Below are 55,917 nucleotides of genomic sequence, written 5' to 3'. Positions count from 1 at the left end.
GAGGAACCAGCGCTTCCACAGCGAGCGCAGGCGCGCGAAGGCGACGACCCAGGCCCGGCGCTGCGGCGGTGCGGAAACCTCGAGCGCCTCGTCGGCCATCGTCAGGCGAGCACGCGGTGCGACAGCGCGGGCAGCTGGGCGCGCGTGCGCTCGACCTGCCGGGCGTCGAGGTCGAACAGCACCACGCCCTCTTCGGCGGCCTGCTGCGCCACCACCGTGCCCCAGGGGTCGATGACGAGCGACTGGCCCCAGGTCTGGCGGCCGTTCTCGTGCGTGCCGCCCTGCGCGGGCGCGACCACCCAGGCTAGGTTCTCGATGGCGCGCGCGCGCAGCAGCACCTCCCAGTGGGCGGCACCGGTGGTGCGCGTGAAGGCGCTGGGCACCAGCAGCAGGTCGGCGCCCTGCCCCGCCAGCGCGCGGTACAGCTCGGGAAAGCGCAGGTCGTAGCACACGCTCATGCCCACGCGCCAGGCGTGGCCGTCGCGCGAGGGCAGCTCGAACACCACGGGCTGCGCACCCGGCGCGATGACGCGGCGCTCGTCGTAGCGCTCGGTGCCGTTGTCGAAGAAGAACAGGTGGATCTTGTCGTAGCGCGCCACGCACTTGCCTTCGGGCGAGAAGGCCAGCGAGCTGTTGAAGACGTGGTCGGCGTCGTCGCTCTCGATGGGCAGCGTGCCGCCCACGATCCACAGGCCGAACTCGCGCGCCGCGTCGGCCAGGAAGCCCTGCACCGTGCCGGCGCCAGCGGTTTCGCGCAGGCCGAGCTTGTCGGTGTCGCGCGCGCCCATCATGCAGAAATACTCGGGCAGCACCGCGAGCTCGGCGCCGTCGCGCGCCGCCTGCCCGAGCAGCGCATGGGCGCGCACGAGGTTGGCTTCGCGGGCGATGGCGGACACCATCTGGATGGCTGCGACTTTCATTGCGTGGTCTCCGTTTTCTTGCCTTCGCTGGCGCCCGTCGATGTCGATCCACCCGGCAGGCCGGGCAGCAGCTGCAGCGAGCGCGGCACCTTGGCGATCTTGGGGTCGGCCCAGGTGCCTTCGACGTGGAACTCCTGCGTGGCGGCCGCGGCGAGCGGCTTGCTCAGCACCCACTGCGCGAGGAAGGTGCCCAGGCCGATGGCCGGGTTGATGGCGGTGGCCACCAGCGCGGCCGTGCCGGCGTTGATCTCGGGCACCACCACCACGCGCAGGTTCTGCGTCTCGCGCACGATGTCGGCCGAGCCGTCCATGAGCGCGGCGGCGTTCACGCCCTTCATCTGCAGGTTGTTGGTGCTGGCGATGCCCTTGTTGATCTTCGCGTCGCCGCGGATGAAGTCGAAGGCGAAGCCCTGGCTGAAGACGTCGCGGAAATCGAGCGTGAGCCGGCGCGGCAGCGCCTGCAGGCTCAGCACGCCCAGCAGCTTGGCCAGGCCCGGGTCGGCCTTGAGGAACTGGCCCTGCTCCACGTCGACCTGCAACTGGCCGCCCAGGCTGGGGTAGTCGAGCGAGAACGGCGAGCCGCGCCAGTTCACCTCGCCCTCGAGTCGCCCCTTGCCGCGGCGCAGCACGCCCGGCATGCCGAAGCGCGTGAGCAGGTCGCCGGCGTCGGCGATGTCGAGCTTGAAGTTCATGGCCGTGGTGCGGCGCTGGCCGGCGCTTGCGCCGCCGCCCGCCGGCGCGGCCCAGGTGCCCTTGGCGGTGAAGGTGGCCTCGGGCACGCTGAAGGCGAGCTTGTTGAGCAGCCATTCGCGCCCGCCGCGATTGACGGCGTCGATCTCGGCGCGGCCCAGGCGCTTGCCGAGCAGCTCGAAGTCGTCGACCACGATGTCCAGCGCCGGCAGGGTGCCGGGTTGCTCGTCGAGCAGGGTCTCGACCTGCGTGGCCTCGGCCGGTGCGATCTTCAGGCGCGCGAGCCGCGCATAGAGCCGGCCGGCCTGGCTGTGGCTGTACTCGGCGTAGCCGCTCAGCTCGGAGGCGTCGACGTTGGCGCGCCACAGCGCACCTTCGCGCGTGCCGCCGAGCACCACGTTGTGCAGGGTGCGCCCCGCGATGCCCAGCTGCTGCGCGCGCACCGCGATGCGCGTGGGCAGGTAGGCCAGGTCGGGATCGTCGGCGCGCTCGCCGCCGCCGACCACCGCGGCGGTGCCCACCAGCGTCTGCCAGGCGCCCATGTCGAGCTTGGCGACGTTGACGTTGGCGAACACGCCGCGGTCGGGCGGCAGCGCCGTCTCGCCGGACGCCAGCCCGATGCCGATGCCGCCGCGCAGCACGTGCGCCTGGCCGTTGGCCGACAGCTCGCGCACGTACTGCACCGAGCCGACGCGGCCGAGCTCGAGCGTCAGCTGGTCCTGCGTGGCGCGGCGGGCGTCGCGCGCCAGCACCTTCTTTTCGATGCGCAGCGGCATCAGTTCTTCGGCCGTCTTGACCAGCGGCGTGGGCAGCTGCAGCGCCAGCCCCTGCAGGCTGCTGGTGAGCGAGAACTCGGGCGTGTCGTCGCGCATCGAGAAGGTGGCGGCGTAGGGCGTGCTGCCGGTGGCGTGCTTGGCCAGGCGCGCGAGCCAGTCGACCTCGCGCGCGCCGCGCAGGCCTTCGGCGCTGGCCGTGCCCTGCGCCTTCAGCGCCAGTTCGCGCTGCGGCCCGCTGAAGCGGCCCTTGCCTTCGACGCGCACCTCGCCGCCCAGCAGGCGGGCCTGCACGCCGGCCAGCGAGAAGCCGGTGTCGGTGAAGCTGAGCGTGCCGCGCGCCTGCGTGAACGGCGGCGCCTCGGGCACCACCTGCAGCTCGTTGTCGGCCAGCGTCACGGTGGCCTGCACCTTGGTGTTGTCGACGTTTTCCAGCGGGAGATCGAGGCGCAGCTTGTAGTCGGCCGAGCCGGTGGCGCGCGCGCGCTGCAGGAACGGCCCGGCCTCGCCGGCCAGCGGCGCACCGGCGCGCAGCACCTCGCCCAGCGGGCCCTTGGCCTGCGCATCGACGCGCAGCAGCGCGGCGTGGTGCGACATGTCGGCGATCTGCGCCTCGGCCTTCGTGACCTCGACGCCGGGCGCGCCGGCAATGCGCCCGCGCGCATTGCGCACCAGCATGCCTGCGCGCTCGAACACCAGCTCGCCCGACACGCCCGTGAGCGCCGGCCACACGGGCGGCGGCGCGGCGGGCGGGCCGGTGCGCGACGCCGGGGTCGCAGGCGCGGCGGTGGCGGCCGCGAGCGAGGGCGGCACGTAGGCGTAGTGCACGTCCGACACCTTGGCCGCGATGCGGAACTCGCCCTGCTTCGGGTCCATGAAGGGCATGTCGTACAGGTCGCCGCGCACGCGGAAATCGACCGTGCTGGCCGTGCCCTTGACGACCGACTCGCGCACGTAGTCGCGCGTGTGCTGCGGAATGTCGAGCGGCAGGTAGCGGAACACGCGGGTGCCGTCGGCGCGCGTGAGCTTGCCCTGCAGGTCGAGCACGCCGGGGTGCTGCGCGCGGCTGCTCGACGTGGCGGGGTCGCTGGTGCGCCAGTGGGCTTCGGCCTCGCCCTCGGCGTCGGCGTTGGCGAAGCGCAGCTTCGACACCTGCACCTGCATGGCGCCGTTGTCGAGCTTCCACTGCAGCTGGGTCGAGAGCCGGTCGATGGGGATCACCGGGTCTTCGAACACGCCGGGGAATTCGAGCGTGCCCTTGGCCATGGCCAGCGTGGCGGTGCCGCCGGTGTGGCTGGCGTCGAAGTCGAGTGTGGCGCCGCTCAGGCCGGGGGTGCCGGGGTGCACGCGCGGCGGCGCGGCGGGGGTGCCGGCCGGCGCCGGGGTGGTCGGGGCGGTGGCGGCCGGCGCCGGCTGCGAGGCCACGCGCAGGCCGCTGACCCGGCCCTTGGCCTGGTAGCGCGCGATCGCGTCGGGCGCGCCCTGCCAGTTCATGTCGATGCGCTCGACCAGCCCGCGCGGCGCGTAGGCGCCGAGCAAGCGGTGCGTGGCCTCGCCCAGCGGCAGGCGGTCGGCGATGAGCGCCAGCGCCGCGAGGTCGAGCCGGTCGGCCTTCAGCGCGCCGTGCTCGGGCGTGCGGCCCTTGGCGGGCGTGTGCTGCAGCCACAGGTTGCCGCCGGGCCAGCGCAGGCCGTCGACGGTGTCGAACTGCAGCGCGGTGGTCGAGAACTCGAAGGTGTCCGCGTTCATCTGCCCCGCCAGCCGGCCGGTGACGGCGCGCAGCACCAGCGGCTGCAGCCCCTTGCCGAGCGAGGCGTCGATGCGGTTCAGCCCCAGGTCGGCCGCGCCGCCGACGATGCGCCCGTCGTCCACGTCGGCCCACAGGCGCAGCGCGCCGTTGCCTTCGCGGATGCGCGCGTCGAGCGAGACGTACTGGCCCAGGCGCGTGACGTCGATGTAGGGCAGGTCGGCATAGAGCTGGCCGTCCCAGGTCTGCCAGTGGCCGCTGCGGATCGACAGCAGCGGCTGGCGGAACTGGCCGCGCAGCGTGAAGCGTTCGCCCCAGCCGGCCGGCGGCGTGGCGTCCAGCCGCAGGCCGTGGCGGCGCGCGCCGTTGCGGGACACGAAGCGCACGTCGGTCAGCAGCAATGGTTCGGCGCGGCGCTGCTCGTCGGTCCAGCGCACGGTGCCGCCTTCGATGACGAACTCGCGCTGCGCGAAAAACCAGTCGGCGGCGCGGGTTTCTCCGGTCGTGTCGGTCTCCATGTGCAATCCAGCCACATGGAGTTTTCCCTGAGTGTCGCGGCGCACGTCGAGCTGCGGGCCCTCGATATAGAGCTGCTCGAAATTCAGGCGCCACAGCGACCGCGGCGACACGCTCGCCACCACCCGCACGAGGCGAAGGGCCTCGCGCTGGTCTGCGTCCTGCAGCACCACGTCGCGCAATTCGAAGGCCGGAAATAGCCCTTCGGAACGGGCGGTGATGGCGCCGATGCGCACCGGGACACCGATGGCCTTGCTAGCCTGCGCCTCGAGTGCACCGCGAAAATCGCCGATTCGCGGCACAATCCACGCGTGCAGGACCACGACTGACAGTGCCAGCAGAAGCCACGCAGCGAAGAGCAGACCCAATAGCCAGCGCGCTGTCACAGCGGTGATTTGGAGCAGACGTGAAGGGGAAGACGCCGTGTCGTTCATTGAGGATCGCGCTGTGTCGGGAATTATGACCGCCAGCCTTGAGCCGGGTTCCGCGCCAACCCACACCAGTGTGAATCAGTTGCCATCCAATCCGACGCCTCCCGCGTTTTCTTCCAGTTCCCGATTCGTCCAGCGGCTGCGCCGCCGCTATGCGGCCGAGCTCGAATTGCTGCCGCCCGGCGAGCCCCGGCGCGAATCGATGACCGTCGCCTACGACGCCCTGCGCGCACGCGGCGTGGCCGTGGGCGATGCGTTGCGCATCGTGCGCCAGCTCACGATGGAACGTCTGGTCACACTCGACTGCGACCAGCAGGCCCCGCTCGCGGTGGTGACCACCGCCGTGACCGAGCTGGCCGAACTGGCCCTGGACATCGCCTGCCAGGACGCCTGCCATGAACTCGACGCCCAGCACGGCGCGCCGCTCGGCCCCGAAGGCCAGCGCTCGCAGCTGTGGGTGATCGGCATGGGCAAGCTGGGCGCGCGCGAGCTCAATGTGTCCAGTGACATCGACCTCATCTACCTGTACGACGTGGACGGCGACACGGCCGGCGATGCCGACGGGCGCGGCAAGCTGTCCAACCAGGAGTACTTCGCGCGCGCCGTGAAGCGCATCTATGCGCTGGTGGGCGACGTGACCGAGCACGGCTTCGTGTTCCGCGTCGACCTGGCGCTGCGGCCCAACGGCAACTCGGGGCCGAGCGTGGTCTCGCTCGACGCACTCGAAGAGTATTTCCAGGTGCAGGGCCGCGAATGGGAGCGCTTTGCCTGGATGAAGAGCCGCGTGGTCGCGCCGCGCGCCGTGGTGCTCGACGGCCAGGCCCAGGCGCTGCGCAACGTGGTGCTGCCCTTCGTGTTCCGCCGTTATCTTGACTACAGCGTGTTCGACTCGCTGCGCATCCTGCACCGCCAGATCCGCGAGCAGTCGGCGCGCCGCAGCGCCGGACGCCCCGAGCGCGCCAACGACGTGAAGCTCTCGCGCGGCGGCATCCGCGAAATCGAATTCACCGTGCAGCTGCTGCAGGTGGTGCGCGGCGGCCAGTTCCCCGAACTGCGCACGCGCCCCACGCTCGACGCGCTGCAACGGCTGGCGCGCGCCAACCTCATGCCGCAGGACACGGCCGACACGCTGGCCGCGGCCTACGAGTTCCTGCGCCGCGTGGAGCACCGCATCCAGTACCTTGACGACCAGCAGACCCACGTGCTGCCGGTCAACGACGACGACCTGCGCTGGATCGCGCAGTCGATGGGCTACGCCGACTGCTGCCCCTTCCTCGAACAGCTCGACACGCACCGCGAGTTCGTGGCCCAGGAGTTCGACAAGCTGCTGGGCGGCGAGAAACCCTGCAACGGCAAGTGCAACGGCAAGAAGGCCGCCGCGCCCGCCGACCTGGTCGACCTGCTCGACGACCTGCCGCCCGTGTTCGCCGAGCGCATCCGCGACTGGTGCGAAACGCCGCGCGTGCTCGCCCTGCGCGAGGAAACCCGGGGCCGCCTGCGCCAGCTGGTGCAACGCACCGGCCAGTGGCTGAAGGAGCCCGACGGCGAGGGCGCGGGACAGACGCCGCGCCACATCGATGCCGCCATGCGCTGGGCCGACTGGATCGAGCCGCTGATGCGCCGCGAGAGCTACCTGGCGCTGCTGGTCGAACGCCCCGCCGTGCAGGAGCGCCTGCTGCGCCTGCTGGGCGCCGCGAAATGGCCCGCGCGCTACCTGATGCAGCACCCCGGCGTGATCGACGAACTCGCGAGCGACGAAATGCTCTCGGGCCGCTTCATCGCCGAGGAGTTCGAGCGCGAACTCGAAGCGCGCCACACCTCGCTCACCCGCACCGGCGAGGCCGACGAAGAGCGCCTCTTGAACCTGCTGCGCCACGCCCACCACGCCGAGGTGTTCCGCACGCTGGCGCGCGACGTGGACGGCCGCATCACCGTCGAGCAGGTGGCCGACGACCTGAGCGCGCTGGCCGACACCACGCTGCGCGTGACCGCGCGCTGGTGCTGGCCGCACGTGCGCAACCGGCACCGCGAGGTGCCGCAGTTCGCGATCATCGGCTACGGCAAGCTGGGTGGCAAAGAACTGGGCTACGGCAGCGACCTGGACATCGTGTTCGTCTACGACGATGACGACGAGCGCGCCGGCGAGGTCTATGCGGCCTACGTGCGCAAGCTCATCAACTGGCTCACGGTGAAGACGCGCGAAGGCGACCTGTTCGAGATCGACACCGCGCTGCGCCCCAACGGCAACTCGGGCCTGCTCACCACCAGCTTCGAGGCCTACGAAAAGTACCAGCTCGGTCGCGGCAGCAACACCGCGTGGACCTGGGAGCACCAGGCCATGACGCGCGCGCGCTTCGTGCTGGGCAGCGCCGACCACGGCGCCGAACTGGGCGCACGTTTCGACCAGGTGCGCGAAGCCGTGCTGGTGGCCCCGCGCGACCGCGAGGCGCTGAAGGCCGAGATCATCGGCATGCGCAACAAGCTGCGCGGCGCCCGCCCCGTGAAGGCCGACCGCTTCGACGTGAAGCACAGCCCCGGCGGCATGGTCGATGCCGAGTTCGCGGTGCAGTTCCTGGTGCTGTCGGCCTCGGGCGCGCACCCCGAGCTGATTCCCAACCTGGGCAACATCGCGCTGCTGCTGCGTGCCGAACAGGCCGGACTGCTGCCCGAAGGCGTGGGCCGCAACGCCGCCACCGCCTACCGCGAGCTGCGCCGCGTGCAGCACACCGCACGCCTGAACGAAGAGCCCACGCAGGTCACGCCGCCCGCCCTGAGCGCCGAACGCGACGCCATGCTGGCCTTGTGGAAGGCGGTCTTTGGCTGACCGCGCCCTCGCCTCCCGCGCGCTGACGGCCTGCGCCCTGGCCGCCGCGCTCGTGCTGGCCGGCTGCGCCAGCGGACCGCGCAGCAGTGGCGGCGGCGTCGCCAGTGGCCGCGACGGCCCCGGCAGCAACATCCCGTCGGACCTGGACCGCGTGCCCGACGCCGAACCCCGCATCGAGGCGATCCGCAGCAGCGGCGGCACCAGCAAGCCGTACACGGTGCTGGGTCGCGGCTACGTGCCGATCACCGACGACCGGCCGTTCCGCGAATCGGGCATCGCCTCGTGGTACGGCCGCAAGTTCCATGCAGCCTCGACCGCCAGCGGCGAGCCCTACGACATGTACGCCATGACGGCCGCGCACAAGACGCTGCCGCTGCCGAGCTATGTGCGCGTGCGCAACCCGGCCAACGGCCGCGAAGTGATCGTGCGCGTGAACGACCGCGGCCCCTTCGTGGACGGCCGCGTGATCGACCTGAGCTACACGGCGGCGCTGAAGCTCGACCTGCTGCGCGGCGTGGCGCCGGTGGAGATCGAGCGCATCACCAACGAAGACATCCGCACCGGCGCCTGGCGCCGCGACGCGGGCACGGCCTATGCCGCGGCGCCTGCGCCGGCACCGGCTCCCGCGCCCGTCCGGGTGGCGGCGGCGCCGGTGGCCGTGCCGTCGGCCTGGGTCGCGCCGGTCGCGATGACCGCCGCTGCGGCGCCTGCCGCGACGATGCCCGTGGCACCGCAGACGCCGGTGATGGCCGCGGCACCATCGGAGCCCGAGGCCCCGGCCGGACCGCGTGAGGCGATGGTGGTGACCGACCTCGCGCCGCTAGCCCCGCTCGCCGCGCCGGCCACGTCATCGGCGCCCTCTTCCACTGCCGCCGGCTTCTGGGTGCAGCTCGGCGCGTTCCGCGAACGCGACGGCGCCGAGACGCTGAGAAACCAGGCCGCGCGCGGCCTGCCCACGCTGGCGCCGCAGCTGCGCGTGTTCAGCGAAGCCGGCACGCACCGCCTGCAGGCCGGGCCGTTCCCGTCGCGCAATGCGGCGGGCGAGGCAGTCACCCAGCTGCGCGACAACCTGCGCATCGCGCCGATGGTGGTCGAGCGGCGCTGAGGTTCAGGGCATCGCCTTGGCCACGACCTGCGAACGCAGGCCCACGCCGAGGCGGTTCCACGCATTGATCTGCGCCACGGCGAGCGAGAGCTCGACGATTTCCTGGTCGCTGAACACGGCCTTCAGGGCCTCGAACTCGGCATCGCGATCGGCGTGGTGGTCGGCCAGGCGCGTGAGCGTTTCGGCCCAGTCCAGCGCGGCGCGCTCGCGTTCGTTGAACAGGCTCACCTCGCGCCAGGTGGCCAGGCTGTTGATGCGCTGCCAGTCTTCGCCCTGCACGCGCAGGTCGCGCACGTGCATGTCCAGGCAGTAGGCGCAGCCGTTGATCTGCGAGACGCGGGCAAAGACGAGGTCGATCAGCACCTTGCCGAGCGTGCTCGACTCGAAGCTGCCGTTGACGGCGATCATGGCCTGGAAGGACTTGGGGGCGAACTTGGTCCAGGCGAGACGGAGGGCGGGGGCTTGGCTCATGGGATGTACTCCAGGGTGGTTGAAGGAAACAAGCGAAATCCGCTTGCTACACCCTGAAGACGCGCCAGCCATCGGCCCTGTGACAGGCTGCGCGAATTTTTTCTTCAGGCGCCCCGTTTGGCCGCGAATAGCTGGGCGATGCGCGCCAGCTTGTCGGGGTTGCGCTGGGCGCGGATGCGCACGATGCGCTCGCCCTCGATCTCGAAGGTCTGGGCCGATTCGAGTTCGCCGTCCAGAAAGCGCAGCATCCCGGGCTCGCCGTTGAGCTCGACCAGCTCCATGCGCACGCCCGCGCCCATGCGGCGCCAGAGCGAGAAGTACAGCTGCGCCAGCCGCTGGCTGCCGCGCAGGATCTTGCTGAAGGTCTGCACCTTGCCGCCGCCGTCGCCGATGAGTTCGACGTCTTCGGCCATCAGCGCCTTCAAGTCCTGCATGCTGCCGCGCGCGGCGGCGTCGGCAAAGGCGCGCAGCAGGCGCTGGTGGGTCTCGCGCGAGACCTGGAAGCGCGGGCGGGCCTCCTGCACCTGGGCCTTGGCGCGGTGCACCAGCTGGCGGCAGGCGGCCTCGCTCTTGCCCAGGGTCTGGGCGATCTCGTCGTAGTCGGCGTCGAACACCTCGCGCATGAGGAAGGCGGCGCGCGCCTCGGGCGCCAGCCGCTCGAGCACGGCCAGGAAGGCGACGGAGATGTTGTCGGCGCGCTCGAGCGTTTCCTCGGGCGTGTCGGGCGACCCGGTGAGGGTCGGCTCGGGCATCCACGGGCCGATGTAGTGCTCGCGCTGGACCTTGGCGCTGCGCAGCCGGTCGATCGACAGGCGCGTGACGACGGTCACGAGCCAGGCTTCGGCGCTGTCGAAACTGGCCTTGTCGGCTTCATGCCAGCGCAGCCAGGCGTCCTGCACCACCTCTTCGGCCTCGGCCACGGAGCCGAGCATGCGGTAGGCGATGCCCTGGAGGCGGCGGCGGTGGCTGTCGAAGGTGAGGGTCGGGTCGTCCATGCCCGATTAGACGTTTGACGCCGCCGCGTTGTGACAGCGAGCGCCCAAAAAAAATCGCCCCGGGCGGGGCGATTTCATCGATGTCCTAGGACGACTCAGGCGCCCTGGTATTCGGGCTTGGGGCCCAGCGTGGCCGAGACTTCCTTGCGGTAGCGGTTCAGCTCCTGCACGGTCTTGAAGCTGCGGTTCATCAACAGGCTCAGGTTGTGCAGGATGCGCTCGCCGACCTTGGTTTCCCAGCCGGCGTCGAACTTGATCTGCTTGTCCAGCCAATGCTCGAGCCAGTCGGGATCGGGCATGCGGCTCTGGATGGTGTCGTTCGGGAACAGCGCCTTGTTCACGTGCAGGTTGGTCGGGTGCAGCGCCTGGGCGGTGCGGCGCGCGCTGGCCATCAGCACGCCGACCTTGGTGAAGGCGGCACGGGCTTCGTCGCCGAACTTTTCCATGGCGCGCTTCATGTAGCGCAGATAGGCGCCGCCGTGGCGGGCTTCGTCCTGGCTCAGCGTGGTGTAGATGTGTTTGATGACCGGCTCGGTGTGCCACTGGGCGGCGCGGCGGTACCAGTGGTTGAGGCGGATCTCGCCGCAGAAGTGCAGCATGAGGGTTTCGAGCGGGGGCGCCGGGTCGAAGTCGAAGCGCACCTCGTGCAGCTCCTGCTCGGTGGGCGCGTGCTGCGGGCTGAAGCGCTTCAGGTACTCCATGAGCACCAGCGAGTGCTTCTGCTCTTCGAAGAACCAGATCGACATGAACGCCGAAAAGTCGCTATCGTGCCGGTTGTCGCGCAGGAACATCTCGGTGGCCGGCAACGCCGACCACTCGGTGATGGCATTCATCTTGATGGTCTGCGCCTGCTCTTCGGTCAGCAAGGAAGCGTCGAACGACTGCCAGGGGATGTCCTTGTCCATGTCCCAGCGGACGGATTCGAGTTGTCTGAAGAGTTCCGGGTAGAGCATCAAAGTCTTTCAATGGCCGCCGATTTTAGTCGGGCCGTTTGGCGCGCCCGTGACAGACGCGCGATGATGTGCTTGTGCGCGCGCCCGCGCCATAGATGCACACCCCCCTTTTCGATCCAGGAGCCCGTCATGCGAACCCCCGCCCGATTGTCGATGCTGCGACGTTGCGCCACGGCCTTTTCCCTCGTGGCGGGCCTGTCCGCCGCCCTGTCGGCGGGTGCCCAGACGGCCCCCGCCGCCCCTGCCGCGCCCGCGGTGGGCGGCGCCGCCGGGTGCCCGGCGATCCTGCAACACAGCTTCCCGCGGCTGCAGGATGAAAAGCCCCAGAACCTGTGCCAGTACTCCGGAAAAGTGGTGCTGGTGGTCAACACGGCCAGTTTTTGCGGCTTCACCCCGCAGTACAAAGGGCTGGAGGCGCTGGACATGAAGTACCGCGCCCGCGGCTTGGTGGTGCTGGGCTTCCCGTCGAACGATTTCTCCCAGGAATCGGGCTCCAACAAGGAAATCGCCGACTTCTGCGAAAGCACCTTCGGCGTGAAGTTTCCGATGTTCGCCAAGTCGGCCGTGCGCGGCACCGACGCCAACCCGCTGTTCAAGCAGCTTGCGCAGGCCTCGGGCACGACGCCGAAGTGGAACTTCTACAAGTACCTGATCGGGCGCGACGGCAAGGTGGTGCAGGCGTGGTCGAGCATGACGGCGCCCGACGAGAACGGCTTCATCCAGGTCATCGAGAAACAGCTCGGCCCCAGCGGCGACTGACCGGCCCTGCAATGTGAACTTTGAGTCACAAATGTTTACCACTCGAACGGGAACCGTGCGGCGGAGCCGCGCTCATACTTGAGCGTGGGCGGCCAAGGCCCACAGGTTTTCATGTTGCGAGGTCTTCCGGGCGCCTGCCGTCCGGTTGAAATCCCGAGGCGATTCTTCTCCTCCTCCCTCCCTCCCTCCTTCGTGTCGGGGCGCCTCGCAGCATTTTTGTCTTCCCGCCGACAGCGGGGCCCGCGATGACGCAGCGCCCCCCTCGGCCTTCCCGCATGCGGTGGCCCGAACGGCCCCAAGAAAAAAGCGCCCCACGGGGCGCTTTGTCGTTTCAGGGCTGGGTGTCGATGAAGCTCGGCCGCAGCATGAGCTTGTCGTACAACTTGGCCAGGTTGGCGTGGTCGCCGCGCCAGTCGATCTCGGGAAAACGCAGCCCCAGCCAGCCCAGCGCGCAGCCGACCGCGATGTCGGACAGGCTCAGGTGGATGCCGCTGCAGAAGGGCTTGTCGCCCAGGCCCTTGGCCATGGCGGCCACGCCGGCCTGGACCTTGGCGCGCTGGCGCTCGATCCAGGCGGCGCTGCGCTCGGCGTCGGCGCGGCCGGACCAGGTGGCTTCGAGGCGCCAGAGCACGCCGGCGTCCATGACGCCGTCGGCCAGCGCTTCCCAGGTCTTGACCTCGGCGCGCTCGCGGCTTTGCTGCGGAATGAGCTTGCCCACGGGCGACAGGGTGTCGATGTACTCGACGATGACGCGCGAGTCGAACATCGCCTCGCCGCCTTCCATGATCAGGCACGGCACCTTGCCCAGCGGGTTCGAATGGGCGATCGTGGTGTCTGCGGACCAGACGTCTTCGATCACGAACTGGTAGTCGAGCCGCTTTTCGGCCAGCACCACGCGCACCTTGCGCACATACGGGCTGGCGGCGGATCCGATCAGTTTCATGAAGGCTCTCTCCCCATCGCTTGTTAACGTTTGTTCGCAGGCATTTTAGGTGAAGGGAAAAAGACGGCGCCCGAATTCCCCCGCGGCGCGGCCACCCGGCGGCCGCCTAAAATTCGGGCATGAGCTTTTCCACCGTCTCCGCCCTCTCCCCCCTTGACGGCCGCTATGCGGCCAAACTCGCGGCCTTGCGCCCGCTGATGAGCGAACAGGGCTATATGCACCGTCGCGTGCAGGTGGAGGTGGCCTGGTTCATCGCGCTGTCCGACTGCGGCTTTGCCGAGTTCAAGCCCCTCACGGGCGGCGCCCGCAAGTACCTGATGGGTCTGGTGTCGCACTTTTCCGAGGCCGACGCCCTGGCCATCAAGGACATCGAAAAGACCACCAACCACGACGTGAAGGCCGTCGAATACTGGATCAAGTCGAAGTTCGAAGCCCGCCCCGAGCTGCTGGCCGCCGCCGAGTTCGTGCACTTCGCCTGCACCAGCGAAGACATCAACAACACCAGCCACGCCCTGCAGATCCAGGCCGCGCGCGACACCGTGGTGCTGCCGGCCATCGACGGCCTGATCGCCAAGCTGCGCGAGATGGCGCACCAGTTCGCCGACGTGTCGATGCTCTCGCGCACGCACGGCCAGACCGCCAGCCCGACCACCGTCGGCAAGGAAATCGCCAACGTGGCGGTGCGCCTGACCAAGGCCCGCGCGCAAATAGCCGCCGTGCAGCTGCTGGGCAAGATGAACGGCGCCGTGGGCAACTACAACGCCCATCTGGCCGCCTGGCCCGAGTTCGACTGGGAAGCCTTCAGTCGCAAGGTCGTCGAGACGCCCGCGCCGCTGGGCCTGGGCCTGAGCTTCCAGCCGTACAGCATCCAGATCGAGCCGCACGACTACATGGCCGAGCTGTTCGATGCCGTGGCGCGCGTCAACACGATCCTGGTCGACTTCTCGCGCGACATCTGGGGCTACGTGAGCCTGGGCTACTTCAAGCAGCGCCTGAAGAAGGGCGAGATCGGCTCCTCGACCATGCCGCACAAGGTCAACCCGATCGACTTCGAGAACGCCGAAGGCAACCTGGGCCTGGCCAACGCGGTGCTGCGCCACCTGAGCGAAAAGCTGCCCATCAGCCGCTGGCAGCGCGACCTGACCGACAGCACGGTGCTGCGCAACATCGGCGTGGCCTTCGGCTACGCCACGCTGGCTTACGCGAGCCTGGCCACCGGCCTGGGCAAGCTCGAGATCAACCAGGAAGCGCTGGCCGACGACCTCGAGGCCTCGTGGGAAGTGCTGGCCGAGCCGATCCAGACCGTGATGCGCCGCTTCGGCGTGCAGGGCGCCTACGAACAGCTCAAGGAAGTCACGCGCGGCAAGACCGTGACGGCCGAGGCGCTGCACGGGCTGATCCGCTCGCTGGCCATTCCTGAAGAGGAAAAAGCCCGCCTCCTGGCCATGACGCCCGCCAGCTACACCGGCAAGGCGGCCGAGCTGGCCCGTAGAATTTAGGCCTCCCCCGCGACGATCCGCCGGCCCGTGCCGCCCACGGCCGGCGCGCCTCGTTCGCCCACCGATACCTCCCAGCCAACGTGCCCCGTTTGGGGCACGCCAGCCGACAACCCAGACGGGACGCCTCGACGTCCCCGTTGTTCATGCGGCGCGCCCCACTGAGACGCCTCTGGCTCACGCTCCACCGATGGATCGGCCTCACGCTCGGGCCGCTGCTCGCCCTCACGGCGCTCCTGGGCGCTGTGCTGGTCGTAGCGCTGCCGCTCGACCGCGCGGCGCATCCTGAGCTCTTCGTCGCGCGCAGCAACAGCAGCACGGCCCCGGCGCCGCTGGAGCCGTTGCGCCAGCGTCTGCTCGCCGAGTTCGGCCCCGACACCAACCTCACGCTGCGCCCGCCGCGCCAGCCCGGCGACACGCTCTGGGTGCTGGTGCGCGGCCCGTGGGACGGCACGCTCTACCTCGACCCCGCCACCGGCGCCGAACAGGGCCGCCGCGGCACGCACGAAGGTGCCTACAACCTGCTGTTCGAACTGCACAGCAGCCTGCTGCTGGAAGACACGGGCAAGGGCATCCTCGCCATTGCCGCGCTGGCGTACCTGTTCCTGCTGGTCAGCGGCGTGGTGCTGTGGTGGCCGGCGCGCTGGCCGCCCTCGCTGCGCATCGTGCTGGACCGCGGCCTGCTGCGCGGGCTGTTCGACCTGCACCGCACCGGCGGCGCCGTGCTCGGACTGCTGATCGCGGTGTCGGTCTTCACCGGCGCCTACATGGCCTGGCGACCGCTGGGCGGCTTCATCTCGACCGCGCTCGGGCAAACACCTGCCAAGGCGCCCGGGGTGCCCAAGGGCACCGCCACCGGCCCTCGCCTGCCGCTCGACGATCTCGTCGCCCGCGCGCAGGCCGTGTTCCCCGGCCAGCCCATCGGCTACGTGCAGGTGCCCGGCCGCGCGGACCGGCCGCTGCGCGTGCGCTTCCGGCTCGCCGACGACCCGCACCCGAACGGCATCGGCTCGGTGTGGGTGCATCCGGTCACGGGCGAGCTGCTCGGCGTGCGCCGCTGGCAGGACATGGACACCGGCAACGGCGTGGTGGTCGTGATCTACCCGCTGCACACCGGCGTGCTCGGCGGCGTGGTGCACCAGGCGGTCACCGCGCTGCTGGGCCTGGCGCTGGCCGGCCTCGGCCTGAGCGGCGTGTGGCTCTGGTGGCGCCGGCGCGCCGTGGCTGCGGCCGCGCACAGCCAGGCGCTGTCCCGCGGCACGGCACCCTGAACGACGCACGCACCCCATCCCTTCATCCATCACAAATACATCGAGGAGGACTCCCCTTGTTCCCGCACAAAAGAACCGCCATCGCCCTGGCCCTGCTGCCCCTGAGCCTGCACAGCTTCGCGGCCGACGCCGAGCCGTCGAAGTCGCTCGAGGCCATCACCGTCACCGGCGACTGGCTCGGCACGCCCACCGAGACCAAGGTGCTCGAGCACGCCGGCGCGCGCAGCATCGTCGAGCGCCAGCAGATCCAGGAAAGCGGCTCGGCCAGCGTGCGCGACGTGCTGCGCCAGGTGCCCGGCGTGCAGGTGCAGGAGAGCAACGGCACCGGCGGCAGCGACATCTCGCTCAACGTGGGCGTGCGCGGCCTGACCTCGCGGCTGTCGCCGCGCTCGACCGTGTTGCTGGACGGCGTGCCGCTGGCCTACGCGCCCTACGGCCAGCCGCAGCTGTCGCTGGCACCGGTGTCGCTGGGCAGCCTCGAGGCGGTCGACGTGGTGCGCGGCGCGGGCTCGGTGCGCTACGGCCCCCAGAACGTGGGCGGCATCATCAACTTCGTGACGCGCTCGATCCCCAAGCAGTTCGCGGGCGAAGTCGGCGTGGGCGTCGAGAGCGCCAGCCACGGCGGCGGCACCAAGAGCACGCCCAGCCTGTTCATCGGCGGCACCAACGAGAACGGCTTGGGGCTGGCACTGCTTTATTCGGGTACGCACGGGGACGGCTTTCGCCAGAGCAACGACAAGACCCGCATCGACGACCTGATGCTCAAGGGTGCCTACCGCCTCTCGAAGACCGACGACATCGCGATCTCGCTGCACCACTTCGAAGGCAAGGGGCGCATGCCCGGCGGCCTGACGACGGCGCAGTTCGCGGCCAACCCGTTCCAGTCGGACCGCCCCTATGACGAGTTCACGGGCCGCCGCACCGACGGCTCGCTCAAGTACACGCACAACGACGGCGTGAACAAGTTCGAGATGCTGACCTACTACACGGACTCGTACCGCAGCAGCTACCTCGAACAGGAAGGCACGGGCGCCAACGCCAACCGGCGCCGCCTGACCACCGCGCCGCGCAACTACAAGACCTACGCCTTCGAGCCCCGCTACTCGCGCCTGATCGACTCGGGCAGCGTGGTGCAGGAAATCAGCATCGGCGCGCGCTACCTGAAGGAAGAGGCCTCCGAAACGGCCACGCGCAGCACCTACTACCGGCCGGCGTCGGGCTTCGACGCCTACGCGCTCGCGCAGCCCGCGTACCAGACCAGCAAGGGCGGCACGACCGCGCACGCGTTCTACATCGACGACCGCATCGACTTCGGCAACTGGACGGTCACGCCCGGCGTGCGCTACGAGTCCTTCCGTTCGTACAACGACGTGTTCACCATGGCGAACAACCGCGTCACCAACGCGATCTACCCGAAGATCGAGTCCAACGAAGTGCTGCCCACGCTGTCGGTGCTCTACCGCATGAGCGAGCGCTGGTCGCTGTTCGCCAATGCGGGCGTGTCGTTCGGTCCGCAGCAGTACGCCCAGCTCGCGCAGTCGACCACCAGCCTGCATCCCGAGAAGGCCAAGACCTACGAGATCGGCACCAAGTACAAGGGCGAATCGTGGAGCGGCGAGCTGACGCTGTTCAACATCAACTTCGACAAGGAGCTGCAGCTGGCGCGCTCCATCACCGGCGACGTCGGCCAGTGGACCGACCTGGGCGCCACGCGCCACCGCGGGCTGGAGTCGGCGCTGCGCTACGACCTGGGCAGCCTGAGCGACGCGCTCAAGGGGCTGTCGGTGTCGGGCACCTACACGTACACGCAAGCCACCTCGAAGGCCGGTGCGTTCGCGGGGCGCGACCTGCCCTTCTACTCGCGCCACGTCGCAACGCTCGGCGCACGCTACGAGCGCGGGCCGTGGACGCTCAACGCCGACCTCTACGCGCAATCCAAGCAGCGTTCGCCGGGCTCGCCGGACGACGGCGCCAGGTACATCACCGTGGAAGACGCGAGCGGGCGGCTGGGCGACATCCCGGGCTACGGCACGGTGAACCTGCGCGCCGCCTACGACTTCGGCCCGTCGCTGAGCCACCTGAAGCTGGCCGTGGGCGTGAAGAACCTGTTCGACCGCCGCTACTACAACCGTTCGGTCGACAACAACGGCGGCAAGTACGTGGGCCAGCCGCGCACGCTGTACCTGCAGGCGTCGCTGGCGTTCTGAGGCCGAAGGGGCGCGCGCATACACTCGCGCACCCATGGCTCTCAAATCCACCATCTTCAAGGCCACCCTCGCGGTGGCCGACATCGACCACGGCTACTACGCCGACCATGCGCTGACCCTGGCGCGCCACCCCAGCGAGACCGACGAGCGGATGATGATCCGGCTGGTCGCGCTCGCGCTCAACGCGCACCAGCTGCAGGACATCTGCAACGGCGACGGCACGCTGGCCTTCGGCGCGGGCCTGTCGAACGTCGAGGAGCCCGACGTGTGGCTGCGCGACTTCACGGGCCAGACCAAGATCTGGATCGAGGTCGGTCAGCCCGAGGACAAGCCCATCATCAAGGCCTGCGGCAAGGCCGACGAGGTGATCGTCTACTGCTTCAACCACGCGGCCGAGATCTGGTGGCGCGGCATCGAGAGCAAGCTCACGCGGCCGCAGAACCTGAAGGTCTACCGCGTGCCGACCGAGGCCTCGCAGGCGCTCGCCAGGCTGGCGCAGCGCAGCATGCAGCTGCAGGCGACGATCCAGGAAAGCACGCTGACGCTGGGCGACGGCGTGAACAGCATCGACGTCGAGCTGCTGCGCTGGAAGTAACGAGCCCGGGCGGCTAGGCCGCCGGCATCATCTCGCCGCACTGCCAGCACTGCTCGAAACCGCCTTCGACCTGCTCGCCACACACGCACAGCCAGCTGCGTTGCGGGCGGTTCTGCAGCTCGTGCAGCAGGCGCTTCGCGAGTTCGTACTGCGATTCGTCGTCGATCCAGATCTCGGGCAGGCACTGGTCAGGCGGCAGCTGGCCCATGACCGCGCCGAGGAATTCGCGCTGCACCGTCGCGGCCACGCCCTCCTCGCACAAGGCGTGCGCCCACACGGTCGCGATCGCGAGGTTGGGGGCTTGCGCGAGGCGGCGCATGGTCAGGGGGCCCAGTGCTTCTCGTCGTCCGGGTCGAACTCGGGCTGCGCGGCGGTGGGCTCGGCTTCGCGTGCGCGCTCGGCATAGCGGTTGAAGCGCCAGGCCGAGTCTTCCATGGTGATGCGGCGCCAGGTGACGCGCTTCTCGACCGGCGTCATGGCCGGCCAGTACTGCACCTCGTCGAAGCTGCGTCCGCACCCCTTGCACTCGTCGTCGCCCTGGCTGGTCGAGCAGATCGCGATGCAGGGCGTGTCGGGCGTGCTGTGGTACCAGTCGAGCCACGCGGCCCAGGCCTTGGCGGGAAAGCCGACCTCGTCGACCTCGTCTTCGTGGTGGAAGACCATGAGCGCGTAGACCTCGGCCAGCGCGCGCAGCTCGGGCGCCAGCGTGATGCCGTCGGGCGAGGGAGACTTCTCGCGCCAGTGGTTGATGGCGGCCTCGATGTCGGTGATGTGGATGGCGGCCATGGAGAGTGAAAAAACAGCGAGCGGCGATCATAGTCCCGCAATGTCCCGCTCCTTTTTAGGGCCATAGTCGCTCCCAAAAATGGAGCATCAAGTGCCCGCTGCATGCGCCCCTCCGGACATTTGCCCTCAAATGTAAAGAAAACTTTTGGTTGCCTCGGCGCGGTCTTCAATGCTCTAATCCCGCCCACGAAGGGGAGTAGCTCCCGATCGCTGTCCCCGGGCAGCGTGAATCGTCAGGTCGTCAATACGAAGCACAACACTTCCGGCCTGTCGGGCGACACACGCGCGGACGCAGGTCGGCGCGCTTGCTGTTGTCGAGCGAGACCTTCGATTTGAACCTGCGCAGGTTTGGTCGAAGCGTTCGCAAGTCCCCGGTGTCACCCGGCCTTCGCTCCCCCGCTTTCGACCGCACCCACGCAGGGTGAATCGAAACGCATCGGCATGCCGCTGCCCGTCGTGGTCCCCATCAGGGAGCTGCGGGCGTGGCGCCAAGACAAAGAGGAATCTATGGAACAGTTCATGGCCCCGGAATTCTGGGTCGCGGTCGGTCAGATCATCATGATCGACATTCTTTTGGGCGGCGACAACGCCGTCGTCATCGCGCTGGCCTGCCGCAAGCTGCCGCCCGCGCAACGCACCCAGGGCATCCTGTGGGGTACCGCCGGCGCCATCGTGCTGCGCGTGATCCTGATCTTCTTCGCGCTCACGCTGCTCGCGATTCCGTTCCTGAAGCTGGTGGGCGCGATCCTGCTGCTGTGGATCGGCGTGAAACTGCTGGCCCCCGACCATGACGACGCGCACGGCAACATCGCCGGCAGCGACCGCCTCTGGGGCGCCGTGAAGACCGTGATCGTGGCCGACCTGGTCATGAGCGTGGACAACGTGATCGCCATCGCCGGTGCCGCACAAGGCGCGGGCGACGGCCACCAGATGCCGCTGGTGATCTTCGGCCTGCTCGTGAGCATCCCGATCATCGTCTGGGGCAGCCAGCTGGTCATCAAGCTGATGGACCGCTTCCCGATGATCATCACGCTGGGCGGCATGCTGCTGGGCTGGATCGCCGGCACGATGGCCGTGTCCGACCCGGCGCTGGCGAACCCCGCCAACTGGACCTGGGTGCCGAAGGTGCCGCAGACCGACACCATCAAGTACGCCGCCGGCATCATCGGTGCGCTGCTGGTGCTGGCGATCGGCAAGTGGGTGGCCTCGCGCAAGCCGGCCCCCGCCACCCCGGCCCACTGAGCGTTCGTTGAACGATAAACGCCCCGCACTGAAACTTCTTGCATCAATCCGGTCTCTGTCACTCTAACTATCAAAGGAGAGCACTCATGGAAAAGATCATTCTTTACGTCGACGACGCCGTCTATGCCAGCGAGCAGTTCGCCGAACTGGCGCCGGATGCCGACAACGTCGTGGCGCGCCATTGGGTGCTCGTGGCCTGCGCGCCGCGCATGACACACCGGATCAGCAAGTGGGTGAGCCACAGCGCGCGCGAGAACTGGCGTGCCAAGTGGTTCAGCAAGGTGCAGGCGCAGATGCTGCCGCTGCTCGAACGCAACGGCGGCCAGGTGACGGCGGTGCTGGCCAAGGGCCCGCTGACCGACCTGACGCAGCAACTCAAGCGCGAGCACGCGGCCACCCACGTGGTTGATGCGCGCCGCCCGAAGATCGGCGTCGACCTGGAACCGGTCACGCCCGACCAGACCCCGGCCAAGCAATCGGGCTGGGCCTTTCCCGGCGCCGTGATGGGCATGGGCGCGCTGCTGGTGCTGGCCAACGAGCTGGCCGAGTAAGCCTGATCAGGGCCGCACGCCCTCCCGAACCGACACAAGCCCCGCTGCGGCAACGCAGCGGGGCTTGTTCTTTTGTGCGAGCCCGTGGGGTATCCTGCGACGCATGCGCATCCTCCTCAAATGGCTGCTCAGCGCCGTCGCGCTGCTCGCGGTCGCCTACCTCTACAGCGGCGTCCAGGTCCAGAGTTTCGGTTCGGCGCTGCTCGCGGCGGCCGTGATCGGCCTGCTCAACATGGTCGTGCGGCCCGTGCTGGTGATCCTGACGCTGCCGGTCACCATCGTCACGCTCGGGTTGTTCCTGTTCGTGATCAACGCCCTGCTGTTCTGGGCCGCCTCGGGCCTGCTCGGCGGCTTCCATGTGAACGGCTTCCTCGCCGCGCTGCTGGGCTCGCTGATCTACTCGCTGCTCGGGCTGCTCATCGAGAGCGCGCTGGGCGGGCTGCTGTCCTCCCGGCGCTGAACGCCGCCCCTCGACGCGTCACTACTTCAGCGGCGGCTCCTCGGCCTGCTGCTTGACCAGCACGTCGACGGCGCGTGCGCGCGTGTCGATGATCGATGCCTCGTAGTGGTCGATGGGCGCACCCGACTTGCGGACCAGCTCCTGCGCCGCCTTGAAGCGGTCGCGCGCCGCCGGGTAGTCGAGGATCGCCACGTTGGCCTCGGCGTCGGCACGAATGGCACGCAGCGTGTCGTTCTGCGCCCCGTACAGATTGGCCAGCGTGCGCCATGCCGTGGCGTCCCGCGGATGAACGGCCACCCAGTCGCGCAGCACGGGCACCATCGGCGCGGGCTGGCGCTGGGCGATCGCGGCTTCGGCCGCGAGGATCATCTCAGGCCGCTCCTTCGACTTGGCGTCGAGCAGTGCCGCCGCGCGAGAGGCGCCACCGGCCGCGAGTTCGATCTCGGCCTGCAGCCAGCGCGCCTGCTTGCTTGCGGCCGCATCGTCGGCCGTGCGCACCACGAGCCGCTCGGCCAGCGCGCGCGCCGCCTTGAAATCGCGCAGCTCCTTGGCCGCCATCGCCGCCGCGTAGAGCGTGCCCGCCTGCTGGGCCGGTGAACTGCCCGCGAACTCGCCGCTCGACGCCGCATTGACCCACAGCCGCAGCACGTCGACGCCCGGGCGCGTCAGCACGCGGGCGCGCGAGGCGACCATGGCGTGGTCCATCACCAGCGGCACCGTCGGCGGTGCCGCTTCGGCACGGAACTGGAACCGGCCCTGCATGTCCGAGATGCGCTCGGTCGTCAGCGGGTGGCTGCGCAGGTAGGGGTACGAGCCGTTGTCATTCAGGCGCGAGGCGTACTGCAGCTTCTCGAACATCGCCGCGGCGCCCTGCGGCGCAAAGCCCGCCTGCGTCATCACGCCGAAGCCGATGCGGTCGGCCTCGCGCTCCATGTCGCGCGAGAAGCTCAGCTGGTTCTGCATGAACAGCGCCTGGCTGCCCATGATCACCGCCTGGCCGGCGTCGGAATTGCGGCTCTTGCTGGCCGCGATCATCCCCAAGATCAGGCCGGCGATCATCAGGGGCATCTGCTTGCCCTGCTTGCTCATGATGCGCGAGATGTGGCGCTGCGTGACGTGCGACAGCTCGTGCCCGAGCACCGTCGCCAGCTCGTCGCGGCTGCCGACCGCGGCCAACAGCCCCAGGTTCAGCCCGAGGTAGCCGCCCGGCAGCGCGAAGGCGTTGATGTTGCGGTCGCGCCCCAGCAGGATGGTCCAGGCGAAGCGCTCGTCGAGCTCGGGCGTGAGCTCGCCGCGCGAGCGCGCGGCCGCCAGCAGGCGCTGCCAGATGTCCTGCACGTAGGCGGCGATCACCGGGTCGTCGATGTAGTCCGTGTCGCGGTACAGCTCGCGCACGATCTGGTCGCCCAGCCGGCGCTCGGCGCTGGCCGTCATCTCGCCGCCGTCACCGAGGCCCGGCAGGATCTGCTGCACCTGCGCCAGCGCGGGGGCCGGCAGCAGCACCTGGGAAGCTATCAAAAAGGTAGCGCACACCGCATGCCGGAGGGGCGTCGGGCGGGTTTTCTTGTGGGGAGAGGGAGTCAAGCGCGGCATTCCTCGTCTGTGGCTCGGGCTCGTATGATGCATCTTCAAAACGAACGTTCACCGATGAGCACCCTCACCCATTTTGACGCCCAGGGCCAGGCCCACATGGTCGACGTGGCGGCCAAGCCCGCCACCCACCGCGTGGCCGTGGCCACCGGCCGCATCGAGATGCAGCCCGCGACGCTGGCGCTGATCGAATCGGGCACCGCCAAAAAGGGCGACGTGCTGGGCATCGCGCGCATCGCCGGCATCCAGGCGGCCAAGAAGACCAGCGACCTGATCCCGCTGTGCCACCCGCTCGCGCTGACCCGCGTGGCCGTAGCCTTCGCGCTCGCCGAGGGCGGCGAGGCGCCGCAGGTGGCCTGCACCGCGACCGTCGAGACCGTCGGCCCGACCGGCGTGGAAATGGAAGCCCTGACCGCCGTGCAGGTCGCGCTGCTCACCATCTACGACATGTGCAAGGCCGTCGACCGCGGGATGCGGATCACCGACGTGCATGTGCTGGAGAAGCACGGCGGGAAGTCGGGCAGCTACGTCGCGACTGCGGGCTGAATTCAAACGGCTACAGCTCGGGCGCGTCGTCCGGGCGGTTGTCCAGCCAGCGGGCGAAAGCGGCCGGAAACGCCACCCGGAAACGTTCGGCGAGCGCATGCGCTTCGGCATCGCGGCCCAGCAACTCAGCGCTTTCGATCAACTTCGCGATGACGCGCGGCTCGGGCGAAAAGTGCAGCACGCGCCCGGCCAGTTCGTGCATGTGCGCCGCATTCGCCGGCGTGACGGCCGTGAGCGTCACCTCGGCGAAATCCACCTGGCGTGAGAACAGCCACGAGCCCTGGAGCTTGGCGAGCGTGTCGTCGCGGTAGGACGGCATGCGGGCCTCGCGCGGCAGGTAGATCTGGCTGATGCGGGTGTAGTCCCAGGCGGCGTAACCGATGAGGGCCACCCAGGCTGCGGCGGCGGCGAAGGCGGCGCGCTTTCTGCTGTTCGCGTTCGGGCGCTTGGGCGATGCCGGCCACAGGATGCCGAGGCACAGGCCGAACACCAGCTGGAACGGGCCGTACCAGAGCGGGTACTCGAGCAGGCTGTGCAACAGGATGACGCCGAGCAGGCCCCACGCCATCAGCCGCAAGGGGTCGCGCTCGCGCCACGGCTTTGCCGCAACCACCATCCACCAGAAGCCACCGCAGATCAACAGCGCCGCCGGAATGCCCAGCTCGACGGCGAGGTGCAGCGGCAGGTTGTGAGCGTTGTCGAGGATCACGGGGAAACGCGGGCCGTTGTACAGCGTGGCGAAGTGCGCGAAGCTGAGTTCGCCCCAGCCCCAGCCGGTGAGGGGGCGCTCGCTGATGAGCGAAAGCACGTTACGCCACAGCGTCACGCGGCTGTCTCCGCCGAGGGCAGCGGGTTCTAGACGCTGGACCAGGGCGCCAGCTGAAGCAAGGACGTTCGCGCTCCCGCTGGCTGCCAACCGGGGCAGCAACCAGTTCGCGACGAAGTAGAGCGGGAGCATGGACAACAGCGCGAGAGGGTGCGGCAAGCTGAACGGTCCAATCTGGCGCTCCGTACGGCGCTGCCGCCACGCCACAAGGCTTGCCCCGCCAGCAATCAGCACGATTTGCAGCAGACCGGTGCGCGAGCCCGAAGCAGCCGTCGCCACCAGAAGGAGCACGCCGACGCCGCCGACCAGCACTGGCTCGCGCCGCGATTTGCGGGCCGCATGGAGCCACAGCGCAGCCACGAGCCCGAGGCTGATCAGCGTGGCAAATTGGTTGCGCTGGCGCAAGGTACCCCAGGCTCGGCCCACCGTCGGGGAGGTAACCCACGGCAGGAGCGTCTCGGCAAGGTCGAAGTACTGAAGCAGGCCGAGAACGGCGTTGATGACCGCAGCAGCCAGCACGCCCCAGGCCAGCGCCTCCCGGGCGAGGGGCATTCGAACCAGAGCAGCGCCCGTCAAGGCTGACACCCCGATGGCCGCCAGCACGGCGCACGCCAGCAGCCTGGCATCCACGGCGCCTTGGCCCGACAACGCGACGGCGGCGACGCACAAGCCCAGCCAAGCCATCAACCCCCGGGACATCGAGCCGCAAGCCGGAGATAAGAACAAGAACAGCGCAGCACACAGGCCGGAGGCGAACAGTTGCCAAGCGCCGGCAGAGGGACCTGCGACGAACGGGCACAAGAACGGGAACGCCACGAGACACGCACCAAGGACCCGGCTCGCGTGGTCGCGTGAAGGAAATGGGACAGAGGTCGCGACGAAGGTCATTGGAAGCGCCCGTCCTTGACCGCCAAACGCACCTCGGCTCGCCGCATAGCTGACCGCTGGACCCGACAGGCGGCAGGCCGTCGAAGACGGGCGGAATTCTCAATCGCCAACAAATAAAGACAATTATTCACCAATTGTTTCCAAATCTATTCGCTCGTGCATCCGAGCAAGGCGCCGGAACGGGGCCCTCTTTCCGAAAGGTACGACTTTGCAATCGACATCCTCCCACCTGCGTCGCGCCTCCGGTTTCACGCTCATCGAAGTGATGATCACCATAGCCATCATCGGCATCCTGGCGGCCATTGCCATTCCAAGCTATCGCGAATACGTATTGCGCGGCCAGATCGTGGACGCCACCAATGGCCTAGCGACCATGCGCGCCAATATGGAGCGCCACTTTCAGGACAACCGGACCTACGAAACCGTCGGCACCGGCGCCACCGCTGTCACCGCGCCCTGCGCGGTGGATGCATCCAAGCGAAAGGCCGGCACCTTCACGCTGGCCTGCAAGACCGGCACGCCCACCGCTACCACCTATGTGCTCGAGGCCACTGGCAGCGGCAGCACCAGCGGCTTCGTCTACAGAATCGACCAAGCGGACAGCCGCTCGACGACCATCACGGGCGTTTCGGGCTGGAATACCTGTGCCTCCGCCTGGGTGTTGAGGAAGGGACAATGCTGATGCACACAAGCGGACGGAGCGCCGATCAGCATGGGAACTTAGGCTTCACGTTGATCGAACTCCTAGTCACCGTGACCTTGCTGGCCATTCTCATGATGCTGGCCGCGCCGTCGATGATGGAGTGGGTACGCAACAGCAAAGTGCGGGCCGTCGGTGAGGCGCTTCAGAATGGCCTGCGCGAAGCACAGAGCGAGTCGCTTCGACGCAGCCGCCAAGTCGTCTTCGCGTTGACCGACAGCAAATCCACCTCCGCCAGCCCTGCATTCACGGCAAAGGCTGACGGCAACCATTGGACGGTTCGCGCCCTGCCCTCGATTGCCGGCGAAAGCAGCGCGTTCGTTTCCTCGGGTGTCCTGACCGACGTTGGTGCTGGCGTGACGATCACCGGCCCTGCGGCCGTGTGCTTCAACTCCGTCGGTCGAATGGTGGCCAACGCCAGCACCGCGCTCACCACCCTGACGGGCGGGGAGAGCTGCAGCGTCGACATCGCAACACCGCCCGCCTACGACATCGCGCTCGAAGGCGCCGACCGCCCCTTGCGCGTTCTCGTGACACTCGGCGGGCAGGTGCGCATGTGCGACCCCAAGAAGACGATGTCCGATGCCAATCCTGACGGGTGTCCCGCATGACCATGCCTCGCTACTCGAAACATCAACGGGGCGTGGCCCTCATCGAAGTGTTGATGGCCGTTCTCATTTTTTCGGTCGGCATCTTGGGCCTCGTCGGCTTGCAGTCCCGTGCCATCCAGCTGTCGATGGACACCGAAGACCGCAACCGCGCGGCCTTGCTGGCCAATGAGCTCGTCAACGAGATGTGGTTGCGCCGCGCGCCCACGGTGCCTGCAGACGTCGTGACCGCGTGGAAGGCCAAGGTAGCCGCGACCACCCAGAGCGGACTTCCCGGCGGCGAGGGGGAGTATTCGGTGACCGGACGCCAAGCAGACGTGACCATCAAGTGGCAATCCCCCGGCGCCAGTGCCAAGAGCCAACTCACGACACGGGTGGTGCTGCCATGAAGGGCGCGAACTTGGATGGTCGCCGGCGCAACGGCGGCGTCACGCTGATTGAGCTTCTGGTCGCCATGGCCATCGGTTTGGTGGTCACGCTGGCGGTAACCAGCATGGTCATCGTGGGCGAAAGCCAGAAGCGCAGCACCACTTCTGTCAACGACGCCAACCAATCAGGCAACTACGCCGCCTATGTGCTGGACCGCGCGCTGCGCAGCGCGGGCTCGGGCTTCACGCAGGCATGGGACCTGGGCGTCTTTGGCTGTCGGCTGAATATCAAGCGCGACGACAGCACTGCCGTCTTACCCCGTACCACGGCATTTCCTGCGCCGTTTGCGGGCTTTCCCCAGACAGTGCGCGTCGCCCCCGTGCTGATCTACCGCCCCGCTTCGGGCTCCGACGTGCTGATGGTCATGAGCGGCAACTCGTCGGCCGGCGACATTGCACGCCCGGTGCTTTCTGCGGGTAGTGCGTCCAACAAGCTGCGACTGGACAACACCATCGGACTGCGAGAAGGCGACATCGGCCTGCTCAGCCGCAGCGGCACCGACGACTGCCTTGTCCAGCAAGTGCACGCCGATCCGGCGTTCGCCGATTCATCCGGCAACGACAACCTGCCGCTGGGCGGCACTTACTACACCACGAGCGGTGCGGACACCAGTCTGGCCACCCTCATCGCAGGTGGCACGTCCTTCTTCACGCCCATCGGCAACCTGTCCGCGGACAACCTGCAATTGCGGATGTTCGGCGTTAACGCCGATCGAACGCTGGTGAGCTACGACCTCATGCAAACCGCGGGAGGCGACACCGCAGCCAAACGCGATGAACAGGCACAGCAGGGCATTGCCGATGGCGTTGTCGCACTGCGTGCCGTCTACGCCATCGACAAGAACGAAGACGGCAACTTCGACCTAACGAACGATGCCTGGGTGGCGCCCGACGATGCGGCCTACAACATCACACAGATGATGAGTACGCCCGCCAAGGTCCGCCGCATTCTGGCGGTCCGTGTGGCCATGGTGCTGAGAAGCACCAACTACGAAAAGGACGTCGTGTCGAAAAGCAGCTTGACGCTGTTCGACGACCTGCCCGACACGCTCAACGAGTCGTACGCGATCTCCGGAGACGGCCTGCATTTCCGCCACCGCGTGGTGGAGTTCACCGTGCCGCTTCGCAACATGCTCCTGCTGCCTACATCATGATGATGAGAAATCGATCGTTCTCGCGCCGCTCACGCCAACGCGGTGTGGTTTTGCTCTTCGCGCTGGTCGTGCTGGTCATCCTGCTCGCAGGCGGCGTGGCTGTGATTCGCTCCATGAACACCTCGCTCGCCAGCGCGGGCAATCTTGCCTTCAAGCGTGACTTGGTCAATCAAGGCGAACAGGCCATCGCCACGGTGTTGAACACATTCAGCGGCAGTGGCGCATTGACTGCGGCAGCCACCCGCAACAGCAATCTGAAATCGGCGAATTACAGTGCGACGACGCTCGCAACCAATGACCGGGGTGTGCCCACTGCACTGCTGAGCGACTCAGTGTTCGATACCGTCGGCATGGCCTCCAACGACATCGAGAACACCGACGCGAAGGTCAAGATCCGCTACGTGATCGACCGTCTGTGCAATGCAGCCTCGTCACCCGGCACGCAAGGCCCAGGGGGTTGCGTTTTTCCGCCCGCGGCGAATGACGTTCGCGGTGGCAGCAGCCAGGAAATGGGAACGCGCCTCCCGCCACCTCCTTCGACCACCTATCGCTTGAGCATGCGCGTGACCGGCCCCCGCGACACGCAAGTGTTCCTGCAAGCCTCTTTCGCCAGGCCTGAACAATAACCAGCCCCGGGACCCCTTCATGATTGCCTTGACTCGATACCCCCGGCTGCGCGCCCTCTCGTGCAGCGTACTGGCACTGGCGCTTGTCACCACCCATCTGCCAGCCATCTCGGCGACGGCACTGGCAAACCAGCCGATCTTTTCCACGTCGGAAGTGCCCGGCAACCTGGCACTCAGCCTGTCGGTGGAGTACCCCACCGCAACGCGCGTTGCGCATGTCGCTGACTACACCAGCACGCGGAACTTCCTGGGCTACTTCGACCCTTTGAAGTGCTACGAGTACAAGAAGAACACCACCCAGGTGACGACCGATGGCGGCACTGTGATTCCCCTCGACAAGGGTGACTCCAGCTATTTCCAGCCCGTGAGCGTCACCACGAACCGGATCTGCAATGGAAAGTGGAGCGGCAACTTTCTCAACTGGGCGACCCTCACGGCCATCGATCCCTTCCGCTGGGCGATGACGGGTGGACGCCGCGTCGTGGACACGCCGACCGAGACCATCGTCGAAAAGGGTTGGCATTCCGGCCAAGGCAGCTATTTCCCGGAGCGCAATCAGGACGCCCGTACCGAGGGTCGGCTGCCGTTGACCGAGGCTGCCGGCGCGACACCCTTCGCGAATGCCAAGACGATGCGGGTCATCGTCAACGGCCGGGGCTTCGCCATGCAGTTGATCACGACCAATGGTGTGCGCGGGCAGTACTACGCGGGCGTGAGCCAGACCCCGACACCCGACACGCTCCGGTGGACAAACAGCAACGACACGATCGACAACAGCTGGGGTAGCAAGACCGGTCCCGGAAACGGCGTACCGAATGACAATTTCACCGCGATCTACACCTACTCGGGTATTGCCCCCGCCACGGGGACCTATAAGTTCCAGACGTACGCCGACGACGGCGTAGTGCTAAAGGTCAACGGCACCTTGTTGATCGACGACTGGACTTCACACGGCGCCGAAAATCGCGAAGGGACTATCAGTCTTGTCGCCGGCCAGAGCTACGATCTGGAGCTCAAGTATTTTGATCAGACTGGCTCGGCCGTGATTCGCCTCAATTGGCAGCCGCCCGGGCAGAACAACTACTCGCTGTTTTCTTCCGCGGTGGGCGCAGCCTCGACGCAGAACTACACCATGCGCGCGAAGGTCTGCGATGCTACCGTGGGCCTCGAAGCCAACTGCAAGCAGTACCGCGACGGATGGAAGCCGGAGGGTTTGATCCAGCAGTACGCAGACAAGATGCGCTTCAGCGCCCTGGGCTACCTGAACGACAGCAATGAATACCGCGATGGCGGTGTGCTGCGCGCGCGACAGAAATTCGTGGGGCCGACCCACCCTGAGCCGGGCCAAGCTCCGAGAGACAACACCAACAAGGAATGGGCGGCCGACACAGGCCAAATGGTACGCAACCCGGATGCTGCGGACGCCACGGCCACAACCGCTGCCAGCGCGACTGAAGTGACCGAACGCGTGACCATTGCCGACAGTGGGGTGATGAACTACCTCAACAAGTTCGGCCAGCTCATACCGGGCGACTACAAGGGCATCGACCCCGTCAACGAACTGTATTACGCCGCCTTGCGGTATTTCCGTGGCTTGGAGAGTGTGCCGTCGTGGACCTCCATGGCCGGCGCCAGCAAGGCCACGAAGACGACCTACCTGGATGGTTTTCCGGCGATCACCGACTGGAGGGCTGCAGACCCCGTCCAGTACAGCTGCCAACGCAATTTCGTTCTGGGTATCGGCGATATCTACACCCATCGGGACAAGAACGTTCCGGGCAACTCGCTGACAGACCATGAGCCAACCATGCCCACAGAGGTAAGCGCGGACACCATGTTCGACGCAGTCAAATCGACGAACAATGCCAAATTTCTGCAGGGTATGGGAACCGGCAAGGCGACCGCCGCCACGGGTTCGAGCTACTCGACCGACTACATGGCCGGCTTGGCCTTCGAGGCCAATACCAAGGACATTCGCCCTGATCTGATCGGCAAGCAGACCGTACAGACCTATTGGGTCGACGTTCTGGAACAGCCCTTCTCCCGGAACAACAAGTTCTACCTGGCCGCGAAGTTCGGTGGTCTGAACCAGAAGAAATTGCCAGCCGATTTCGATCCTTACACCTTCGCCGGGACCATCCCGCTGGACTGGTGGTCGACAAGTGGCGACACCCTGACAGACGCTCGAAACACCCCGGTGACAGTGCCTCGTCCCGACAACTACTTCGCCGCAGGACAACCCGACACCATGGTGGCGGGCCTGAAGCAGGCGTTTGAGCGGATCTCGAACGAGATCTCGGCCTATACCACCTCGTTCTCGCTCTCGAGCGCGCAGGTGTCGTCTACTGGCGCAGCCTCCTATGCGGCCCAATACGACTCGAAGAACTGGACCGGTCTTCTCAGCGCCAGCCGGCTCACTTTCGATAGCAGCGGCAACCCCTCTGCAACCTTGGTCTGGGAAAGCAAGACCAAGCTCGAAGCGCAGCTCGCTGGCACCGGATGGAACGACAGCCGCAACATCGTGACGCGCGGCGCCACCGCCGGCGTGCCCTTCCGCTATGCCAGCCTGTCGGCAGACCACCAGGCGCTGCTGAACACCAGCTACGTCACCGGCAACGACGCGGAGAACTACGTCAACTGGCTGCGCGGGGACCGTGCCAACGAGCGCACCGCCACCGACGCCAGCAAGGCTTACCGGCAGCGCGACCTGCTGCTAGGAGATATCGTGAACGCCAAGGTAACACCGGCGGGCCCTCCGGCGCTTCCCTATTCCGATTCGGTCAATCCTGGCTATGCCGCCTTCAAGACGACCTGGAGGAATCGACCGGTGATGGTGTATGCCGGCGCAAACGACGGCATGGTCCATGCCTTCAACGGTGCGCTGACCGGCACAGATGCCGGCAAGGAACAATTCGCCTATGTGCCGAGCTTCCTCTTTGCGAAGGCCGCCTCCAGCGATGCGGACGGATTGCTGTCGCAACTGGGCAACCCGTACTACCAGCACCGCTTCTTCGTCGATGCCACGCCTTCCACTTTCGACATCGATTTCAATAGCGCCGGCGGCACTTTCACCACGACGAGCGCGGCCACTTCTGATTGGCGCACCGTCCTGATCGGTGGACTGGGCAAAGGGGGCAAGGGCTTCTACGCCCTCGACGTGACCAACCCGGCAGGCATGAACACCGAGACTAACGTCGCGTCCAAGGTGCTCTGGGAATTCACCGATGCCGACATGGGCTACAGCTTCGGCGCACCCGTGGTCGTCAAGACGCGAAAGCACGGCTGGGTGGTGATCTTCACCAGCGGCTACAACGGCGGCGGAACGAGCAGCCACCTCTACATCGTGAACCCGACCAACGGCCAGCTCATCCAGAAGATCAGTACCCCGACGGCTTCTGAAGGCATGGCACAGGCGTCGGCTTATGTGCAGGACTTTTCGGATGGCACCGCCGATGCCGTGTATGCGGGAGATCTCAACGGACAGCTCTGGCGCTTTGATCTCACCGCTGCCAGAGCCGCCACAACCTCCTACCCCGCACCCACCCTCATTGCCAACCTCACCGATGGCGCGACGACACCACAAGCACAGCCGATCACCACGCAGCCGTTGATCGAGATCCAGCCATTGACGAAAAAGCGCTACGTGCTGGTGGGCACCGGCCGCTTGCTCGATGCCAGCGACATTCAGTCCGCCCAAGAGCAGAGCTACTACGCCCTCATCGACGGCACAGCCAGCGCGTTCACGCCGGTCAGCACTGGCAACTTCCCCATCGCACGCAGCAACCTGCAGGCGGTGACCGACTTGACGCAAGGCATTGCGCTGACGGCGACCAGCCGCGGCTGGTACACCGACCTGGGCGTGACCAACAGAGTGGGCTGGCGCGCAGTCAATGCGTCGACCTCGTACAGCGGCGTGGTGGCGTTCTCCACGCTGCAGACCGCAGGCGATGCCTGCGCCCCCTCGGGTACCAGCCGCGTCTATGCCATCGACTTCGGTACGGGCAGATCGGCGTTGGTGGATGCCAACGGCAACCTCATTGCATATGCGGCAGCGGGTGCTGCGGTGAACGACGTGCGGTTCCTTGGCGTCGATGGTTCCACGCGGCTTGTCAGCGGGGATGTGAAGGGGAACATGCAGAACAACCCCATCAAATTGCCTGGAGCTTTGGGGTTGCGGCTACTCAATTGGCGGGAGGTGCCGACCGTGGATTGATGGAGTGGTGCAAGAGGTCGCGCGCATGGCCTCGATAAATCCCAGCTGGCTGCAGCAAGACACGGCGGCCAGGAGTTGATCTCGCTGAGCGCCATGCGCTCCTCAACCGCGACTCGACGTGTGACGCTGGTGCTGGGTGGTCCCGGGAGTCATGCCTCCAGCCATGCATGCTCAGCGGTGAATGAGTCCTTTAGTCAGCGCTGGGTTCTGTTGCCAATTGGCGCGGCACCCTGATGCTGACGTACGGCACGGCTGTCTCGTCGAACTGCTCTCGCGATTGAGCGTCGAAGAACTTGGGCGAGTGATCACCGACAAGAACTACCTGAAGACCAGGGATGGGGGCATGCTCCAATTGGGCTTTGAGCACGTGCATGAAGTCGTACAGCAGTGCAGCATGGGCACAACGCGCTCCATCGAGCTTGAGGAAAGGGCACACCTGATCTTTCACTTTCGGATTGCTAAGATCCGACTCGCGATAGGGTGTATGGGAATTGAGGGTCATCCAGTAGGTGAACTGCTTGCCGTTGCGTCGCAGGCTGTCTACTACGCGCGGAGCGATGCTGTAATCACAAACCCCAGGAATGTTGGCGCACATCGAACTCCCGAGCATCAACTGCTGCATGAAGTAGCTGTGCTCAAAGCCAATTTCTGGATACCACTGATCGCGGCGATACATCTTCGATGAAGCGCCATGAAACGCTTGCGTTTGCCAGCCTTGGCTTTGTAGTTGACGAGGAAGGCAGTCGTTGGCTTGAGGAACCACGTCAATCCGAAGCGTATGCGGGAACAGCCCACACAATTCCCGGAACTCGCCTTGCAGGGTTGCCCCCATGAACTCCAGCCTTCCACCTTCGTGTGCCCACGCGGGGGAGTTCCATAGGTCCTGCCAGAACTGGTTTTCTGCCTTGTCGTGGGCAAGCCCCCAGGACTCCACAACAATCACAAGCAGCTTGTCTGGAGGTACGTCATTGCCCAGCACCTTCTTGACGGCCGACCTGTCAGCGCCCAGCTTGACGAACTTGCCCAGGTCGTCCGCATATCCTTCCTCGTAGAAAGAAAAGGTGTCACGGAGGAATTGGCTGTCCAGCACCCACGAACCTGCCAGCTTGGTCGTGCGGACCCCATAGATCTTGCCTTCGCTGTGCTCAAAGCCATTGCGCGTCGGCCATAGCAGTGCAAGGCCGAGCAACGCGATCACCCAAAGCAGCATCCCATGGCCCGGGGACGCTCGCTGGTGGACCTGCACGCACAGTCCCCCCCATAGCAACAGGACAAACAGTCCCGCAATGCCGGCCATGATCCAGGTCACGTTCGTGTGCGGGATGTAGCTCAGCAAATCCAACACATCGGCATAGCTGGACGATAGATTGATTTGGGCGAATATGAACAGGAAATCTGCCGACCAAAGCAGCGCTAATCCAAGTGCGAAAAGCCAAGGCCGGCCACGAGTCAACGCGACCAGCACCAGAAATTCCGCCCAGAACCACGGCCTGTAGAGCTGGAGCCATTGCGCAGCCACCACGCCTGGCAGCATAGGCAGGAGCAGTGCAAGCAGTTGCATCAAGCCGACTGCCTTCACGATGAAAAGTGGGCGTCGTTGCATCCTCAATGGAAGCCTTTGAGAAAAGCCCGTTCGATAAATTCGGAAGCACGCAATGGCTGCCCGACGTCACCAGCGCCCAGCCACACAATGAAGTTCCCGGCGTCATCGGACAAGAAAAGAGCCGACATGCCGTACAGATAGCCTCGCTGTAGCCAGACCTGATGGTCACCGACACGGCGCCGCTCAAGAAATCCATCTTGGCAACTCTCGGGCACGGTTTCGTTGCAGGGGATGCTGGAGTCATGCATGCCGCGCGAACGGTCCAGCAGTGGGCGATTGTCAGCAATGAAGCGCGCCAGTCCTTCTGCACTGCCTGTCATGCCCATCGGAGCACGAAGCGCTTGCCAGTCGAAATGCTCGACAAACTCTGGCCCGTGCAACTCGTTGTGCATGAAGTTGTATGCGAGCGGCGAGTCCGCTTGGTCCATGTAGCCGATGCCGTATTGCGACAAGCGCATGTCCTGCTCGAGCGCGCTCCATAAGCTGCGGCCCGCGTGCCGTTCATAAGCGACTGCAGCCAAACAGTAGCCCAAGTTCGAATAGGCATGGCGAGAGCCCGGCGTGAATTGAAGCTGCGCCTGTGCCAGCTCTTGCACCTGGCCGGGACACCAAGGCTTCTTGTCGTTGATGACCATCGGGTCCTCGGCGCGCATGCGGTCGAAGCCGGCGGAATGATTCAGGAGATGGCGGACCTGTATCTGCGCAATGTGCGGGTCTCGAAAAGGAGGACCCAGGTCCAGCACGGCTGCCAGCGGCTGGTTCAGCCAATCTGCTTGACCATGGACCACGCCAAAGAAGGTGACGATCTTTGACAAGCTGGCCAAGCGAAAGCTGGAGCCAGTTGCCACGCGTTGGCTGATAAGGGGATAGCGCTCCCAACCGTTGACACATCCTGATCGACTACCAGCCTTGTCCACGAACACGAGTTGATTTGCCGGAGAGTCAAGCCGGGTGGGCAACTGGCGGGCCAACTCTTGAAGCCAACTGGGAGTATGGGCATCGCATCGAGTCGAAAGTGCGGACAAATGCCCTGTGATTGGATAAGCCCAGCGTCTGACCATGTTGCGATCTGTCTCCCATGCGAACCAGGGGAGAAAGATCGCACTGATGAGCACGACGTAAAGACAGATGCGAGTCTTTTTACGCATGACGTGAAAAGAGCGCCCTAAAGGGCGCTCTTTCATTTGCTAGATCGAAAGCGAGGTAGTGTTACGGAGTAGTGCCGCTGCCGCCACCGGTGCCGCCGCCGCTGGTAGCAGCCGTGCTGGACGAGCAGCCAGCGGGGCGGTACTTCGACTCAACGGTGGTCGAGCAAGACCACGTGCCCGAAGCAGAGAGGCGCGTCCAGGTCAGCGTCTTCCCGGTGATTGCCGCAGCTGCATTGCCGCCAAAAGTGGCCACGAGTGCACCGTTGTTCGTGGCAGTGCCAAGGTCGGCGGTAAGGCCCGTGCTAATCGTGACTGCGGCGCCCAGCAGATTGCTCGCGGTCGAGCCTAGATTGCACTGGACATTGGTAGGTGTTGCGGTCGAGAGAACAGGCGTGAGCTTGCCATCAAGAATGCAAGCCTCTGCCGCAGTGCGCAGCGAGGCGACTTCAGACATGACGCGCGCAACTTGCGATTTGGCAACGTACGTCTGGTACTGCGGAATGGCAATGGCAGCCAAGATACCAATGATCGCCACAACGATCATCAGTTCGATCAGGGTGAAACCCTTTTGCACATTGCGTGCGATAGAACGACGGTTCATTCATTAACTCCAGGTTGGTTTGTAGAGCCCGGGAACCAGCCCGGAGCGAGGAACCTTCCGCAGCATCCGTGCCACCCGGTTTCCCCACTCTGCAACCCTCGATCGGGCCGTCTTTGGTCACAAGATGGTTACATGATGTGACATAACTCGCACTCAGATGCCAATTGTGTCGACAAATTTGTCATGCCCGACCGGGCCCTGTCAGAAGGTCAGCACCCCGTTCGCCTTGAGCCAGCGAATGTCCCGCTGCGCCAACCCTGCCACCTCCCGCCCCGCCAGCATCTCGATCTGGCTCATGATTTCTTCGGTCTCTGCGGGCTTGGTGTGGGTGATGTAGATCGGGTATTGCTTGCCCGGGTCGATCTGCGCCAGCTCGTGCGCCAGCGCCACCGGGGACAGGTGCAGGCTGCGCTCGGCCAGCGCCTCCTCGCGGGAGCTGAAAGCCGTCTCGATGACCAGCATCGCGACGTCGATCGCGTTGATGCGCTCCCAGAAGGGCGGATTGCGTTCTGTGTCGCCGCTGAAAACCCAGTGGGCGCCGCCTTCGGCCCGGCGGATGGCGAAGCCGCAGGCCGGCACGGTGTGGACGGCCGGCAGCACCTCGATCAGCTTGGGAGCGTCGCTGCCCAGCTCGAGGCGTTGCCCGACCGCGATCTCGTGAAAGCTCACGAACGGCGATTCGGGGCTGGGAATGCGTTCGAAATTCGGCCAGATGACGTTGTTGAACACATGCGCCCGCAGCGCGTCGATGGTGGCCGCCAGAGCATGCACGCGCAGGGGCCGGGTGCGGCGGCTGCCGACGGCGTCGAGCATCAGGGGCAGGGCGGCGATGTGGTCGAGGTGCGAGTGGGTGAGCACCACGTCGTCGATGGCGGCCATCTCGTCGAGGGTGAGGTCGCCGACGCCCGTGCCGGCGTCCACGAGCAGGTCCGCATCGACCAGGAACGAGGTGGTGCGGCAGTCCTTGGCGATGGCGCCCGAGCAACCCAGCACGCGAACCTGCATTGTGGAAGACCCCTTGTATGCGTCTGTCGTCATTTGGTGTCGAACCGGGTGGCGCCGTCCCAGTCCGGGTCTTGCGGGCGAAGCGCCATCGAGGCTAAACGCTGAGCGTAGAGCTGGTAAAGGACTTTTTTCGCATCCGCGGCGAGCAGGGGAGCCAGCAAGTTCCGGCCCAGCGCCCAATCCTGGCGGCGGTAGGCGGCGAGCACCTGGCTCCAGCGGTCGAGTTGCTGCCGTGTGTCCTGCGCCTCGGCTGTGGCTTCCGGCGCGAGCGGGGTGTAGATGGCGACGGCCTGGGCCTTGCCCTTGACGCGCACGCTGTCGAGTTCCTGCCAGACGAACCCGGGCGCCGCCTCGCGGGTGGCGCCGCTGGCCACGATCTCGACCCCGTAGTGTCCGCTCAGGCCCTCCAGCCGGGACGCGAGATTGACCGCGTCGCCGACCACGGTATAGCTGCGGCGCGCGGTCGAGCCCATGTCGCCGACGCTCATGAGGCCGCTGTTCAGGCCGATGCCCGCGCTGATTTCGGGGCGGCCGTTGGCGCGGTGCTGGCGGTTGATGTCGTGCACGGCGGCCGCCATGTCGATCGCCGCCTGCACGGCGAGCGCGGCATGGCCGGGCGTGTCGATGGGCGCGCCCCAGAAGGCCATGACGCAGTCGCCCATGTATTTGTCGACGGTGCCGCGGTGCGCGCTGATCACCTCGGTGAGCCGGCTGAAGACGGTGTTCAGGAAGGCCTGCAGCTCGGCCGGCGCCATCTGCTCGGACAGCCGGGTGAAGTCGCGCATGTCGCAGAACATCACGGTCATTTCCTTGCTCTCGGCGCGCATGCTGTAGCGGCCGGGGCGCACGAGCATTTCGTCGACCAACTGCGGCGGCACGTAGGTGCCGAAGAGCCGCACCAGCCCGCGCCGCGCGCGCGATTCGACGAAGTAGCCCCAGCTCATGTTGAGCGCGAAGGCCAGCGCCACCATGACGAGCGCCGACGCCAGCGGGAGCACGAGGCTGTGGCCGACGTAGAGCCAGGTGTTCAGGCCAACCAGCGCGGCGACCACGCCCGCGCCGAGCAGCACGGCGCGCGATGCGGACAGCAGCGACAGTCCGAACGCGAGCAGCAGCCCCGCTGCCAGCACGGTCAGCACTTCATATCCCGGCGCGTAGTCGGGCACGGCCAGCAGGCGCCGGTCGAGCAAGCCCGAGACGATGTTGGCGTGCACTTCGACGCCCGGAAACGCGGCACCGACCGGGGTGGCGCGCAGGTCCTGCAGGCCGGGCGCGGTGGCGCCGAGCAGCACGATCTTGTCCTTCAATTCGCCCGGCGCCAGTCGGCCCTCGAGGACGTCGGCGGCGGCCACGTAGCGGAACGACCCTGCGCGCGGCCCGCCAGGGCCGCGAAATGGCACCTGCAGGCTGGCACTCTGGTCGACCGGGATGCGCAGCGACCCCAGCACCAGCGCCTGCAGGCGCGGAAAGTTGCCGTCGCCGGCCACGAGCGCCGGCCGCACGGGCGGCGAGCCGTTCGCCAGCCGGTACACCGCCAGCGCCAGCGACTCGTAGTGCCCGGGCGATGCATGCTCGCCTTCGTAGCGGGCGATGAGCGGCACGCTGCGGATCACGCCGTCGTCGCTGCCGTCACCGACCAGGGTATTCAGGAACCCCGCGACCGGCGCCGCGCGCCCCAGCACCGGCAGGCTGGCGCCAAAGCCGTTCCAGAGCGTGACGAAGGAAGCATGGGGCGGAAAGGCGTCGGGTGGCAGCACGGGCGTCGCCGGCAGCAGCCCCTTGGCGCTGGGCTGTTCGGTGCGGGTGAAGTAGTAGCCGAGCGCCACGGGCTGGCCGCGCAGGGCCTGAGCCAGTGTGGCGTCGTGGTCGAGGGTGGGCGCGAGCTGGTCGATCTCGGCGGCGAGGCCCTGCACGCCGCTCAATGGCCCGGCTGCGATCTCCTTCAGGCGCCCGAGGCCGGAGCTGCGATCGGGCTCGAGAAACATCACGTCGAAGCCGAGCACGGCCACGTGCTGGCGGGCCAGCAGTTCTGTCGTGAGGCTGGCGATCTTGTCGCGCGGCCAGGGCCACTGGCCCTCGCGCGCCAGGCTGGCGTCGTCGACATCGACGATCACGACCCGCGTGTCGGGCGTGCCCGGCATGGTGGCGCGCAGGCGGGCGTCGTAGATCAGGTGGTCCAGGTGCTCAATCACGCCCAGCCGCCAAACGCCGGTGGCATGGAGCAGCGCCAGCAGCACCGGCAGCAGCGTGATGGCGATGCGCGGCCAGTGCCGCCGCAATGCGCTCATGGCTGGTCAGCCTTGGACAACGGATGCCTGCCGGCGAGAAAACGGGGAACGGAGCAGGGCGTCCGGGCCGGCTCAGATCCGGACGAACTGCATGCGCGAGGCGCCGCCGAGTTCGAGCACGTCGCCTTCCTGCAGCGCGACGGCCTCGGCGCCCAGCGGGGCGCCGTTGAGCGTGACGCTGCCGACGACGGTGGCCGCCACGTAGCCCTGGCGGCGGCGGGTGACGACGGCCACGGCGACGCCGGGCTTGCCGATGGTGGTGACCACCTTCTGCAGCGGGACGTCCTGGCCTTCGTTGGCGCCCGAGAGCACGCGCAGCACGGGCACGCCCAACTCGACCAGCGCACCCGATTCGGTGGGTGCCGACGAGAGCGGCATCGGCGCCGAATACTCGGAGAGCGAGGCCCGCACGGAGCCGGGGCCGGCCATGAGGTTGCTGTGCGAGCGGAAATGAATGCGGCAGCCGCCGACCTCGATGACGTCGTTGTCCTGGAGCGCCTGCTTCTGGACGGCCAGCGCATTGACGTAGGTGCCGTTGGTGCTGTTGAGATCTTCAATTTCGACTTCGCCGCCGCTCATGTGCAGCACGGCATGCTCGCCGCTGACGGCGAGATTGTCGATCACGATGTCGTTGTAGGCGCGCCGGCCCAACGTCGTGCGGTTCTTGGCGAGCGCCACTTGGCCGATGACGACGCCATCGACCGAAATGATCATCTTCGGCATGGCCGATTACTCCCCGTTTGCAAAGATCCAGCACCGTCAGGCGGCGCAAACGGTCCGCCGCCTGGGTTGGCTGCTACATGGCCCCGCGGGTCGCTTCGCTGACGCCCGCCTTGGCCAGAACAACTGAAATGTTATCCCGTCCGCCATTGTCGTTTGAAATTGCAACCAAAAGTGAAGCCATCTCCTTCAGCCCCAGATCACGGCTCAAAAGCGTGAAAAGCTGCGCATCCGGCACCATCTCGCTGAGCCCGTCGGAGCACAGCATGTACAGGTCGCCCGGCCTGGCGCTGTGCTCGTGCATCTCCAGCAACACCTGGGCTTCCACGCCCACGGCCCGCGTCACGAGGTTGCGGGTGGGGGAGTTCAGGGCTTCTTCGGGCGTGATGGCGCCCGCGTCGAGCTGCTGCTGGCGCAGCGAATGGTCGCGCGTGAGCTGCTCCAGCTTGTTGTTGCGCAGGCGGTAGCAGCGCGAATCGCCGATGTGGCCGACCACCACGCGCTGCGGGCGGAATGCCGCCAGCACCAGGGTCGTGCCCATGCCTCGCAGTTCTTCGTGGGTGATGCCCGCCTGGAGGATGGCGCCGTTGGCCTCGTCGGTGGCCGCCTGCAGCGCACGCCGGACCACGCGGGCGGGCGCCTGCATGCCGGCCTGGGCGAACCAGCGGCCGAAGCTCGCGTGCATCAGCGAAATGGCCATGGCACTGGCCACCTCGCCGCCCTTGTAGCCGCCCATGCCGTCGGCCAGCAGCGCCAGGCCGAGGGCCGGGTCGACATGCACCGCGTCTTCGTTGTGGGCGCGCAGGCGCCCGACATCGGTCAGCGCCGCAAACTCCCAGCTCAGCGCCGGTCGACTGGAGAAAAGGGAAACGCCAACACCTGCCATCGTTTGTCAGCGCTCGCTTTTTAAGGAATCAGTGCGCAGCAGCGCGTGCGCGCCGTTGCAGGAAGCGGCCCAGGGCCACGACGAGCACCGCGCCGGCGATCGCGCCCACGTAGTGCATCCAGGGGTTGGCCGCCAGCGCCTCATGCAGCGACACGTCGCTCACGATGGTCTCGCCGCCGACCCAGCCGATCAGCGCGGCACCCAGCATGACGATGATCGGGAAGCGTTCCATGAGCTTGATCATGAGCGTGCTGCCGAAAATCACCAAGGGGATGCTGATGGCCAAACCCAACACCAGCAGCACCATGCTGCCTTGCGCGGCGGCCGCCACGGCGATCACGTTGTCCAGGCTCATCACCAGGTCGGCCAGCAGGATGGTCCGCACGGCCGCGAACATGCTGCCGTACTCCTGGGAATCGCCGTCGCCTTCGTCTTCCTCGCTGAGCAGCTGCAGGCCGATCCACAGCAGCAGGGCGCCGCCGATGATCTGCAGGTAGGGCAGCGCCAACAGCTTGGCCGCCACCACCGTCAGCACGATGCGCAGCACGACGGCCGCGCCCGAGCCGAACAGCACGGCCTTTTTCTGTTGCGCGGGCGGCAGCGATCGCGCCGCCATGGCGATCACGACGGCGTTGTCGCCCGAGAGGATGATGTTGATCCAGACGATCTTGATCAGACCGATCCAGAAGTCCGTGCTTTGAAGAAGTTCCATGTCTCTGATTCCACTGTGTTGTAGTTAAAAAAGCGCCCGCAACTCAATGCGGGCGCTTTTTCATTTCTGCGTGGTAATGCGAGCGGCGGGAATGCCGCCAGCGGTGGGTGTGCTTTTTACAGCTTGCCCTTGAGCAGCTTGGCCAGCTCCGAGAAGTTGCGCGTCACGGTGAAACCGCACTCTTCCATGATGGCGAGCTTGGCTTCGGCCGTGTCGGCGCCGCCCGAGATCAGCGCGCCGGCGTGGCCCATGCGCTTGCCGGGAGGGGCTGTGACACCGGCGATGAAGCCGACGACCGGCTTCTTCATGTTGTCCTTGCACCAGCGGGCTGCGTCAGCCTCGTCGGGGCCGCCGATTTCGCCGATCATGATGACGGCGTCGGTGTCCGGATCGTCATTGAAGGCCTTCATCACGTCGATGTGCTTCAGGCCGTTGATCGGGTCGCCGCCGATGCCGACTGCCGACGATTGGCCCAGGCCGATTTCCGTCAGTTGAGCCACGGCTTCGTACGTCAGTGTGCCCGAGCGCGAGACCACGCCGATGCGGCCCTTGCGGTGGATGTGGCCGGGCATGATGCCGATCTTGATTTCGTCGGGCGTGATCAGGCCGGGGCAGTTCGGGCCCAGCAGCAGGGTCTTCTTGCCGCCGGCCGCTTCCTTGGCCTTCATCTTGTTGCGCACTTCGAGCATGTCGCGAACCGGAATGCCTTCGGTGATGCAGATCGCCATGTCCAGGTCGGCTTCGACAGCTTCCCAGATGGCGGCCGCGGCGCCTGCCGGCGGCACGTAGATCACCGACACGGTGGCGCCGGTCTGCGTGGCGGCTTCCTTCACCGAACCGAAGATCGGGATGTTGAAGATCGACTCGCCGGCCTTCTTCGGGTTCACGCCGGCCACGAAGGCATTCTTGCCGTTCGCGTATTCCTGGCACTTCTCGGTGTGGAACTGACCGGTCTTGCCGGTGATGCCTTGCGTGATGACTTTGGTGTCTTTGTTGATGTAGATCGACATGACTTGTTCCTTAGGCCTTCTTGACTGCTGCCACGACCTTCTGGGCCGCGTCCGCCATGGTGTCGGCGCTGATGATCGGCAGGCCCGACTCGGCCAGCAGCTTCTTGCCTTCGACTTCGTTGGTGCCCTTCATGCGCACGACCAGCGGCACTTGCAGGTTCACGGCCTTGCAGGCTGCGATCACGCCGGTGGCGATGGTGTCGCACTTCATGATGCCGCCGAAGATGTTCACGAGGATGGCTTCCACGTTCTTGTTCTTCAGCATGATCTTGAAGGCTTCCGTGACCTTCTCGGGGGTGGCACCGCCGCCCACGTCCAGGAAGTTGGCCGGCTCGCCGCCGAACAGCTTGATGGTGTCCATGGTGGCCATGGCCAGGCCGGCGCCGTTCACCAGGCAGCCGATGTTGCCGTCCAGCGAGATGTAGGCGAGGTCGAACTTCGAGGCTTCGACTTCGGCCGCGTCTTCTTCGTCCAGGTCGCGCAGGGCCACGATTTCGGGGTGGCGGAACAGCGCGTTGCTGTCGAAGTTGAACTTGGCGTCCAGGGCGACGACGTTGCCCTTGCTGTCACGGTTGAGCGGGTTGATCTCGACCAGCGAGGCGTCCGTCTCCATGTAGCAGGTGTAGAGCTTCTTCAGGATGTCGACCGTCTGGGCGGTCGAATCGGCCGGCATGCCGATGCCGTCGGCGATTTCCTTGGCTTGTGCGTCGGTCAGGCCGTCCTTGGGGTCGGCGTAGACCGTGATGATCTTCTCGGGGGTGGAATGGGCCACTTCCTCGATGTCCATGCCGCCTTCGCTCGAAGCGATGAACGCCACCTTCTGGGTGGCGCGGTCGGTCACGGCCGAAATGTAGTATTCCTTGTTGATGTCGGCGCCGTCTTCGATGTAGAGGCGACGCACCTTCTGGCCTTCAGGGCCGGTCTGGTGGGTCTTGAGCTGCATGCCGAGGATCTCGCCAGCCAGCTTCTTGACGTCTTCGATCGACTTGGCGACCTTGACGCCGCCGCCCTTGCCGCGGCCACCCGCGTGGATCTGGGCCTTGACGACCCAGACCGGGCCTCCAAGCTTCTGGGCGGCCTCGACCGCCTCCTGAACCGTATAGGCCGGGATGCCGCGCGGCACCGGCACGCCGAACTTGGCAAGGATTTCCTTGCCTTGGTACTCGTGAATCTTCATGAGGGATGTCTCTCGGAAGGAGGAGGTTGAGAACGGGAGATCGGGAGTGAGACTGTTGTTTCTGCTCTGTTGTTCGCGGGCGACGGCAGCCTGACGGCTGGGGGCGGCGAACAACCGCGGACTGTATCATGGTGCGCCGCACCAATACTTGATGTGCGGTTGCGGTCAATACGTACTTTCTTCTAGCCACCCTACGCATACTCCGATATGGCCAAGGTTTTCATCGACGGCGAAGCCGGCACCACCGGCCTGCAAATTCGCGAGCGGCTGCAGACGATGCCGCAGATCGAGCTCGTGAGCATCGCGCCCGAGCTGCGCAAGGACGTGGCCGCCAAGCGCGAGCTGATGGCCGGCGTCGACCTCGTGGTGCTGTGCCTGCACGACGACGCGGCACGCGAGTCGGTCGCGCTGATCGACCAGCTCCCGGGCCAAAAGCCCAAGATCATCGACGCCTCGACCGCCCACCGCATCGCACCGGGCTGGGTCTTCGGTTTCCCCGAACTCGTCGAAGGCCACTGGCAGGCCGTGGCCCAGGCCGACCGCGTCGGCAACCCCGGCTGCTACGCCACCGGCGCCATCGCCATGGTGCGCCCGCTGGTCGACGCGGGCCTGCTGCCGGCCGACTTCCCGGTGTCGCTGCCTTCGGTGAGCGGCTACTCCGGCGGCGGCCGGACCATGATCGAGGACTACGAGGGCGGCAAGGCGCCGCTGTTCGAGACCTACGCGCTGGGCCTGAAGCACAAGCACATCCCCGAAATCATGACCTACACCGGCCTCACGCGCCGCCCGGTCTTCATTCCGTCGGTGGGTAACTTCAAGCAAGGCATGCTGGTGCAGTTGCCGCTGCACCTCGACCTGCTGCCCGGCAAGCCGAAGGCCGGCGACCTGCAGGACGCCCTGGCCGCGCACTACGCCCGGAGCAACACGCCCGAGCAGTTCGTGAAGGTGCTGCCGCCGACCGACGACGGCAAGCTCGACGCGCTGGCGCTCAACGACACCAACCAGCTCGAGATCCGCGTGTTCCCGAACGAGGACCACCGCCACGCCGTGGTGATCGCGCGCCTGGACAACCTGGGCAAGGGCGCCAGCGGCGCCGCGGTGCAGAACCTCAAGCTGATGCTGGCGCTCTGAGCCCCCGCTTCAAGCGCTGACAAGAAGGAAAGGCCGGCCCGCAAGGACCGGCCTTTTTGCTTTCAGTCGACCCGCATCGTGCCCGTGTCGCGGTAGCGCACGTGCCATGAAAACGCCTCTTCCAGCCGGTGCGGCGTGTGGCCGCCGCAGGTCGCCACAGCACGCGTGTAGTAGTCCTGCAGCATCGCGCGGTACGGCTCGGCCGCGCAGTTGGCGATGATCGCCGCCGCCCGCTCGCGCGGTGCCAGCCCGCGCAGGTCGGCCAGGCCCACCTCGGTGACCAGGATGTCGACGTCCTGCGGCGCATGGTCGACGTGCGACACCATCGGCACGATGCTCGACACCGCGCCCTGCTTGGCGACCGACTTGGTCGCGAAGATCGACAGGTAGGCGTTGCGCGCGAAGTCGCCCGAACCGCCGATGCCGTTCATCATGTGCGTGCCCAGCACGTGGGTCGAATTCACGTTGCCGTAGATGTCGGCCTCCAGCGCCGTGTTCAGCGCGATGATGCCCAGGCGCCGGATGATCTCCGGGTGGTTGCTCACCTCCTGCGGCCGCAGCACCAGCCGGTCCTTGTAGCGCTCCAGGTCGCCGAACACCTGCCGCGCCTTCGCGGGCGATAGCGTGATCGACGAGCCCGAGGCGAAGTCCAGCTTGCCGGCGTCGAACAGGTCGAAGGTCGAGTCCTGCAGCACCTCCGAGTACATCGTGAGGTGCTCGAACGGCCCCGCGCCCAGCCCCGACATCACCGCGTTGGCGACCGTGCCGATGCCCGCCTGCAGCGGCAGCAGCCGCTCGGTGAGCCGACCCTGCGCCACCTCGTGCTCGAAAAACGCCACCAGGTGCGCCGCGATGGCCGCGGTCTCGGCATCGGCCGGCAGCACGGTGGAGGTGCTGTCGGCCTTGTCGGTGATGACGATGCCCAGGATCTTCTCGGGCGGGATCTCGATGGCGCTGACGCCGATGCGGTCGTGCGGCGCCACCAGCGGCATCGGCTCGCGCTGCGGGCGGTGCTTGGGAATGAAGATGTCGTGCAGCCCTTCGAGCGCGGTCGATTGCGAGGTGTTGATCTCGACGATCACCTTGTCGGCCAGGATCGCGAAGCTCGCGCTGTTGCCGATCGAGGTGCTCGGCACCAGCGCGCCGGTTTCGGTGATGGCCACGGCCTCGATGATCGCGATGTCGATCGGCGGGATCTGCCGCGTGCGCAGCATCTCGACCGTTTCCGACAGGTGGTGGTCGATGAACATCACCTCGCCGCGGTTGATCGCCTGGCGCAGCACGGTGTCGACCTGGAACGGCATGCGCCGGCTGATGGCGCCGGCCTCGGTCAGCTGGCGGTCCACGTCGCCGCCCAGCGAGGCGCCGGTCATCAGCGTGATCTTCATCGGCGCGCGGCGCGCGCGGGCCGCGAGCGCCAGCGGCACGGCCTTGGCGTCGCCGGCGCGCGTGAACCCGCTCATGCCGACCACCATGCCGTCGCGGATCCATTCGGCGGCGGCCTCGGCGGTGGTGATCCTGCTGCGCAGGGCGGGCAGGCGGATGCGGTCTTCGTGCGGCATGGGGGACAAAACGTCTTTCTTTCGTCAGGCAGGAAAAAGAAAAGCCGGCACCGCGCACGCGGCGGGTGTCAGCGCAGGAAGTAGTCGACCGGCACCAGCGGCGCCGGCGCCGGGGCGCCCACCGACTGGCACAGGTCGATCTCGAGCGTGCGGCACAGCGCCTCGAGCGGCAGGTCGTTGGACTCGGTGCCGAAGGGCTCCTCGATCTCGTCGCCGAGCGCGTCCAGGCCGAAGAAGGTGTAGGCCACGATCAGCACCACCACCGGCGTCATGAACCCGACCGAGTCCACCAGCCCGAAGGGCAGCAGGTAGCAATACAGGTACGCCGTGCGGTGCAGCAGCAGCGTGTACGAAAAGGGAATGGGCGTGCTGAGGATGCGCTCGCACGACGCGGCCGCCGCACTCAGCGCCGACAGCGTGCCGTCGACGCCCGCCGCCAGCGCCGGGTCGATGCGCCGCGCGCGCAGCGCTTCGCGCAGGTCGGCGCCCATGTGCATCAGCAGCGCATGCGGCCGGTTGGCGACCTGGGTCAGGCCCTGCCATTCCGTCTCGCGCAGGAAGGGTTGGGTGTCAGTTGCCGCGTCGGTGCCGCGCAGCTGGTGGCGCAGCGCATGGGCGAAGGCCGCGGCGCGCAGGGTCATGCGCACGCGCAGGTCGTCCAGGCGGCGGACGGTGTCGGCGCCGGCGTTCACCGGCGCATCGCCGTCGATGAGGCTCTGGCACTGGCGTGCCAGGTTGCGCGAACGCAGGATCACCTCGCCCCAGAGCTTGCGCGCCTCCCAGAAGCGGTCGTAGGCCGCGGTGTTGCGAAAGCCCAGGAAGATCGCCAGCGGCAAGCCGAGCAGCGCGAAGGGCACGGTGCCCAGCGGAATCTTGATGGAACCGAAGCGCCCGTGCAGCACCGTGACAACGATGGCCACGATCACGTTGAGCGTCAGCGCCGCGGCGATGCGCGGCAGGACGGAGCCCCGCCAGGACAGAAACAGCTTGAGCCCGGACGGGCGTTTCCGGACGATCATGGAAGCGGGGGGCAGGGGAAACAGGCAGGCATGGAGGCCGCGCACACCGCAAGGCCCGCGCGGGCGCTGATTGTCGCCGAGGCGTCAGCGCGAGGGCGGCGGGCCGCCCCAAGACCGACGAAGACGGTCGGGCTCAGCGCACGAGCCACAGCCCCACGCCCAGCAGGACGGCCTGCGCGGCCAGCGCGATGTAGAAGAGCTTGCGCGAGGGCGTCGCCATCTCCTGCAGCACCTCGTGGATGCGGCGCGTGAGCAGGGCGCGCAGGGCAGGGTCTTCGCCCGTCGCCGGTGTCGTCGCACCGTGCGCGGCACGTTCCTGCTGCCACTCGGCCAGCATGTCGCTCAGGGGCAGGCGGCCCAGCACGAAGCCGACCACCGCGCGCACGGCCCGGCCTTCGCCGAGCACCGGTGCGAGCTGCTGGCACAGGGCGTCGGGCGACAGCCAGTCGGCCACGCGCTGCAGGCCGCCGTGGGTGCGCGGCATGGCTTCGATGCGGCCCGCGATCGCGTCGCCCAGCCGCTGCGACACGGCCTCGCCGCGCGCCGCGACCAGGTGCTGCATCGCGCGGGCGCGGCCCCGCTGCACGCCGAGCAGGAAGTACACACCGACGAACAGCGACAGCAGCACGGCCACCAGCAGCGGCGGCGACATGATCAGCGCCAGGATGGCGCCCGCGCCACCGGCGCGCGCCGCCGGGATGCCCGGGCCCTGCAGCTGGCTCAGGTAGTAGAAGAACACGCCGCCGCCGAGAAACAGGCCGATCAGCGCGCCCTTGATGGCCGAGCCGGCGAAGGCGAAGCCGGCCTTGGCGCCGGTGCGAACGAGAGACTGCGGGTGGGCGGGTGGCGACGACATGAAGGGTTCCTCCGGTTTTTCTGGAAAGCCGCCTCCTGCGAGGCCGGTCGCTGGCGATCATGCCACCGCCTTCCCGCACCATAATCGCGCCACACAACAACGAGGAGGATCGTCATGGGAACCGTCAAGTTTCAGAAACCGACCGGCGCATTCGTCGCCGCATCCTGGGCCGCGCTGATCATCGGCGCCATCGTGTACCTGCTCGGGCTGTGGAATGCCGCGATGCAGCTCAACGAGAAGGGCTACTACTTCACCATCCTCATGTACGGCCTGTTCTCCGCCGTGTCGCTGCAAAAGACGGTGCGCGACCGGCTCGAGGGCATCTCGGTCACCGGCATCTACTTCGGCCTGTGCTGGGTCTCGCTGCTGCTGTCGGTGGGCCTGCTGGCCGTGGGCCTGTTCAACGCCTCGCTGGCCGCGAGCGAGAAGGGCTTCTACGCCATGGCCTTCCTGCTGAGCCTGTTCGGCGCGGTGGCGGTGCAGAAGAACGTGCGCGACATCGCCGCGTACAAGGCCGAGAACCCGCTGGCCGACGACACCGCCGCCACCGAGTAAGCCAGGCCGGGCTCAGCCCGCCTCGAGCAGGCGGCGCAGGGCCTGCAGGTCGCGCGCGATCCATCCGGCATCGCGCGCAAAGGCCGCATCGTCCATGTGCGGCTGGCGCAGCAGCGTGAACTGCAGCTCGCACACGCCCGGCGCCACGCCGATCACGCGAAACGGCAGGTAGACCTCGGGCACACCTTCGGGCGCCACCCAGTGGTCGAGCACGCCCAGGTCGTTGGGCGGCGCAAAGCGCATGCGGGCCTCGCCGCTTTCGGGCGTGCGCACGATCCAGTGGTCGCCGTGCGGCACCAGCGCGCTCTTCGCGAGGCCGCTGGCCCAGTCGGGCAGCCGCTTCGGGTCGGACGCGAGCGCATAGGCGTCGCGCCATTCGCAGTGCACGCGCTGGGTGATGACGCGAGACAGGGCCGCGTCGCCTTCATTCGCCGGAGGGGTCGTCGCTTGTGTCATCGAAGTCGCTCCTGAGCACCTTGGACACGACGGCGCCCGAGAAACCGCGCGCCATCAGGAATCGCATCTGTTTCGCGCGCTCCTTCGCATCGGCGGGTGGCGCGTCGAAGCGGCGGCGCCACAGGGCCGTGGCGCGCTCGACTTCGGTCTCCTGCAAGCCGGCCACCGCCTGCGCGATGGCTTCGGGCGCGATGCCCTTGGCCTGCAGCTCCTGCTTCACGCGCAACGCGCCCGAACGGGCGGCGCGCTGGTGCAGCACCGAGGCGACGACGCGCGGCTCGCTGATGAAGTCCTTGGCGGCCAGCTCGTCGAGCGCCTGGGCCAGCGTGCCGGGCTCTTCCTCGTGCTTCGCGAGCTTGCGCTCCAGCTCCGCGCGCGAATGCTCGCGCTGGCTCAGGAGGCGCAGGGCGCGGCCTTTGAGGGAGGGGGCACTGAAGGCCATTCGGGGGTGGTGGGTCGCTCACGCCGCCCACGCAACACGCGAAGGCCGCTTATCGAACTTACTCCGCCGCCTTGTCGGCCTTCGATGCCTTGGCGGGCTTCTCGGCCTTCTCGGGTTCGCTGCCGGCGTCGGCCGCGAGCAGCGGAATGCCCAGCGATTCGCGCACCTTGTTCTCGATTTCGCGCGACAGGTCGGGGTTCTCGCGCAGGAACTCGCGGGCGTTGTCGCGGCCCTGGCCGATCTTCTCGCCGTTGTAGGCGTACCAGGCACCCGACTTGTCGATGATCTTGGCGTTCACGCCCATGTCGATGATCTCGCCCTCGCGGCTGATGCCTTCGCCGAACAGGATGTCGAACTCGGCCGTCTTGAACGGGGGCGACACCTTGTTCTTCACCACCTTCACCTTGGTTTCGTTGCCGATGGCCTCGTCGCCCTTCTTGATGGTGCCGATGCGGCGGATGTCCAGGCGCACCGAGGCGTAGAACTTCAGCGCATTGCCGCCGGTGGTGGTTTCGGGCGAGCCGAACATCACGCCGATCTTCATGCGGATCTGGTTGATGAAGATGACCATGCAGTTGGTCTTCTTGATCGTGGCCGTGAGCTTGCGCAGCGCCTGGCTCATGAGGCGGGCCTGCAGGCCGGGCAGCGAGTCGCCCATTTCGCCTTCGATTTCGGCCTTGGGCGTGAGCGCGGCGACCGAGTCGACCACGATCAGGTCGACGGCGCCCGAGCGCACCAGCGAGTCGACGATTTCCAGGGCCTGCTCGCCGGTGTCGGGCTGGCTGATCAGCAGGTCGGACAGGTTCACGCCGAGCTTCTGGGCGTACTGCACGTCGAGGGCGTGCTCGGCGTCGACGAAGGCGCAGGTGCCGGCCTGCTTCTGCATGGAGGCGATCACCTGCAGCGTGAGCGTGGTCTTGCCCGAGGATTCCGGGCCGTAGATTTCAACGACGCGGCCACGGGGCAGGCCGCCGACGCCCAGGGCGATGTCCAGGCCCAGCGAGCCGGTGGAGACCACCTGGATGTCTTCCAGCGCCTCGCCTTCGCCCAGGCGCATGATCGTGCCCTTGCCGAACTGCTTTTCGATCTGGGCCAGCGCGGCCTGCAGGGCCTTGGCCTTTTCACTGTTGGCGACCGAGATGCTTGCGCCCTTGACGACTGCGTCCATGTGGAAATCTCCTTGAATATCAACGGTTTGTGTCGGGATTCATCCATCTGCTTTTAACCACAGGCTGGATGCTTGAACAGTAGTGTAGGGGCTCATGGCGTTTCGCAAACCCACTTTAAAGTCAGTTTGCCTTACCATCTGAAGCCATGGCCGACCCCGCCTTTCCCACCGATCCCGACGCCTGGCGCCAGACCCACCTGGGCCGCCTGCTGGGCCATGCGATGCGCCGCTTCGACGAGCGCGTGCTGGCGCTCATGGCGCACGACATCGACGTGCCGCTGGCGCTGTCGAACCTCGCGGCGCGCGCGCAGGTGAGCGCGGCGCACATCCACATCACGCGGCACCTGGCACGCGAGGGCTCGCGCCTGACCGAGCTGGCCGAGCGAGCCGGCATGACCAAGCAGGCCATGGGCACGCTGGTCGACCAGTGCGAGGCCTGGGGGCTGGTCACGCGCGGGCCCGACCCGCTCGATGCGCGCGCGCGGCGCGTGCTGTTCACGGCCGACGGGCTGGCCTGGCTGGACGCCTTCCGCCGCGCCGTGACGCAGACCGAGCGCGAGTTCCGCGCCAGCGTGGGCGACGAGATCGCCACCGTGGTAACCATCGGACTCGAAGCCTATACAGCGGGCTAGACTCGCGTTGAGACAAATGTGAACTGCGCCGGCATGGCGCCTGAATCCGCCGGAGGTGGCTCATGCGAATACTGATTGCCGAAGACGACCAGGTGCTGGCCGATGCCCTGCTGCGCAGCCTGCGCACCTCGGGCGCGGCGGTCGATCACGTGGCCAACGGCTCGCAGGCCGACACCGCGCTCATGACCCACAGCGAGTTCGACCTGCTGATCCTCGACCTCGGGCTGCCCAGCCTGCACGGCATCGAGATCCTCAAGCGCCTGCGCGCGCGCGGCTCGCAGCTGCCGGTGCTGGTGCTCACGGCGGCCGACAGCGTGGAAGAGCGCGTCAAGGGCCTGGACCACGGCGCCGACGACTACATGGCCAAGCCCTTCAGCCTGCAGGAGCTCGAGGCGCGCGTGCGCGCCCTCACGCGGCGCGGCATGGGCGCCACCAGCAACGCGATCCGCCACGGCCCGCTGGTCTACGACCAGGCCGGCCGCGTGGCGACCATCGACGGCAAGATGATCGAGCTGTCGGCGCGCGAACTGGGCCTGCTCGAAGTGCTGCTGCAGCGCGCCGGCCGGCTGGTCAGTAAGGACCAGCTGGTGGACCGGCTGTGCGAATGGGGCGAAGAGGTGAGCATCAACGCCATCGAGGTCTACATCCACCGCCTGCGCAAGAAGATCGAGAAGGGACCGGTGCGCATCGCGACGGTGCGCGGGCTGGGCTACTGCCTCGAGAAGATTCCCGGTTGAGCGTGCCCCGCCCGCGCGCAATGCCGTCAGGGCTGCTTGCGCAGATTGACGAGCAGCGTGGCGCCGGTGTTCGAACGGATCAGGAACATGAGGCTGCGGAAGTAGCCGTTGCTGTCGTACACGCCCGCCGGCACCAGCCCGATGATGGCCGGCCCGGCATAGCTGCCGGTGGCGGCGGGGGTGAGCTTGCAGTCGTTGGTGCTGGCCGTGGCGGCATTCACGGCCTTCAGCGTGAGGCTGTACATGTTCTTGGCCGAGCCGGGCTGCGCCAGGGCGACAGTGCCCGAGAGCGTGCACTGGCCGATCTGCACGCCGCTCGTGCTGCCAGTGAACACGCCCTGGCCATCGACCTGCACCGTCACGCCCAGGCTCGGGCTGCTGTCGGTGTTGGACCACGTGCCGGTCATGCTCGCCTGCGACACCGCCAGCGCGTTCTCGATCGTGTAGGCCAGCGGGCCGACATCGGACGGCCTGCGGTTGTCGTAGGCGTAGGTGCCATCCACCGACTTCTTCGGCGTGAAGGTGCCCGAGCCCGTCACCGGATATGCGTTGGGCGGAACATACAACTCGGTGTCCGGGTTGAACGACCAGTCGAGCCCCGTGACCTTCAGCGAACCCCACATCGTGCCCCCGAGGAAGCTGCCCGCCAACGAACCGTTGGTGCCGACGAAGGCAATGCCTCGCACGCCCGCGTAGATGCCTTCGCTGTCATTGCCCACCGCGGCAGTGGAGCCGGGCTGCGGCGCACTCAGCGAGGGCGACGGCTCGGAGCCCGGCACAGCGGCGCGGTTCTCGGCCGGTGCGGGCGCGGGCGCGGGGGCCGGGGAGGGCGCGGGTGCGGGGGCCGGGGAGGGCGCGGGTGCGGGCGCCGGAACCGGTGCGATCGGCAGCATCGGCATGCCACCCCCGCCCCCGCCACCTCCACCGCCGCATGCAGTCACACCCACGCTGGCGGCCAACACGGTCGCGGCCATCCAGAGCGGCTTGGGGCAGCCGCCCACGGTCTTTTGCTTCATGATTTCTCCCTGATGTTTTTGAATTGCAGAAACTGCACGTCAAGGCTACAACCAGTCACACCTTGTCAATGAAACGTCACACCTGCGAATCGCAGTACTAGTTCACGCTCGCCCGCGTTCTTTCGTCTTGCCAGGAACTCCCTTGAAGCTCTTCCAGCGCGCCCAGCGCTCCCTGTTCGGCGAGATCCTCGACTGGATGCTCACGCCGCTGCTGCTGCTCGTGCCGGTGAGCATCGGCGTGACCTGGCTGGTGGCGCAGGGCATCGCCAACGCGCCCTTCGACCGCGCGCTGGAGCACAACGTGAAGGTGCTGGCCGAGCTGGTCACGGTGAAGCAGGGGCAGACGCACTTCGTGCTGTCGCAGTCGGCGCGCGAGATCCTGCGCGCCGACGACGCCGGCCACATCTACTACCAGCTGCTCGACGGCCACGGCACGCTGCTGCACGGCGAGCGCGACCTGCCGCAGCCCAACGTGGACGACCCGCCCGGCACCAACGTGGTCCTGCTGCACAACAGCACCGTGCACGGCCAGCCGGTGCGCGTGGCCTCGCTGTGGATTCCCAGCGGCAGCGAAGAAGTGCCGCCGTCGCTGCTGCAACTGGCCGAGACGCGCGAGAAGCAGGCGGTGCTCGCCACCGAGATCATCAAGGGCGTGCTGCTGCCGCAGTTCGCGATCCTGCCGCTGGCGGTGCTGCTGATCTGGCTGGCGCTGGTGCGCGGCATCAAGCCGCTGTCGGTGGTCGAGGCGCGCATCCGCGAGCGCCGCCCGGGCGACCTGAGCCCGCTCGACGAGTCCTCGGTGCCGCTCGAGGTCGTGCCACTGGTGTCGTCGGTGAACGAGCTGCTCGACAAGCTCAACGACTCCATCTTCACGCAGAAGCGCTTCCTGGCCGACGCCGCCCACCAGCTCAAAACGCCGCTCGCGGGCCTGCGCATGCAGGCCGACCTAGCGCAGCGCGAAGGCGCCAACGCCGACGAATTGAAGCAGTCGCTCAAGCAGATCGGCCGCGCCAGCGTGCGCGCCACGCACACGGTGAACCAGCTGCTGTCGCTGGCGCGCGCCGAGGGCACCAGCGCCATGACGCACTGCCAGCCTTGCGACCTCGCGCGGCTGACCATCGAGGTGGTGCGCGAGGCCGTGCCGCGCGCGATCGAGAAGCGCATCGACCTCGGTTACGACGGCGTCCAGGCCGGCGCACCCGGCGTGATGGTCGACGGCAACCCGACGCTGCTGAAAGAGCTGGTGCGCAACCTGGTCGACAACGCGCTCAACTACACGCCCTCGACGCCCGAACGCCCCGGCGTGGTCACGGCGCGCGTGCTGGCCGACCCCTTCGGTCACGTGCAGCTGGTGCAGGTGGAGGACAACGGCCCCGGCATCGCCGAGGCCGACCGCGAACTGGTGTTCGAGCCCTTCTACCGCGTGCTCGGCAACGAGGCCGACGGCTCCGGGCTGGGCCTGCCGATCGTGCGCGAGATCGCCAACCAGCACCGCGCGCGGGTCAAGCTCGAAGACGCGCACCCCGGCAAGCATCCGCCGGGCGCGCTCTTCACCGTGCGCTTCGAGGAGGCCCCGTCGGAATGAATCCGCTCGACACGCTGCGCCAACGCTTCCTGGAAATCCGCCTCGACACCGATGTGTCGGACATGTTCGACTTCGGCGCCGATCTGCTGGAACAGGATTCAGCCGAGGCGCTCGCCTTTCACTACACGCTGCTGCACGACACCGGCATGGACAGCGAGCTCTACGACTGGCTGTGTCGCAAGTTCGGCGAGCGCGGCGACGAAGCCGAAGACCACCTGCTCGCGCAGTTCGACCGCGAGCCCGACCCGGCGATGCAGGCCACGGTGCTGCAGCTGCTCGGCGGCTTCAAGTACC

Annotated in this window: 51 protein-coding genes (2 of these 51 running past the window's edge); 23 read left to right on the top strand and 28 right to left on the bottom strand. The window is 67.2% G+C overall.

The window, feature by feature from the left end; genetic code table 11:
• The 3 genes in view from AC1RL8_RS24020 to AC1RL8_RS24010 are tightly spaced (at most 2 nt apart) and all read right to left on the bottom strand, a layout consistent with a single transcriptional unit that may run on beyond the window.
• A protein-coding gene (locus tag AC1RL8_RS24020; RefSeq protein WP_492687046.1) for a sensor histidine kinase crosses the window boundary here: on the bottom strand, window positions 1-99 show its 5' portion. It extends 1,959 nt beyond the left edge of the window; only the first 99 of its 2,058 coding nucleotides appear in the window; its start codon is at window positions 97-99; the stop codon falls past the left edge of the window.
• Window positions 100-101: 2 nt separating this feature from the next.
• Complete coding sequence (locus AC1RL8_RS24015; RefSeq protein ID WP_095747289.1) at window positions 102-920, bottom strand: carbon-nitrogen hydrolase family protein; 819 nt, start codon at window positions 918-920, stop codon at window positions 102-104.
• Complete coding sequence (locus AC1RL8_RS24010; protein WP_492687047.1) at window positions 917-5,080, bottom strand: YhdP family protein; 4,164 nt, start codon at window positions 5,078-5,080, stop codon at window positions 917-919. The genes AC1RL8_RS24015 and AC1RL8_RS24010 overlap by 4 nt, the downstream gene beginning before the upstream one ends.
• Window positions 5,081-5,105: 25 nt before the next feature.
• Here AC1RL8_RS24010 and glnE point away from each other — a divergent pair, with 25 nt between their 5' ends.
• Together glnE and AC1RL8_RS24000 are read left to right on the top strand one after the other, a co-directional pair.
• The gene (gene glnE / locus AC1RL8_RS24005) at window positions 5,106-7,901 is read left to right on the top strand and encodes a bifunctional [glutamate--ammonia ligase]-adenylyl-L-tyrosine phosphorylase/[glutamate--ammonia-ligase] adenylyltransferase (protein ID WP_492687048.1); all 2,796 of its coding nucleotides are present in this window, start codon (window positions 5,106-5,108) and stop codon (window positions 7,899-7,901) included.
• A complete protein-coding gene (locus AC1RL8_RS24000) occupies window positions 7,894-9,006 on the top strand; it encodes a septal ring lytic transglycosylase RlpA family protein (RefSeq protein ID WP_492687049.1) in 1,113 nt (370 codons plus the stop codon). Before glnE ends, AC1RL8_RS24000 begins: the two co-directional genes overlap by 8 nt.
• Before the next feature lie 3 nt (window positions 9,007-9,009).
• Here AC1RL8_RS24000 and AC1RL8_RS23995 read toward each other — a convergent pair whose 3' ends face one another.
• The 3 genes from AC1RL8_RS23995 to AC1RL8_RS23985 all read right to left on the bottom strand — a co-directional run bounded on the left by AC1RL8_RS23995 (window position 9,010) and on the right by AC1RL8_RS23985 (window position 11,425).
• Window positions 9,010-9,477, bottom strand: a complete 468-nt coding sequence (locus AC1RL8_RS23995) for a carboxymuconolactone decarboxylase family protein (RefSeq protein WP_062475252.1) — start codon at window positions 9,475-9,477, stop codon at window positions 9,010-9,012.
• Between the two features lie 104 nt (window positions 9,478-9,581).
• On the bottom strand, window positions 9,582-10,472 hold the full coding sequence (locus AC1RL8_RS23990; protein ID WP_492687050.1) for an RNA polymerase sigma-70 factor: 891 nt from the start codon (window positions 10,470-10,472) through the stop codon (window positions 9,582-9,584).
• A gap of 95 nt (window positions 10,473-10,567) precedes the next feature.
• Complete coding sequence (locus AC1RL8_RS23985; RefSeq protein ID WP_062475258.1) at window positions 10,568-11,425, bottom strand: ferritin family protein; 858 nt, start codon at window positions 11,423-11,425, stop codon at window positions 10,568-10,570.
• A 129-nt stretch (window positions 11,426-11,554) separates the two neighbouring features.
• Here AC1RL8_RS23985 and AC1RL8_RS23980 point away from each other — a divergent pair, with 129 nt between their 5' ends.
• Window positions 11,555-12,184, top strand: a complete 630-nt coding sequence (locus tag AC1RL8_RS23980; protein ID WP_492687051.1) for a glutathione peroxidase — start codon at window positions 11,555-11,557, stop codon at window positions 12,182-12,184.
• A gap of 331 nt (window positions 12,185-12,515) precedes the next feature.
• Here AC1RL8_RS23980 and AC1RL8_RS23975 read toward each other — a convergent pair whose 3' ends face one another.
• On the bottom strand, window positions 12,516-13,127 hold the full coding sequence (locus AC1RL8_RS23975; protein ID WP_159279173.1) for a glutathione S-transferase N-terminal domain-containing protein: 612 nt from the start codon (window positions 13,125-13,127) through the stop codon (window positions 12,516-12,518).
• 119 nt (window positions 13,128-13,246) lie between these two features.
• On the opposite strand from AC1RL8_RS23975, the gene purB reads away from it, so the two are divergent.
• The 4 genes from purB (at window position 13,247) to AC1RL8_RS23955 (ending at window position 18,696) form a co-directional block, all read left to right on the top strand.
• Window positions 13,247-14,626, top strand: coding sequence for an adenylosuccinate lyase (gene purB, locus AC1RL8_RS23970; RefSeq protein ID WP_070063273.1), 1,380 nt, complete (start codon window positions 13,247-13,249; stop codon window positions 14,624-14,626).
• Between the two features lie 143 nt (window positions 14,627-14,769).
• A complete protein-coding gene (locus AC1RL8_RS23965; RefSeq protein ID WP_492687052.1) occupies window positions 14,770-15,894 on the top strand; it encodes a PepSY-associated TM helix domain-containing protein in 1,125 nt (374 codons plus the stop codon).
• Between the two features lie 56 nt (window positions 15,895-15,950).
• A complete protein-coding gene (locus AC1RL8_RS23960) occupies window positions 15,951-18,101 on the top strand; it encodes a TonB-dependent receptor family protein (RefSeq protein ID WP_492687053.1) in 2,151 nt (716 codons plus the stop codon).
• Between the two features lie 34 nt (window positions 18,102-18,135).
• On the top strand, window positions 18,136-18,696 hold the full coding sequence (locus tag AC1RL8_RS23955) for a YaeQ family protein (RefSeq protein ID WP_095950452.1): 561 nt from the start codon (window positions 18,136-18,138) through the stop codon (window positions 18,694-18,696).
• A gap of 13 nt (window positions 18,697-18,709) precedes the next feature.
• Here AC1RL8_RS23955 and AC1RL8_RS23950 read toward each other — a convergent pair whose 3' ends face one another.
• Both AC1RL8_RS23950 and AC1RL8_RS23945 read right to left on the bottom strand, forming a co-directional pair.
• A complete protein-coding gene (locus AC1RL8_RS23950) occupies window positions 18,710-19,015 on the bottom strand; it encodes a putative signal transducing protein (RefSeq protein ID WP_095747296.1) in 306 nt (101 codons plus the stop codon).
• 2 nt (window positions 19,016-19,017) lie between these two features.
• Window positions 19,018-19,482, bottom strand: a complete 465-nt coding sequence (locus AC1RL8_RS23945) for a DUF3717 domain-containing protein (RefSeq protein WP_095747297.1) — start codon at window positions 19,480-19,482, stop codon at window positions 19,018-19,020.
• A gap of 507 nt (window positions 19,483-19,989) precedes the next feature.
• On the opposite strand from AC1RL8_RS23945, the gene AC1RL8_RS23940 reads away from it, so the two are divergent.
• The 3 genes from AC1RL8_RS23940 (at window position 19,990) to AC1RL8_RS23930 (ending at window position 21,735) form a co-directional block, all read left to right on the top strand.
• Window positions 19,990-20,724, top strand: coding sequence for a TerC family protein (locus AC1RL8_RS23940; protein WP_062475282.1), 735 nt, complete (start codon window positions 19,990-19,992; stop codon window positions 20,722-20,724).
• Window positions 20,725-20,810: 86 nt separating this feature from the next.
• The gene (locus AC1RL8_RS23935; protein ID WP_070063278.1) at window positions 20,811-21,275 is read left to right on the top strand and encodes a hypothetical protein; all 465 of its coding nucleotides are present in this window, start codon (window positions 20,811-20,813) and stop codon (window positions 21,273-21,275) included.
• A 103-nt stretch (window positions 21,276-21,378) separates the two neighbouring features.
• A complete protein-coding gene (locus AC1RL8_RS23930) occupies window positions 21,379-21,735 on the top strand; it encodes a phage holin family protein (RefSeq protein WP_095747298.1) in 357 nt (118 codons plus the stop codon).
• A 21-nt stretch (window positions 21,736-21,756) separates the two neighbouring features.
• On the opposite strand, the gene AC1RL8_RS23925 is transcribed toward AC1RL8_RS23930, so the two are convergent.
• Window positions 21,757-23,328, bottom strand: coding sequence for a M48 family metalloprotease (locus AC1RL8_RS23925; protein ID WP_492687054.1), 1,572 nt, complete (start codon window positions 23,326-23,328; stop codon window positions 21,757-21,759).
• Between the two features lie 54 nt (window positions 23,329-23,382).
• Between AC1RL8_RS23925 and moaC the strand changes: the two genes are divergently transcribed.
• Window positions 23,383-23,871, top strand: a complete 489-nt coding sequence (moaC, locus tag AC1RL8_RS23920) for a cyclic pyranopterin monophosphate synthase MoaC (RefSeq protein ID WP_341888462.1) — start codon at window positions 23,383-23,385, stop codon at window positions 23,869-23,871.
• Between the two features lie 10 nt (window positions 23,872-23,881).
• On the opposite strand, the gene AC1RL8_RS23915 is transcribed toward moaC, so the two are convergent.
• Window positions 23,882-25,585 carry a PglL family O-oligosaccharyltransferase gene (locus AC1RL8_RS23915; RefSeq protein ID WP_492687055.1) on the bottom strand — a complete coding sequence of 568 codons (1,704 nt, stop codon included), beginning with the start codon at window positions 25,583-25,585 and terminating at the stop codon, window positions 23,882-23,884.
• A gap of 208 nt (window positions 25,586-25,793) precedes the next feature.
• Between AC1RL8_RS23915 and AC1RL8_RS23910 the strand changes: the two genes are divergently transcribed.
• From AC1RL8_RS23910 to AC1RL8_RS23885, 6 genes are read left to right on the top strand one after another with little or no spacing between them, the layout of a single operon-like run.
• Entirely contained in the window at window positions 25,794-26,267 is a 474-nt protein-coding gene (locus AC1RL8_RS23910; RefSeq protein ID WP_492687056.1) for a type IV pilin protein, read from the top strand.
• Complete coding sequence (locus AC1RL8_RS23905; protein ID WP_492687057.1) at window positions 26,261-26,896, top strand: prepilin-type N-terminal cleavage/methylation domain-containing protein; 636 nt, start codon at window positions 26,261-26,263, stop codon at window positions 26,894-26,896. The genes AC1RL8_RS23910 and AC1RL8_RS23905 overlap by 7 nt, the downstream gene beginning before the upstream one ends.
• 32 nt (window positions 26,897-26,928) lie before the next feature.
• Window positions 26,929-27,282: a type IV pilus modification protein PilV gene (pilV, locus tag AC1RL8_RS23900; protein ID WP_409574660.1), complete on the top strand. Its 354-nt coding sequence runs from the start codon at window positions 26,929-26,931 to the stop codon at window positions 27,280-27,282.
• The gene (locus AC1RL8_RS23895) at window positions 27,279-28,475 is read left to right on the top strand and encodes a PilW family protein (protein WP_492687058.1); all 1,197 of its coding nucleotides are present in this window, start codon (window positions 27,279-27,281) and stop codon (window positions 28,473-28,475) included. The genes pilV and AC1RL8_RS23895 overlap by 4 nt, the downstream gene beginning before the upstream one ends.
• Complete coding sequence (locus AC1RL8_RS23890) at window positions 28,472-29,101, top strand: pilus assembly PilX family protein (RefSeq protein ID WP_493196607.1); 630 nt, start codon at window positions 28,472-28,474, stop codon at window positions 29,099-29,101. The genes AC1RL8_RS23895 and AC1RL8_RS23890 overlap by 4 nt, the downstream gene beginning before the upstream one ends.
• A gap of 19 nt (window positions 29,102-29,120) precedes the next feature.
• A complete protein-coding gene (locus AC1RL8_RS23885; protein WP_492687060.1) occupies window positions 29,121-33,314 on the top strand; it encodes a PilC/PilY family type IV pilus protein in 4,194 nt (1,397 codons plus the stop codon).
• Between the two features lie 190 nt (window positions 33,315-33,504).
• Here AC1RL8_RS23885 and AC1RL8_RS23880 read toward each other — a convergent pair whose 3' ends face one another.
• The 10 genes from AC1RL8_RS23880 to sucC all read right to left on the bottom strand — a co-directional run bounded on the left by AC1RL8_RS23880 (window position 33,505) and on the right by sucC (window position 44,464).
• On the bottom strand, window positions 33,505-34,875 hold the full coding sequence (locus AC1RL8_RS23880) for a sulfatase-like hydrolase/transferase (RefSeq protein ID WP_492687061.1): 1,371 nt from the start codon (window positions 34,873-34,875) through the stop codon (window positions 33,505-33,507).
• A 44-nt stretch (window positions 34,876-34,919) separates the two neighbouring features.
• The gene (locus tag AC1RL8_RS23875; protein ID WP_492687062.1) at window positions 34,920-36,101 is read right to left on the bottom strand and encodes a serine hydrolase domain-containing protein; all 1,182 of its coding nucleotides are present in this window, start codon (window positions 36,099-36,101) and stop codon (window positions 34,920-34,922) included.
• A 25-nt stretch (window positions 36,102-36,126) separates the two neighbouring features.
• On the bottom strand, window positions 36,127-36,666 hold the full coding sequence (locus tag AC1RL8_RS23870) for a pilin (RefSeq protein WP_492687063.1): 540 nt from the start codon (window positions 36,664-36,666) through the stop codon (window positions 36,127-36,129).
• 201 nt (window positions 36,667-36,867) lie between these two features.
• Window positions 36,868-37,671 (bottom strand): 3',5'-cyclic-nucleotide phosphodiesterase, encoded by an 804-nt coding sequence (locus tag AC1RL8_RS23865; RefSeq protein ID WP_492687096.1) that lies wholly within the window; start codon window positions 37,669-37,671, stop codon window positions 36,868-36,870.
• A gap of 29 nt (window positions 37,672-37,700) precedes the next feature.
• Complete coding sequence (locus tag AC1RL8_RS23860) at window positions 37,701-39,959, bottom strand: CHASE2 domain-containing protein (protein WP_492687064.1); 2,259 nt, start codon at window positions 39,957-39,959, stop codon at window positions 37,701-37,703.
• Between the two features lie 72 nt (window positions 39,960-40,031).
• Entirely contained in the window at window positions 40,032-40,682 is a 651-nt protein-coding gene (locus tag AC1RL8_RS23855; RefSeq protein ID WP_095747310.1) for an FHA domain-containing protein, read from the bottom strand.
• Window positions 40,683-40,755: 73 nt separating this feature from the next.
• Entirely contained in the window at window positions 40,756-41,565 is an 810-nt protein-coding gene (locus tag AC1RL8_RS23850) for a Stp1/IreP family PP2C-type Ser/Thr phosphatase (RefSeq protein ID WP_070063289.1), read from the bottom strand.
• Window positions 41,566-41,593: 28 nt separating this feature from the next.
• Window positions 41,594-42,277, bottom strand: a complete 684-nt coding sequence (locus AC1RL8_RS23845) for a TerC family protein (protein ID WP_492687065.1) — start codon at window positions 42,275-42,277, stop codon at window positions 41,594-41,596.
• Window positions 42,278-42,393: 116 nt separating this feature from the next.
• Window positions 42,394-43,287: a succinate--CoA ligase subunit alpha gene (gene sucD, locus AC1RL8_RS23840; protein ID WP_056575184.1), complete on the bottom strand. Its 894-nt coding sequence runs from the start codon at window positions 43,285-43,287 to the stop codon at window positions 42,394-42,396.
• A 10-nt stretch (window positions 43,288-43,297) separates the two neighbouring features.
• Window positions 43,298-44,464 carry an ADP-forming succinate--CoA ligase subunit beta gene (gene sucC / locus AC1RL8_RS23835; protein WP_062475330.1) on the bottom strand — a complete coding sequence of 389 codons (1,167 nt, stop codon included), beginning with the start codon at window positions 44,462-44,464 and terminating at the stop codon, window positions 43,298-43,300.
• A 207-nt stretch (window positions 44,465-44,671) separates the two neighbouring features.
• On the opposite strand from sucC, the gene argC reads away from it, so the two are divergent.
• On the top strand, window positions 44,672-45,595 hold the full coding sequence (gene argC, locus AC1RL8_RS23830; RefSeq protein WP_307637719.1) for an N-acetyl-gamma-glutamyl-phosphate reductase: 924 nt from the start codon (window positions 44,672-44,674) through the stop codon (window positions 45,593-45,595).
• 62 nt (window positions 45,596-45,657) lie between these two features.
• Here argC and scpC read toward each other — a convergent pair whose 3' ends face one another.
• From scpC to AC1RL8_RS23815, 3 genes are all read right to left on the bottom strand, one after another.
• Window positions 45,658-47,157 (bottom strand): succinyl-CoA:acetate CoA-transferase ScpC, encoded by a 1,500-nt coding sequence (scpC, locus tag AC1RL8_RS23825; protein ID WP_492687066.1) that lies wholly within the window; start codon window positions 47,155-47,157, stop codon window positions 45,658-45,660.
• Window positions 47,158-47,225: 68 nt separating this feature from the next.
• A complete protein-coding gene (locus AC1RL8_RS23820; RefSeq protein WP_492687067.1) occupies window positions 47,226-48,176 on the bottom strand; it encodes a bestrophin family protein in 951 nt (316 codons plus the stop codon).
• A gap of 133 nt (window positions 48,177-48,309) precedes the next feature.
• Window positions 48,310-49,032 carry a hypothetical protein gene (locus AC1RL8_RS23815; RefSeq protein ID WP_159274160.1) on the bottom strand — a complete coding sequence of 241 codons (723 nt, stop codon included), beginning with the start codon at window positions 49,030-49,032 and terminating at the stop codon, window positions 48,310-48,312.
• 114 nt (window positions 49,033-49,146) lie between these two features.
• Here AC1RL8_RS23815 and yiaA point away from each other — a divergent pair, with 114 nt between their 5' ends.
• Window positions 49,147-49,587: an inner membrane protein YiaA gene (gene yiaA, locus AC1RL8_RS23810; protein ID WP_492687068.1), complete on the top strand. Its 441-nt coding sequence runs from the start codon at window positions 49,147-49,149 to the stop codon at window positions 49,585-49,587.
• 12 nt (window positions 49,588-49,599) lie between these two features.
• Here yiaA and AC1RL8_RS23805 read toward each other — a convergent pair whose 3' ends face one another.
• The 3 genes from AC1RL8_RS23805 to recA are packed head-to-tail and all read right to left on the bottom strand — an operon-like array spanning window position 49,600 to window position 51,653.
• Window positions 49,600-50,043, bottom strand: coding sequence for an SRPBCC family protein (locus AC1RL8_RS23805; protein ID WP_492687069.1), 444 nt, complete (start codon window positions 50,041-50,043; stop codon window positions 49,600-49,602).
• Window positions 50,012-50,485, bottom strand: coding sequence for a recombination regulator RecX (recX, locus tag AC1RL8_RS23800; RefSeq protein ID WP_492687070.1), 474 nt, complete (start codon window positions 50,483-50,485; stop codon window positions 50,012-50,014). The genes AC1RL8_RS23805 and recX overlap by 32 nt, the downstream gene beginning before the upstream one ends.
• Before the next feature lie 58 nt (window positions 50,486-50,543).
• Window positions 50,544-51,653 (bottom strand): recombinase RecA, encoded by a 1,110-nt coding sequence (recA, locus tag AC1RL8_RS23795; RefSeq protein ID WP_062482792.1) that lies wholly within the window; start codon window positions 51,651-51,653, stop codon window positions 50,544-50,546.
• Between the two features lie 146 nt (window positions 51,654-51,799).
• Between recA and AC1RL8_RS23790 the strand changes: the two genes are divergently transcribed.
• Together AC1RL8_RS23790 and AC1RL8_RS23785 are read left to right on the top strand one after the other, a co-directional pair.
• Window positions 51,800-52,285 (top strand): MarR family winged helix-turn-helix transcriptional regulator, encoded by a 486-nt coding sequence (locus tag AC1RL8_RS23790; RefSeq protein WP_062482795.1) that lies wholly within the window; start codon window positions 51,800-51,802, stop codon window positions 52,283-52,285.
• A 62-nt stretch (window positions 52,286-52,347) separates the two neighbouring features.
• Window positions 52,348-53,022: a response regulator transcription factor gene (locus AC1RL8_RS23785; RefSeq protein ID WP_056575150.1), complete on the top strand. Its 675-nt coding sequence runs from the start codon at window positions 52,348-52,350 to the stop codon at window positions 53,020-53,022.
• Between the two features lie 26 nt (window positions 53,023-53,048).
• Here the strand turns inward: AC1RL8_RS23785 and AC1RL8_RS23780 are convergent, their stop codons facing one another.
• Window positions 53,049-54,038, bottom strand: coding sequence for a hypothetical protein (locus AC1RL8_RS23780; RefSeq protein WP_492687071.1), 990 nt, complete (start codon window positions 54,036-54,038; stop codon window positions 53,049-53,051).
• 142 nt (window positions 54,039-54,180) lie between these two features.
• On the opposite strand from AC1RL8_RS23780, the gene AC1RL8_RS23775 reads away from it, so the two are divergent.
• Window positions 54,181-55,623 carry a sensor histidine kinase gene (locus AC1RL8_RS23775; RefSeq protein ID WP_062480377.1) on the top strand — a complete coding sequence of 481 codons (1,443 nt, stop codon included), beginning with the start codon at window positions 54,181-54,183 and terminating at the stop codon, window positions 55,621-55,623.
• On the top strand, window positions 55,620-55,917 hold the 5' end (the start) of the coding sequence (locus AC1RL8_RS23770) for a HEAT repeat domain-containing protein (protein WP_492687072.1). It continues 428 nt past the right edge of the window; 298 of the gene's 726 nt are visible here — the first part of the coding sequence; the start codon lies at window positions 55,620-55,622; its stop codon lies off the right edge, out of view. The genes AC1RL8_RS23775 and AC1RL8_RS23770 overlap by 4 nt, the downstream gene beginning before the upstream one ends.

The organism is Variovorax sp. GW822-FHT04E09 (genome assembly GCF_058800845.1).
This window is presented reverse-complemented; position numbering and strand designations above follow the sequence as displayed.

Bases quoted from the DNA above. Each gene is read 5' to 3' on its own strand.
- yiaA (WP_492687068.1), top strand. From the start codon at position 49,147: ATGGGAACCGTCAAGTTTCAGAAACCGACCGGCGCATTCGTCGCCGCA.
- AC1RL8_RS23955 (WP_095950452.1), top strand. From the start codon at position 18,136: ATGGCTCTCAAATCCACCATCTTCAAGGCCACCCTCGCGGTGGCCGAC.
- AC1RL8_RS24010 (WP_492687047.1), bottom strand. From the start codon at position 5,080: ATGAACGACACGGCGTCTTCCCCTTCACGTCTGCTCCAAATCACCGCT.
- AC1RL8_RS23845 (WP_492687065.1), bottom strand. From the start codon at position 42,277: ATGGAACTTCTTCAAAGCACGGACTTCTGGATCGGTCTGATCAAGATC.
- AC1RL8_RS24015 (WP_095747289.1), bottom strand. From the start codon at position 920: ATGAAAGTCGCAGCCATCCAGATGGTGTCCGCCATCGCCCGCGAAGCC.
- AC1RL8_RS23890 (WP_493196607.1), top strand. From the start codon at position 28,472: ATGATGATGAGAAATCGATCGTTCTCGCGCCGCTCACGCCAACGCGGT.
- AC1RL8_RS23915 (WP_492687055.1), bottom strand. From the start codon at position 25,585: ATGACCTTCGTCGCGACCTCTGTCCCATTTCCTTCACGCGACCACGCG.
- recX (WP_492687070.1), bottom strand. From the start codon at position 50,485: ATGGCCTTCAGTGCCCCCTCCCTCAAAGGCCGCGCCCTGCGCCTCCTG.
- argC (WP_307637719.1), top strand. From the start codon at position 44,672: ATGGCCAAGGTTTTCATCGACGGCGAAGCCGGCACCACCGGCCTGCAA.
- AC1RL8_RS23950 (WP_095747296.1), bottom strand. From the start codon at position 19,015: ATGCGCCGCCTCGCGCAAGCCCCCAACCTCGCGATCGCGACCGTGTGG.
- AC1RL8_RS23780 (WP_492687071.1), bottom strand. From the start codon at position 54,038: ATGAAGCAAAAGACCGTGGGCGGCTGCCCCAAGCCGCTCTGGATGGCC.
- AC1RL8_RS23865 (WP_492687096.1), bottom strand. From the start codon at position 37,671: ATGCAGGTTCGCGTGCTGGGTTGCTCGGGCGCCATCGCCAAGGACTGC.
- AC1RL8_RS23885 (WP_492687060.1), top strand. From the start codon at position 29,121: ATGATTGCCTTGACTCGATACCCCCGGCTGCGCGCCCTCTCGTGCAGC.
- AC1RL8_RS23990 (WP_492687050.1), bottom strand. From the start codon at position 10,472: ATGGACGACCCGACCCTCACCTTCGACAGCCACCGCCGCCGCCTCCAG.
- recA (WP_062482792.1), bottom strand. From the start codon at position 51,653: ATGGACGCAGTCGTCAAGGGCGCAAGCATCTCGGTCGCCAACAGTGAA.
- AC1RL8_RS23895 (WP_492687058.1), top strand. From the start codon at position 27,279: ATGAAGGGCGCGAACTTGGATGGTCGCCGGCGCAACGGCGGCGTCACG.
- scpC (WP_492687066.1), bottom strand. From the start codon at position 47,157: ATGCCGCACGAAGACCGCATCCGCCTGCCCGCCCTGCGCAGCAGGATC.
- AC1RL8_RS23860 (WP_492687064.1), bottom strand. From the start codon at position 39,959: ATGAGCGCATTGCGGCGGCACTGGCCGCGCATCGCCATCACGCTGCTG.
- sucD (WP_056575184.1), bottom strand. From the start codon at position 43,287: ATGTCGATCTACATCAACAAAGACACCAAAGTCATCACGCAAGGCATC.
- purB (WP_070063273.1), top strand. From the start codon at position 13,247: ATGAGCTTTTCCACCGTCTCCGCCCTCTCCCCCCTTGACGGCCGCTAT.
- glnE (WP_492687048.1), top strand. From the start codon at position 5,106: ATGACCGCCAGCCTTGAGCCGGGTTCCGCGCCAACCCACACCAGTGTG.
- AC1RL8_RS23790 (WP_062482795.1), top strand. From the start codon at position 51,800: ATGGCCGACCCCGCCTTTCCCACCGATCCCGACGCCTGGCGCCAGACC.
- AC1RL8_RS23815 (WP_159274160.1), bottom strand. From the start codon at position 49,032: ATGTCGTCGCCACCCGCCCACCCGCAGTCTCTCGTTCGCACCGGCGCC.
- AC1RL8_RS23880 (WP_492687061.1), bottom strand. From the start codon at position 34,875: ATGCAACTGCTTGCACTGCTCCTGCCTATGCTGCCAGGCGTGGTGGCT.
- AC1RL8_RS23875 (WP_492687062.1), bottom strand. From the start codon at position 36,101: ATGAAAGAGCGCCCTTTAGGGCGCTCTTTTCACGTCATGCGTAAAAAG.
- AC1RL8_RS23870 (WP_492687063.1), bottom strand. From the start codon at position 36,666: ATGAACCGTCGTTCTATCGCACGCAATGTGCAAAAGGGTTTCACCCTG.
- AC1RL8_RS23965 (WP_492687052.1), top strand. From the start codon at position 14,770: ATGCGGCGCGCCCCACTGAGACGCCTCTGGCTCACGCTCCACCGATGG.
- AC1RL8_RS23985 (WP_062475258.1), bottom strand. From the start codon at position 11,425: ATGCTCTACCCGGAACTCTTCAGACAACTCGAATCCGTCCGCTGGGAC.
- AC1RL8_RS23855 (WP_095747310.1), bottom strand. From the start codon at position 40,682: ATGCCGAAGATGATCATTTCGGTCGATGGCGTCGTCATCGGCCAAGTG.
- AC1RL8_RS23945 (WP_095747297.1), bottom strand. From the start codon at position 19,482: ATGGCCGCCATCCACATCACCGACATCGAGGCCGCCATCAACCACTGG.
- AC1RL8_RS23935 (WP_070063278.1), top strand. From the start codon at position 20,811: ATGGAAAAGATCATTCTTTACGTCGACGACGCCGTCTATGCCAGCGAG.
- sucC (WP_062475330.1), bottom strand. From the start codon at position 44,464: ATGAAGATTCACGAGTACCAAGGCAAGGAAATCCTTGCCAAGTTCGGC.
- AC1RL8_RS23850 (WP_070063289.1), bottom strand. From the start codon at position 41,565: ATGGCAGGTGTTGGCGTTTCCCTTTTCTCCAGTCGACCGGCGCTGAGC.
- AC1RL8_RS23995 (WP_062475252.1), bottom strand. From the start codon at position 9,477: ATGAGCCAAGCCCCCGCCCTCCGTCTCGCCTGGACCAAGTTCGCCCCC.
- AC1RL8_RS23785 (WP_056575150.1), top strand. From the start codon at position 52,348: ATGCGAATACTGATTGCCGAAGACGACCAGGTGCTGGCCGATGCCCTG.
- AC1RL8_RS23940 (WP_062475282.1), top strand. From the start codon at position 19,990: ATGGAACAGTTCATGGCCCCGGAATTCTGGGTCGCGGTCGGTCAGATC.
- AC1RL8_RS23930 (WP_095747298.1), top strand. From the start codon at position 21,379: ATGCGCATCCTCCTCAAATGGCTGCTCAGCGCCGTCGCGCTGCTCGCG.
- AC1RL8_RS23820 (WP_492687067.1), bottom strand. From the start codon at position 48,176: ATGATCGTCCGGAAACGCCCGTCCGGGCTCAAGCTGTTTCTGTCCTGG.
- AC1RL8_RS23980 (WP_492687051.1), top strand. From the start codon at position 11,555: ATGCGAACCCCCGCCCGATTGTCGATGCTGCGACGTTGCGCCACGGCC.
- AC1RL8_RS23975 (WP_159279173.1), bottom strand. From the start codon at position 13,127: ATGAAACTGATCGGATCCGCCGCCAGCCCGTATGTGCGCAAGGTGCGC.
- moaC (WP_341888462.1), top strand. From the start codon at position 23,383: ATGAGCACCCTCACCCATTTTGACGCCCAGGGCCAGGCCCACATGGTC.
- AC1RL8_RS23805 (WP_492687069.1), bottom strand. From the start codon at position 50,043: ATGACACAAGCGACGACCCCTCCGGCGAATGAAGGCGACGCGGCCCTG.
- AC1RL8_RS23905 (WP_492687057.1), top strand. From the start codon at position 26,261: ATGCTGATGCACACAAGCGGACGGAGCGCCGATCAGCATGGGAACTTA.
- AC1RL8_RS23925 (WP_492687054.1), bottom strand. From the start codon at position 23,328: ATGCCGCGCTTGACTCCCTCTCCCCACAAGAAAACCCGCCCGACGCCC.